The sequence below is a fragment of the Paractinoplanes ferrugineus genome (genome assembly GCF_016862195.1).
GTDB classification, from domain to species: domain Bacteria; phylum Actinomycetota; class Actinomycetes; order Mycobacteriales; family Micromonosporaceae; genus Actinoplanes; species Actinoplanes ferrugineus.
In genome coordinates this window covers 55,159-108,636 of sequence record NZ_BOMM01000065.1, presented here as the reverse complement: position 1 = coordinate 108,636, position 53,478 = coordinate 55,159, and the positions used below count along the sequence as shown (strand labels likewise).

The 53,478-nt window shown below is 71.5% G+C and carries 51 protein-coding genes (1 of these 51 only partly in view); 23 read left to right on the top strand and 28 right to left on the bottom strand.

The window, feature by feature from the left end; translation table 11 throughout:
- A partial coding sequence (locus tag Afe05nite_RS36010) for a hypothetical protein (protein WP_203821771.1) occupies positions 1 to 187 on the bottom strand: 187 nt, incomplete at its 3' end.
- A 715-nt stretch (positions 188 to 902) separates the two neighbouring features.
- Complete coding sequence (locus Afe05nite_RS36005) at positions 903 to 2,216, bottom strand: radical SAM protein (RefSeq protein WP_203821770.1); 1,314 nt, start codon at positions 2,214 to 2,216, stop codon at positions 903 to 905.
- 451 nt (positions 2,217 to 2,667) lie between these two features.
- On the opposite strand from Afe05nite_RS36005, the gene Afe05nite_RS36000 reads away from it, so the two are divergent.
- Both Afe05nite_RS36000 and Afe05nite_RS35995 read left to right on the top strand, forming a co-directional pair.
- Positions 2,668 to 2,961, top strand: a complete 294-nt coding sequence (locus tag Afe05nite_RS36000) for a hypothetical protein (RefSeq protein WP_203821769.1) — start codon at positions 2,668 to 2,670, stop codon at positions 2,959 to 2,961.
- A 247-nt stretch (positions 2,962 to 3,208) separates the two neighbouring features.
- A complete protein-coding gene (locus Afe05nite_RS35995) occupies positions 3,209 to 4,606 on the top strand; it encodes an SDR family NAD(P)-dependent oxidoreductase (RefSeq protein ID WP_203821768.1) in 1,398 nt (465 codons plus the stop codon).
- 54 nt (positions 4,607 to 4,660) lie between these two features.
- Here the strand turns inward: Afe05nite_RS35995 and Afe05nite_RS35990 are convergent, their stop codons facing one another.
- The 7 genes from Afe05nite_RS35990 to Afe05nite_RS35960 all read right to left on the bottom strand — a co-directional run bounded on the left by Afe05nite_RS35990 (position 4,661) and on the right by Afe05nite_RS35960 (position 12,370).
- Complete coding sequence (locus Afe05nite_RS35990) at positions 4,661 to 5,383, bottom strand: hypothetical protein (protein WP_203821767.1); 723 nt, start codon at positions 5,381 to 5,383, stop codon at positions 4,661 to 4,663.
- 5 nt (positions 5,384 to 5,388) lie between these two features.
- On the bottom strand, positions 5,389 to 6,111 hold the full coding sequence (locus tag Afe05nite_RS35985; RefSeq protein WP_203821766.1) for an SWIM zinc finger family protein: 723 nt from the start codon (positions 6,109 to 6,111) through the stop codon (positions 5,389 to 5,391).
- 43 nt (positions 6,112 to 6,154) lie between these two features.
- The gene (locus tag Afe05nite_RS35980; protein ID WP_203821765.1) at positions 6,155 to 9,169 is read right to left on the bottom strand and encodes a DEAD/DEAH box helicase; all 3,015 of its coding nucleotides are present in this window, start codon (positions 9,167 to 9,169) and stop codon (positions 6,155 to 6,157) included.
- Positions 9,166 to 9,615: a DUF5990 family protein gene (locus tag Afe05nite_RS35975; RefSeq protein ID WP_203821764.1), complete on the bottom strand. Its 450-nt coding sequence runs from the start codon at positions 9,613 to 9,615 to the stop codon at positions 9,166 to 9,168. The genes Afe05nite_RS35980 and Afe05nite_RS35975 overlap by 4 nt, the downstream gene beginning before the upstream one ends.
- 68 nt (positions 9,616 to 9,683) lie before the next feature.
- Complete coding sequence (locus Afe05nite_RS35970) at positions 9,684 to 10,916, bottom strand: ATP-grasp domain-containing protein (RefSeq protein WP_203821763.1); 1,233 nt, start codon at positions 10,914 to 10,916, stop codon at positions 9,684 to 9,686.
- Between the two features lie 24 nt (positions 10,917 to 10,940).
- Entirely contained in the window at positions 10,941 to 11,978 is a 1,038-nt protein-coding gene (locus Afe05nite_RS35965) for an alpha/beta hydrolase (RefSeq protein ID WP_203821762.1), read from the bottom strand.
- Positions 11,979 to 12,022: 44 nt separating this feature from the next.
- A complete protein-coding gene (locus Afe05nite_RS35960) occupies positions 12,023 to 12,370 on the bottom strand; it encodes an STAS domain-containing protein (protein ID WP_203821761.1) in 348 nt (115 codons plus the stop codon).
- Between the two features lie 227 nt (positions 12,371 to 12,597).
- Here Afe05nite_RS35960 and Afe05nite_RS35955 point away from each other — a divergent pair, with 227 nt between their 5' ends.
- A complete protein-coding gene (locus Afe05nite_RS35955; protein ID WP_203821760.1) occupies positions 12,598 to 14,184 on the top strand; it encodes an amino acid permease in 1,587 nt (528 codons plus the stop codon).
- Positions 14,181 to 15,008 carry a universal stress protein gene (locus Afe05nite_RS35950; RefSeq protein WP_203821759.1) on the top strand — a complete coding sequence of 276 codons (828 nt, stop codon included), beginning with the start codon at positions 14,181 to 14,183 and terminating at the stop codon, positions 15,006 to 15,008. Before Afe05nite_RS35955 ends, Afe05nite_RS35950 begins: the two co-directional genes overlap by 4 nt.
- Here the strand turns inward: Afe05nite_RS35950 and Afe05nite_RS35945 are convergent, their stop codons facing one another.
- Positions 15,009 to 15,899, bottom strand: a complete 891-nt coding sequence (locus tag Afe05nite_RS35945; protein WP_203821758.1) for a serine/threonine-protein kinase — start codon at positions 15,897 to 15,899, stop codon at positions 15,009 to 15,011. It lies immediately after the preceding gene.
- A 74-nt stretch (positions 15,900 to 15,973) separates the two neighbouring features.
- Between Afe05nite_RS35945 and speB the strand changes: the two genes are divergently transcribed.
- Entirely contained in the window at positions 15,974 to 17,071 is a 1,098-nt protein-coding gene (gene speB / locus Afe05nite_RS35940) for an agmatinase (RefSeq protein WP_203821757.1), read from the top strand.
- On the opposite strand, the gene Afe05nite_RS35935 is transcribed toward speB, so the two are convergent.
- Complete coding sequence (locus tag Afe05nite_RS35935) at positions 17,042 to 17,656, bottom strand: TetR/AcrR family transcriptional regulator (protein ID WP_203821756.1); 615 nt, start codon at positions 17,654 to 17,656, stop codon at positions 17,042 to 17,044. The two genes, speB and Afe05nite_RS35935, sit on opposite strands and share 30 nt — an antisense overlap.
- A 59-nt stretch (positions 17,657 to 17,715) precedes the next feature.
- Here Afe05nite_RS35935 and Afe05nite_RS35930 point away from each other — a divergent pair, with 59 nt between their 5' ends.
- Positions 17,716 to 18,786, top strand: a complete 1,071-nt coding sequence (locus tag Afe05nite_RS35930) for a M20 family metallopeptidase (protein ID WP_239118451.1) — start codon at positions 17,716 to 17,718, stop codon at positions 18,784 to 18,786.
- Between the two features lie 34 nt (positions 18,787 to 18,820).
- Here Afe05nite_RS35930 and Afe05nite_RS35925 read toward each other — a convergent pair whose 3' ends face one another.
- From Afe05nite_RS35925 to Afe05nite_RS35915, 3 genes are all read right to left on the bottom strand, one after another.
- Positions 18,821 to 19,288, bottom strand: a complete 468-nt coding sequence (locus Afe05nite_RS35925; RefSeq protein WP_203821754.1) for a response regulator transcription factor — start codon at positions 19,286 to 19,288, stop codon at positions 18,821 to 18,823.
- Positions 19,289 to 19,550: 262 nt separating this feature from the next.
- Positions 19,551 to 20,459, bottom strand: a complete 909-nt coding sequence (locus Afe05nite_RS35920; protein WP_203821753.1) for a hypothetical protein — start codon at positions 20,457 to 20,459, stop codon at positions 19,551 to 19,553.
- Positions 20,460 to 20,479: 20 nt separating this feature from the next.
- Positions 20,480 to 21,415 carry a sulfotransferase domain-containing protein gene (locus Afe05nite_RS35915; protein ID WP_203821752.1) on the bottom strand — a complete coding sequence of 312 codons (936 nt, stop codon included), beginning with the start codon at positions 21,413 to 21,415 and terminating at the stop codon, positions 20,480 to 20,482.
- Positions 21,416 to 22,126: 711 nt separating this feature from the next.
- On the opposite strand from Afe05nite_RS35915, the gene Afe05nite_RS35910 reads away from it, so the two are divergent.
- The 7 genes from Afe05nite_RS35910 (at position 22,127) to Afe05nite_RS35880 (ending at position 28,388) form a co-directional block, all read left to right on the top strand.
- The gene (locus Afe05nite_RS35910; RefSeq protein ID WP_203821751.1) at positions 22,127 to 23,101 is read left to right on the top strand and encodes a glycosyltransferase family 2 protein; all 975 of its coding nucleotides are present in this window, start codon (positions 22,127 to 22,129) and stop codon (positions 23,099 to 23,101) included.
- A gap of 23 nt (positions 23,102 to 23,124) precedes the next feature.
- The gene (locus tag Afe05nite_RS35905; RefSeq protein ID WP_203821750.1) at positions 23,125 to 23,973 is read left to right on the top strand and encodes a glycosyltransferase family 2 protein; all 849 of its coding nucleotides are present in this window, start codon (positions 23,125 to 23,127) and stop codon (positions 23,971 to 23,973) included.
- On the top strand, positions 23,970 to 25,325 hold the full coding sequence (locus Afe05nite_RS35900) for a glycosyltransferase family 2 protein (protein WP_203821749.1): 1,356 nt from the start codon (positions 23,970 to 23,972) through the stop codon (positions 25,323 to 25,325). Before Afe05nite_RS35905 ends, Afe05nite_RS35900 begins: the two co-directional genes overlap by 4 nt.
- A 159-nt stretch (positions 25,326 to 25,484) precedes the next feature.
- Complete coding sequence (locus Afe05nite_RS35895; RefSeq protein WP_203821748.1) at positions 25,485 to 25,724, top strand: hypothetical protein; 240 nt, start codon at positions 25,485 to 25,487, stop codon at positions 25,722 to 25,724.
- A 69-nt stretch (positions 25,725 to 25,793) separates the two neighbouring features.
- Entirely contained in the window at positions 25,794 to 26,465 is a 672-nt protein-coding gene (locus Afe05nite_RS35890; protein WP_203821747.1) for a hypothetical protein, read from the top strand.
- A gap of 38 nt (positions 26,466 to 26,503) precedes the next feature.
- Positions 26,504 to 27,190, top strand: coding sequence for a nucleoside/nucleotide kinase family protein (locus Afe05nite_RS35885; RefSeq protein WP_203821746.1), 687 nt, complete (start codon positions 26,504 to 26,506; stop codon positions 27,188 to 27,190).
- A 16-nt stretch (positions 27,191 to 27,206) separates the two neighbouring features.
- Positions 27,207 to 28,388 carry a metallophosphoesterase gene (locus tag Afe05nite_RS35880; RefSeq protein WP_203821745.1) on the top strand — a complete coding sequence of 394 codons (1,182 nt, stop codon included), beginning with the start codon at positions 27,207 to 27,209 and terminating at the stop codon, positions 28,386 to 28,388.
- A gap of 39 nt (positions 28,389 to 28,427) precedes the next feature.
- Here the strand turns inward: Afe05nite_RS35880 and Afe05nite_RS44215 are convergent, their stop codons facing one another.
- Positions 28,428 to 29,558 (bottom strand): aminoglycoside phosphotransferase family protein, encoded by a 1,131-nt coding sequence (locus Afe05nite_RS44215; protein WP_239118450.1) that lies wholly within the window; start codon positions 29,556 to 29,558, stop codon positions 28,428 to 28,430.
- A 114-nt stretch (positions 29,559 to 29,672) separates the two neighbouring features.
- Between Afe05nite_RS44215 and Afe05nite_RS35865 the strand changes: the two genes are divergently transcribed.
- The 3 genes from Afe05nite_RS35865 (at position 29,673) to Afe05nite_RS35855 (ending at position 35,774) form a co-directional block, all read left to right on the top strand.
- Positions 29,673 to 33,155: an ATP-binding cassette domain-containing protein gene (locus tag Afe05nite_RS35865; protein WP_203821744.1), complete on the top strand. Its 3,483-nt coding sequence runs from the start codon at positions 29,673 to 29,675 to the stop codon at positions 33,153 to 33,155.
- A 414-nt stretch (positions 33,156 to 33,569) separates the two neighbouring features.
- Positions 33,570 to 34,184 (top strand): acyl-CoA-like ligand-binding transcription factor, encoded by a 615-nt coding sequence (locus Afe05nite_RS35860; RefSeq protein ID WP_203821743.1) that lies wholly within the window; start codon positions 33,570 to 33,572, stop codon positions 34,182 to 34,184.
- Between the two features lie 105 nt (positions 34,185 to 34,289).
- On the top strand, positions 34,290 to 35,774 hold the full coding sequence (locus Afe05nite_RS35855; RefSeq protein WP_203821742.1) for an FAD-dependent monooxygenase: 1,485 nt from the start codon (positions 34,290 to 34,292) through the stop codon (positions 35,772 to 35,774).
- Here Afe05nite_RS35855 and Afe05nite_RS35850 read toward each other — a convergent pair.
- A complete protein-coding gene (locus Afe05nite_RS35850) occupies positions 35,767 to 36,699 on the bottom strand; it encodes a S1C family serine protease (protein WP_239118449.1) in 933 nt (310 codons plus the stop codon). The two genes, Afe05nite_RS35855 and Afe05nite_RS35850, sit on opposite strands and share 8 nt — an antisense overlap.
- Before the next feature lie 520 nt (positions 36,700 to 37,219).
- Here Afe05nite_RS35850 and Afe05nite_RS35845 point away from each other — a divergent pair.
- The 3 genes from Afe05nite_RS35845 (at position 37,220) to Afe05nite_RS35835 (ending at position 38,769) form a co-directional block, all read left to right on the top strand.
- Positions 37,220 to 37,693 (top strand): DUF732 domain-containing protein, encoded by a 474-nt coding sequence (locus tag Afe05nite_RS35845; protein WP_203821741.1) that lies wholly within the window; start codon positions 37,220 to 37,222, stop codon positions 37,691 to 37,693.
- 99 nt (positions 37,694 to 37,792) lie between these two features.
- The gene (locus Afe05nite_RS35840) at positions 37,793 to 38,074 is read left to right on the top strand and encodes a peptidoglycan-binding protein (RefSeq protein WP_203821740.1); all 282 of its coding nucleotides are present in this window, start codon (positions 37,793 to 37,795) and stop codon (positions 38,072 to 38,074) included.
- A 23-nt stretch (positions 38,075 to 38,097) separates the two neighbouring features.
- Positions 38,098 to 38,769, top strand: coding sequence for a TIGR03089 family protein (locus Afe05nite_RS35835; RefSeq protein WP_203821739.1), 672 nt, complete (start codon positions 38,098 to 38,100; stop codon positions 38,767 to 38,769).
- Here Afe05nite_RS35835 and paaE read toward each other — a convergent pair.
- The 9 genes from paaE to paaN form a co-directional block, all read right to left on the bottom strand.
- The gene (gene paaE, locus Afe05nite_RS35830) at positions 38,753 to 39,808 is read right to left on the bottom strand and encodes a 1,2-phenylacetyl-CoA epoxidase subunit PaaE (protein WP_203821738.1); all 1,056 of its coding nucleotides are present in this window, start codon (positions 39,806 to 39,808) and stop codon (positions 38,753 to 38,755) included. The genes Afe05nite_RS35835 and paaE overlap by 17 nt on opposite strands.
- Position 39,809: 1 nt before the next feature.
- Positions 39,810 to 40,301, bottom strand: coding sequence for a 1,2-phenylacetyl-CoA epoxidase subunit PaaD (gene paaD, locus Afe05nite_RS35825; protein ID WP_438869464.1), 492 nt, complete (start codon positions 40,299 to 40,301; stop codon positions 39,810 to 39,812).
- Positions 40,295 to 41,167, bottom strand: a complete 873-nt coding sequence (gene paaC / locus Afe05nite_RS35820; RefSeq protein WP_203821736.1) for a 1,2-phenylacetyl-CoA epoxidase subunit PaaC — start codon at positions 41,165 to 41,167, stop codon at positions 40,295 to 40,297. Before paaC ends, paaD begins: the two co-directional genes overlap by 7 nt.
- A gap of 9 nt (positions 41,168 to 41,176) precedes the next feature.
- On the bottom strand, positions 41,177 to 41,473 hold the full coding sequence (gene paaB, locus Afe05nite_RS35815) for a 1,2-phenylacetyl-CoA epoxidase subunit PaaB (RefSeq protein WP_203821735.1): 297 nt from the start codon (positions 41,471 to 41,473) through the stop codon (positions 41,177 to 41,179).
- On the bottom strand, positions 41,470 to 42,513 hold the full coding sequence (gene paaA, locus Afe05nite_RS35810; protein ID WP_438869462.1) for a 1,2-phenylacetyl-CoA epoxidase subunit PaaA: 1,044 nt from the start codon (positions 42,511 to 42,513) through the stop codon (positions 41,470 to 41,472). The genes paaB and paaA overlap by 4 nt, the downstream gene beginning before the upstream one ends.
- Complete coding sequence (locus Afe05nite_RS35805) at positions 42,510 to 43,385, bottom strand: 3-hydroxyacyl-CoA dehydrogenase family protein (RefSeq protein WP_275407536.1); 876 nt, start codon at positions 43,383 to 43,385, stop codon at positions 42,510 to 42,512. The genes paaA and Afe05nite_RS35805 overlap by 4 nt, the downstream gene beginning before the upstream one ends.
- A gap of 424 nt (positions 43,386 to 43,809) precedes the next feature.
- Positions 43,810 to 44,544, bottom strand: a complete 735-nt coding sequence (locus tag Afe05nite_RS35800) for an enoyl-CoA hydratase/isomerase family protein (RefSeq protein WP_203821734.1) — start codon at positions 44,542 to 44,544, stop codon at positions 43,810 to 43,812.
- Complete coding sequence (locus Afe05nite_RS35795) at positions 44,541 to 45,713, bottom strand: thiolase family protein (protein ID WP_203821733.1); 1,173 nt, start codon at positions 45,711 to 45,713, stop codon at positions 44,541 to 44,543. The genes Afe05nite_RS35800 and Afe05nite_RS35795 overlap by 4 nt, the downstream gene beginning before the upstream one ends.
- Positions 45,706 to 47,376, bottom strand: a complete 1,671-nt coding sequence (paaN, locus tag Afe05nite_RS35790; RefSeq protein ID WP_203821732.1) for a phenylacetic acid degradation protein PaaN — start codon at positions 47,374 to 47,376, stop codon at positions 45,706 to 45,708. Before paaN ends, Afe05nite_RS35795 begins: the two co-directional genes overlap by 8 nt.
- Positions 47,377 to 47,474: 98 nt before the next feature.
- Between paaN and paaI the strand changes: the two genes are divergently transcribed.
- The 4 genes from paaI to Afe05nite_RS35770 are packed head-to-tail and all read left to right on the top strand — an operon-like array spanning position 47,475 to position 51,007.
- Positions 47,475 to 47,855, top strand: coding sequence for a hydroxyphenylacetyl-CoA thioesterase PaaI (gene paaI, locus Afe05nite_RS35785; protein WP_203821779.1), 381 nt, complete (start codon positions 47,475 to 47,477; stop codon positions 47,853 to 47,855).
- Entirely contained in the window at positions 47,852 to 48,439 is a 588-nt protein-coding gene (locus Afe05nite_RS35780) for a TetR/AcrR family transcriptional regulator (protein ID WP_203821731.1), read from the top strand. Before paaI ends, Afe05nite_RS35780 begins: the two co-directional genes overlap by 4 nt.
- Before the next feature lie 33 nt (positions 48,440 to 48,472).
- On the top strand, positions 48,473 to 49,780 hold the full coding sequence (gene paaK, locus Afe05nite_RS35775) for a phenylacetate--CoA ligase PaaK (protein WP_203821730.1): 1,308 nt from the start codon (positions 48,473 to 48,475) through the stop codon (positions 49,778 to 49,780).
- A 33-nt stretch (positions 49,781 to 49,813) separates the two neighbouring features.
- Positions 49,814 to 51,007, top strand: a complete 1,194-nt coding sequence (locus Afe05nite_RS35770) for a glycoside hydrolase family 3 N-terminal domain-containing protein (protein WP_239118448.1) — start codon at positions 49,814 to 49,816, stop codon at positions 51,005 to 51,007.
- A 32-nt stretch (positions 51,008 to 51,039) separates the two neighbouring features.
- Here Afe05nite_RS35770 and Afe05nite_RS35765 read toward each other — a convergent pair whose 3' ends face one another.
- From Afe05nite_RS35765 to Afe05nite_RS35755, 3 genes are all read right to left on the bottom strand, one after another.
- On the bottom strand, positions 51,040 to 52,035 hold the full coding sequence (locus Afe05nite_RS35765; RefSeq protein ID WP_203821729.1) for a LacI family DNA-binding transcriptional regulator: 996 nt from the start codon (positions 52,033 to 52,035) through the stop codon (positions 51,040 to 51,042).
- Positions 52,036 to 52,193: 158 nt separating this feature from the next.
- Complete coding sequence (locus Afe05nite_RS35760; protein WP_203821728.1) at positions 52,194 to 52,892, bottom strand: MerR family transcriptional regulator; 699 nt, start codon at positions 52,890 to 52,892, stop codon at positions 52,194 to 52,196.
- Positions 52,889 to 53,478, bottom strand: the 3' portion of a protein-coding gene (locus Afe05nite_RS35755) for a hypothetical protein (protein ID WP_203821727.1). 169 nt of this gene lie beyond the right edge of the window; 590 of the gene's 759 nt are visible here — the last part of the coding sequence; the start codon falls outside the window, past its right edge — the gene reads right to left on this strand; the stop codon is at positions 52,889 to 52,891. Before Afe05nite_RS35755 ends, Afe05nite_RS35760 begins: the two co-directional genes overlap by 4 nt.

Below are 53,478 nucleotides of genomic sequence, written 5' to 3'. Positions count from 1 at the left end.
GGGGCGGCGCGGGGCGGCGCGGCGCGGGGCGGCGCGTGGCGGGGCGGCGCGGGGCGGCGCGGGGCGGCGCGGCGCGGGGCGGGGCGGCACGTGGCGGGGCGGGGCGGCGCGGGGCGGCGCGGGGCGGGGCGGCGCGGGGCGGGCGGCGCGTGGCGGGGCGGCGCCGGGTCGCAGGCGGGTTCGGCATGGCGAACAGCGCCCGCACAGTCCCAGAACGGCCCGAACTCGGAGCGGGGCGGCAAGATGAGCGGCCAAAATGGGCGAATCGGGCTCGACGCGACGGCGTCCTGCACGTCTTCCAGGAAAAAGGGGTGGCCGGGGCGCTCGAAGGCTCCTTCTTCACCGCAAAAGGGATCTCGCACGTACGCGGGGCCGATTTCATGAGAGGGGGGGCCGCCTCACTGGGGCTTCCACGTCATAGAGCGGGCAGGTCGCGGCCCACGGACGGGTCGCGGCCATGAAGAGGTCGGTCTCGGGGACTGGCGAGCCGTTGAGCGCGGCAGCAACGCTCGCAATCACCCGGAAGTATCACGCTATTTCGGCTATAGGGGAGCGACTGCCTGCGCGGGGCCTGGGCTGACGGAAGCACCCAGGGCGAACGGCGTCGGTGGCAGCGGGCAAGCGAATCGGGACCTCGCCGGACGGGCACACAGCACCCGGGCTGGACTGACGGCGAGCAGCCCGAGCAGCCCGCGTGGGCGGCAATCGGCCACGCGGGCTGGGACTGACGGAGCAGCGCCCGACGGGGACCCGCTTGGGTGGCGCAGCGGGCCACACGGGATCGGGCTCGGGCACCCCAGGGGCGACCCCGCGTGCAGGACGGGGGCGCCCTCGGGGCGGGGCTGGGCATGCGCGGCAGGGTGACTGCCGGCTTGCGGTTGGTGGAGGGGTGTGGCGTACCCCTAGATGTCGTCCTTGGGGGGAAGGCTGTCCATGAAGGAGCTCACCGAGAAGACAGCGCGGCCGGGTCCGGGCGGGCCGTAGCCGGGCGGGCTGGTCAGGCCGTTGGCTTCCATCACCTGGCGGTACGTCTGGAGCAGGCGCACGTGGTATTCGAGCGGCGCGCCGTGGGGGTTGGTCTTGCCGAGGGGGGTCGTCGGCTCGGGGCACCAGGTGGTGAAGCGGGGGGTGATGCCGCGGGACATGAAGTACTGGAGGCCCTCGGCGGTGGAGTCGATGGCCTCGCTCACGGTTTTGAAGCCGAACGGCTCGGCCATCTCGACGCCGGCCACGAAGTTCGGGATGACGTTGCGGGGGCCGAAGATCTCGGCCGAGTCGAGGATGCGGCGGTGCCACTCCTCGCGGCCGACGTAGCGCTCCTTGCCCGGGCAGTAGAGCTCGAACAGGTACTTGTCCCACACCTCGTAGTTGGGGTGGTAGATCTGGATGCCGTAGTCCTTGAAGCGCTGGACGTCCTCCCGTGGGAGGGCCTGCGCTACCACCTTGCCGATCCAGCGGCCGGGGAAGCGCTCCTCGATGGCCTGCGCGTAACGGCCGTAGAAGTCGGCCTCGGCCAGCCCGTCCACCTTGCGGGTGATGCTGCCGCCGGTGAGGGTGTACGCCGTGGAGGCGCGGGCGGTGTCGTACTTGTTGATGATCTCGAGCGCTTCGAGGACCTCGTCGACGGGCTTCACCCCGGTGTAGGGACGCCCGGCCGCCTTGTGCTGGCGGTAGTTGTGGTTGATGTCGCAGTACTGGCACTCTTCGGTCGCCCCGAAGTACTGGCACAGGCGGTAGGCCGTCAGGTAGATCAGGTATCCCCACTGAATCGTCGGGGCGACCTCCATGACCTGCTTGCCGTTGGCCAGGGTGTGCCGGTAGTACTCCGGCATCGGCGGCAGCCCGACGTCGGCGATCTCCCGCCCGTCGAGGAACAGCTTCAGCCGTCCGTCGTCGTCGGCCGCCACGCGGTAGGGCGAGTCGGGGTTGATCCGCACCGACACCACGGTGCGCCGAAGCTCGTAGGGCCCACCGGTGAGGACGATCTCCTCCGGCGGGCGGCGCAACGCGGCGGTGCCGAGTTCGGGCAGCGTGCGGTGATCGAACGAGAAGATGAAGTACGACTTGGGCTTGACGTCGCCGTTCTCGTTGTCGGTGAGCGCCGTGTCGTCGAAGGCCAGCCCACCGCGGAGCAGATCCTCCTTGATGACGGCTTCTCTCGGCACGTCGGGGAAGCGCCCCATCAGGTCTTCGACCAGGTCGGTCCGCAGCTCCATATGTTTCCCCCTGAACGTGCTCGGTTCGTCCCACCCACCCTAGCTTCAGCCCTCGGGCTAGATCCGTGCTGTCAGGTCGGACGTGACGAACGTCCTGACGCTTCGAGCGAGACGCAGCCCACTTGCACGCTTCGGCCGAGGTGGCAGGGGGCCGAATCCGGGACCGGAGGCGGTTGTCCGGGGCGACGCCGCCCGTGGGCGGCGGCCCCGCGCGTTCCGGGGTGAGCGTTCGTGGTCAAGGGCCTGTTATTTCCAGGACCGAATCAAATGCATGCTGGGCGACAAGTAGCTGACGGTTATCGGAAATTGACCGGATGGGTGGTCCATAACCGACAGATGGTCGTCGAAGTGCCGGATTCGCGGTCAGGTGCTGTCCGGATCGGCGGATGTGCAAGCGGTGTCCAACACGATTAGGTGACTTTGCTCGCGAACAGGCGACCGGGTGAGGGAGATGGTCACAGTGCCCAACGCAGTAATTTTCGTGCAGCCGGACCGGTTCGACGTCCATGCCGCGCGCTGCCTCGACTACTGCGCATCGATGCGCTACGAGGTGGCGGGCTTGATCTGCGGTGATTGGGACGCCGCACTGCGGATGCTCAAGGACGGACTCGCCGCCGTCATCGTCGTGTCCTCGATGACCCAGCTGGATCCGCAGCGGGAACCACGCATCGAGGTGGTCCCCAAGCGACTCAAGGCCCGCCGCATCACTCGGCCCCGGCTGGCGGCGAAGGTAGCGGCGCGCTAGGGAGAGCAACGACGACAACGCCGCACGAAGCAGGGCAACATCCCCCGGAACAAGGACCGCCGGAGCCGCCACTCCGGCGCACCACCACGATCTCCGCGTCGAGGCAACTCCGCCGGGATCGGGCGATTCCCGCCGCATTCGAGACCACGCGGCGAAACCCTCGGGACACCGACCGACCGGCCGATCAGCACGGCTCAGTAAAGTCCTCGGTGAGTTGTCACGAGCGGAAAGCAGGGGAAACAGCGGCATGACCGGCACAGGGGTGGACCCGGAGCGGCTAGCGATGTGTCTGGCCGTCATGGCCGAGGTGGAGAAGCTGCCACCCGAGCACCCCGATGCGGTGGCGCTGCGCCGGGCGACGGCGGCCCTGTTCAAGACGACGAAACTGCAGCGCCGCCGGGACCGCCGGGACGCGATCCTGGCCGCCGACAAGGCCGTGACCGAGGCCACCGCGACCGGCGCGCCGGGCCGGATCGACGACGAGACGGCGGGCATTCCGCTGAAGTCGAACACCCGGGGCGCCACCGCCGGCGTGCTGCTGAAGGCGCGGGGCTGTTATGTCTGCAAGCAGCGGTTCACCGTGGTCGACGCGTTCTATCACCAGTTGTGCCCGCGGTGCGCGGCCGAGAACCACGCCAAACGCGACGCGCGAACGGATCTGACCGGGCGGCGGGCCCTGCTCACCGGCGGCCGGGCCAAGATCGGCATGTACATCGCGCTTCGCCTGCTGCGCGACGGTGCCGACCTGACCATCACGACCCGGTTCCCGCACGACGCCGTACGCCGCTTCGCCGCCATGCCGGACAGCGGCGACTGGCTGCACCGACTGCGGGTGGTCGGCCTCGATCTGCGGGATCCCGCCCAGGTGGTGGCGCTTGCCGAGTCGGTCGCGGCCCGCGGCCCGCTGGACATCCTGATCAACAATGCGGCCCAGACGGTACGCCGCACGCCGGGCTCGTACTCGGCCATCGCGGCCGCCGAGAAGGAAGCGCTGCCCGACGGGCCGCTGCCGGAACTGGAATATTTCGGTACGGCCGGGGCCTCCCCCGCCGCCGCGCTGACCCAGGGCGGCACGACGCTGACGCCGCAGCAGATCACCGAGATGGCCTTGACCGCGCGTTCGGTCGCGATCGACGCCGGCGGCCTGGTGCCCGACACGACCCCGACGAACAGCTGGAGTGATCGCGTCCACGAGGTCGACGCCCTCGAACTCCTGGAAGTGCAGCTGTGCAACGTCACGGCGCCGTTCATCCTGGTCAGCCGCCTGCGGCCGGCAATGACCCGATCCATGTTCAAGCGCCGGTACGTGGTGAACGTGTCGGCGATGGAGGGCATTTTCGCCCGCGGCTACAAGGGTGCCGGCCATCCGCACACGAACATGGCGAAGGCCTCGCTGAACATGCTCACCCGCACCAGTGCCGACGATCTGTTCGCCGACGGCATCCTGATGACGAGCGTGGACACCGGCTGGATCACCGACGAGCGCCCGCATCCGACGAAGATGCGGCTGCACGAGGAGGGCTTCCACGCCCCGCTCGACCTGGTGGACGGGGCGGCCCGGGTCTACGACCCGATCGTGCGCGGCGAGGCGGGCGAGGATCTGTACGGCTGTTTCCTCAAGGACTACGCCCCGGTCGCCTGGTGAAGGCGATGAGCCGCACCCCTGGCGGGGGTGCGGCTCATCGGATGGTGCGAGGAACTAGCTAGCGGTCTTCGGCATCGGCGGGAGGTTGCCCAGACCGCCCGGGATCACAGGGCCCTGACCGGGCGTGATCACGGGGCCGTTGTTGCCGGTCTGGGGACCACCGTTCGGGAAGCCACCCGGGAAGCCGCCGATCGGGCGACCACCGATGGGGAAGCCACCGATCGGGAAGCCACCGATCGGGCGCCCGACGACCGGGAAACCACCCGGACGCCAGAAGCCACCCGGCCGGATACCCGGGAAGAACCCACCCGGGTAGGGGCGCCAGTCGTTGCCCCAGCTGCTCGGGAAGCGGCCGCCCCAGCCGTGGCCCCAGTTGTCTTCTTCCACAACCAGCACGTAGCCGCCACGGCCGCGGTTGATGGTCCGGTAGCAGTCGTAGTCGTCCCAGTAGCCGCGGTCCTCGCCGTACTCGCCCGCGCGGTCACAAGCGCGGTAGGTACGGAAGACATCAACCACTCGGTCGCCCCAGCGACGCTGCTCGCCGACGCTGTTACCCGACTTCGCCGTGCCCTGATCGCTGCTGGTCGTGGCCATAGCCGGACCCGCTGCCATCGTCACACCCGTCACCAGCCCGAGGCCAGCCATCGTAAGAATCCGGGTAAATCGGTTCATTTCACACCTTCTCCTGACAAACGATTTGTCCTGACAAGGAGAACACAGCCACGGATTGTCACGGCGCAGATCCGCGCCGTGTAACCCGATGGTGGAAAAACTCACTCTGGCTACGCTTCGGGCAGGGCCCTGTAGGCCGGGCGCAGGAGGTCGACAAGCGGTCGTCCCGCGTGTGCCAGATGGGGTGGATCCAACTGATCCAATAGCGCATCCGGCCTGCTCACAGCCCCGGGTCGGCCGCTTGCCGGCGCGCTCGGAGCGGGCGATCCGCCCCAGAATTCGGCCGACACGCCGAGCTCCTCGTCGGCCCTTTCCGAATTTTCATCCGGATAAGTCCCGGAATCCGGTGCATTTTGATCATTTTCGAATGCGGCCGCACGCAGTTCTCGCAGGTGAGACAACAATTCGTCGCGGGAGCGCCCGCGCCAGGTGAACACCCCGAAGGGGTCCTCCTCGAACGAGCGGGCCAGGGCGTAGCAGGTCGCGGCGAGGTGCACACACGGCATCGGCCACCGCTCGCAGGTGCAATCCATCGCGACCTCGTCCAGCGACAACGGCAGCAGGCTGAGGCCGGCCGCCGCGAACACCGCGCCGATCCCGTCGGGCATCCGCCCACCCAGCAGGTCGGCGGCATATCGGGCCTCGGCGACGAGATCCTGCTCGACCCGCGCCCACTCGGAGGCGCCGAAGGACCGCACCGCGATCCGCGACCGGAACGCCGCCGCGTCGTCGGGCCCGCGCACCAGGGCCACGGCCAGCGAGCCGGAGATGGTCAGTTGCCGGACGTGCCCGGCCCGCTCGTCACGGCGGCCGCGCGCGAAGGTCGGCCCCATCCGCAACGACTCGAACGTGCCGAGGAACTCGACCGAGAACCGCTCAGTCAACGACCGCCTCCGGTTCGAGACGCATCAGTTCCCTCAGCTCAGCGGTGTCCAACGCGGTGAGCCAGCCCTCGCCGTTGCCGACCACGCGGGAGGCGAGCACGCCCTTGTCGACGAGCAGCCGGTCGATGCGCTCCTCGACGGTGCCGAGACAGACGAGGGTGTGCACCTGCACGTCCCGCCGCTGCCCGATGCGGAACGCGCGGTCGGTGGCCTGCGCCTCGGTGGCCGGGTTCCACCACCGGTCGACGTGCACGACGTGATTGGCGGCGGTCAGGTTGAGCCCGGTGCCGCCGGCCTTGAGCGACAGCACGAACACGCCGGGCCGCTGGTCCTCCTGGAAAGCCGCGACCATGTCGTCCCGGTCGGCGCGGGTGGTGCCGCCGTGCAGATAGCGGACCGGCACCCCGAACCTCGCCGCCAGGTGGGGGGTGAGCATGGCACCGAACTTGGCGAACTGGGTGAAGCAGAGCACGCTCTCCCCCTCGGCGAGCGCACTGTCGAGGATCTCCTCGAGCCGTTCGAGCTTGCCGGAGCGGCCGGGCAGCGGCGAGCCGTCGCCCAGGAGCAGAGCCGGGTGCACGCAGGCCTGTTTGAGCTTGGTCATGGCGGCCAGCACGATGCCTTTGTTCCACTTGTCGCGCGATTCGCCGAGCCGCGCCTTCATGTCCTCGAGCACCGCCCGGTAGAGCGTGGCCTGCTCGGTGGTGAGCCCGCACAGGTGTCGCACCTGCCGCTTGTCGGGCAGGTCGGTGATGACGGCCGGGTCGGACTTGACGCGGCGCAGCAGGAACGGCCGGGTGGCGGCCCGCAGCCGGGCGGCGGCCTCCTCGTCGCCGTAGCGTTCCACCGGCACCGCGAACCGGGCCCGGAACGTGTGTGCGGAGGCGAGCAGCCCCGGGTTGACGAAGTCCAGGATGGACCACAGCTCGGCGAGGCGGTTCTCCACCGGCGTACCGGTCAAGGCGATCCGCACCCGGGCCGGAAGCCGGCGCACCGCCTTGGCCATCGCCCCGGTGCTGTTCTTGACGTGCTGCGCCTCGTCGAGCACGACCCGATCCCAGCCGAAAGCCGCCAGTTCGTCGGTCACGCGCAGGGCCGTCGCATAGGTCGTGAGCACCAGGTCGGCGCCGACGAACGACGGCTTCTCACCCCCGTGCAGCACCCGCACCGTCAGCGACGGCGCGAACCGGGCCGCCTCCCGCTGCCAGTTGCCCAGCACCGACAGCGGGCAGATCAGCAACGCCGGGCCGGAGCGCCGGTGCAGCAGCAACGCCAGCAGCTGCACGGTCTTGCCGAGACCCATGTCGTCGGCGAGGCAGGCGCCCAGCCCGAGCGAGTCGAGAAAGGCGAGCCAGGAAAAACCCCGCCTTTGGTACGGGCGGAGCTCGCCGCGCAGCCCCTCGGGTTGGGGCAGCAGTTCCAGGCGTCGATCGAGCTCGCCGGACAGCAGGTCGGCCAGCCAGCCCTTGCCACCGACCGCGGTGACCGGCAGCGGCAGTTCCTCGGGCGGCAGCAGCCGGATCATCTTCAGCGCGTGGCCCGCGGTCATCGACCCGCCGCCGCGCTCCAGGAACTTCAGCCCCGCCGCCAGCCGCTCGGGATCGAGATGAACCCAGCGCCCGCGCAGCCGCACCAGCGAGACCTGGGCGCGGGCGAGGTCGACCAACTCGGCCTCGGTGAGCACCCGCCCGCCGAGTGCGAGCCCCCACTGATAGTCGACGAGGTGCGCGAGGTCGGCCGCCTCGTCCCGCAGCACCGGCGCGACCGGGTCCCGTTCGCGCAGCTCCAGGGCGAGGGTCAGACTCTGCTGCTCGCGCCACCAGGTCGGCAGCAGCACGCCGTAGCCGGCCTCCGCCAAGGTCAGCGCGTGGCTGAGGAACGTGTGCGCCTCGACCGTGTCGAGCACCATGTCGACCGGCCGCGGCACCCGCAGCGCCTGCCCGAGATCCGGATAGAGCCGGGCGGCCCGGCCGAGAGCGGCGAGCAGGCGCTCCTGCGGATGCCGGGTCCAGCGCCGCAGCGGAGCGTATTCGTCCTGCCAGATGTCGGCCGCCGCGACCAGCGCGCTGGGTTCGTCGACCGCCTGCAGCAGGAACTCGAGCAGCCACCCGTCCCGACCGGCCGGCCGGGGCACGGGATCGGTGGCGTCCGGCTCGTCCGCCAGCTCCGCCAGATGGCTGAGCCGGAAACAGAGCCGGACCGCCGCCCCGGACGCGGCGTCGGCATGCCAGGCGTCCAGTTTCTCGGCCAGGTCATCGGCCAGCGCAGGGGCCGCCGTGAACTCCGGCTCCCCGGTGAGCGCGGCCAGCCACCCGTCCCCGATCCGCACCCCGGCGAGCGCGAGCCGGGTCCGGACGAGCCCGTCGACGAGCCGGTGCAGAGCCGCCGCCGCCAGTGTGTCGGCCGCCGGCAGCCCCGCCACGTCACCGACCCGGGCCCGCTCGGCCCGGCAGGCCGCCGGCATGCGGCGAAGCAGGTCGGCGTGGTGGATCGCGTCGAACCCGGTGAGCACCGGCCGCCAGCGGGCCACCGGCCCGGCGGGCAGCACGGCCGGCAGGACCCGCCCCCGCCGCACCAGGTCGGCGGCGAACGAACAGAGCTCGACCAGCCACCCGACCGAGGGCGCCCGCCGCCCGTCGAACTCGTCCGCGAGATCCTCGTCCACGAACGGCACCTCGACCACCGGCACCTGCCACGGCCGCAACTTCGGACTGCCACGCCTCGGGGCCAGCCCCAGCTGGGGCGACGAGAGCGGCCCCGCACTGGTCGACGGCAGCACGAGCGTCGCCGGCGCCCGCCGCTCCCCCACCGGGAGTCGCGCGGCCGGCAGCGCGAACGGATGCCCCCCGCGGGCCACGCCGGCGTCGGATCTGTCGGTCTCACCCCACAGCAGGAGCGCCCCGTCACGCGCGACGAAGCCATGCAGAACTCGAACCTCAGCAGCCTGAACTCCTTGTCCCGCCCCGAGAACGGCGGAATCAGGGGCGGGCGGGGGTGGGCCGGTCATCGGGAACCGGTCCAGACGATGTCGGGTGGGCGGACTCGGGCGCACCGGGGTTCACCGAGAGGGTCGGTCAGGCCGAGGGTGCCGATCAGGGCGGTGCTCGGGTCGTCGAAGAGCCGGCGCAGGAGGCCGGTGGGGATGTCGCCGAACAGCAGCTTGGCCCGGCGGAACATCTCGAAGCCGGAGTCGGAGACGTTGCCCCAGCTCAGGTAGAGGAAGCGGGCGCCGGGGCGGCCGTGGACGAACGGGCCACCCACGTCGAGCAGCCCGTCGACCTCGCGGCCGGCCACGTCGATCTCCCACGTGGCGTGGGGCGCCGACGCCGGCACCCGGGCGACGACCGCAGACTTGCGCTGGACTCCCACATGCACGTTACGCAGGCGCAACTCGTCGGCCACCGGGCCCACGCGGGCGCCCGGCAGATCTCGCCCCTCGATCCGGATCCGCACCCGACCGACAATAGGCCGGGCCTACGACAAAAACTCGTCGGCCGGCGTCCAGGGAAGCCTCCCGGGGGTCAGGAGTGGTCGCGGATCCAGGCGTCGATCAGGCCGCCGAAGTGGCCGAGGAACTTCTCGTGCTCGTGGACGGGGTAGGTCGCGCGCACGGTCTCGCGCAGCAGGGAGCGGAACTCCTCCGAGGTCACCCAGTCGTAGACGATGCCGTCGATGTGGGCGAGGTGCTTGGCGCAGAACTCCTCGTAGCGCTCGACGTCGAAATACTCGTCGGCCAGGCGGCGGTATTCGACGAGCTTGTCGGCATAGGGCATCGCCGAGTCGCCGATGGCGAAATAGCGGGCGGTGTCGGTGTCCAGGCGGGGGCGGCGGTCGGTGACGACACAGAAGACCGTCCAGCGCAGCAGGGCCGACATCGCCCACGGGAAGTAGTAGTGCAGGGACGTGACGGCCACGTCGGGGCAGGCGTTGGCGTAGTCGATCGGGTGCACGTCGGTGCCTCGTACCAGCGACTCGCAGCTGTTGAACTCCCACCGGAAGAACGCGTTGACCAGCCGGGAGATGGTGACCACCTCCTGCCCCACGTCGGCGGTGAGGAAGCCGTGGTCGACCTCGTAGCGGGCGTGCATCGGCTGTTCGGGGCGGAACTTCATGACCATCGTCTCGGGACCGATGGTCAGGGAGCGGGCGAAGACCTCGTAATCCTCGACCGAGGCCTGCAGGTGCATCAGCCGTTCGCCGGAGGCGTCGTAGGCGGCGTGCAGCTCGTCGGAGTTGCGGATGCGGGTGACACCGACCCAGGCACCGCCGTCGTAGGGCTTCATGAACAATGGGTAGCCGACCTGCTCGGCGGTGGCGTCGAGGTCGAAGGACTTGTTGTAGCGCTCCGAGGTGTAGGCGTACCGGCTGTTGTCGAGCGGATTCTTGTACGGGACCAGCACCGTCTCCGGCACCTTGAGACCGAGCCGCATCATCGCGCAGTAGGCAGCGTGCTTCTCCATCGACTGGAACGTGAACGGGCTGTTCAGCAGGTATACGTCGTCCATCAGCGCGATCTTCTTGAGCCACTCGCGGGGGTGGTAGTACCAGTAGGCGAGCCGGTCGATGACGAGGTCGTGGCGGGGCTTGTCGCGCAGGTTGAACGGCTCGATGGTGACCCGTTCGGTGACGGTGCGGTGGGTGCGCCCGTCCGGCCCGGTGATCACCCCGAGCCGGCGCAGCAGCGCCTCGTAGGCCCGGGGCCAGTCGTCCTCGGTGCCCAGCAGAAGTCCGATGGTGTGTTCGACGTCGGCCACGTCGTCCTCCCGGGGAGATGAGTGCTACGGCCACACTCGCTGCAGCAGCGTGGTCAGGTGCGGATCGAAGGCGTCCCGCCAGCCGATCCAGTTGTGTGCGTCGCGGTTCTCGGCGAAGGTCACCTCGTATCCCTGCCCCCGGAGCGCGGCGGCCATGCTCCGGTTGTTGGCGAGGTTCTCCTCGACGGTCCCGCAGGTAAGTGTGGCCGCAATGGCGGGCCCGGTCGATGCCTTGAGCACCGACGAGACGAACCGGGTGATGCGCTGGTAGCGCGCGAAGCCGGACTCCTGCGCGTCGAATCGGCGCTGGAAGTAGCTGCCGGACTGCAGAAACAGCCCGGCGAACCGCTCCGGGGCGCGTCGCTGGGCGTGCAGCATGGCGAGCGCGCCGAGGCTGGCGCCGGCCCCGACGATCGGCGCCGAGGCCCCGAGACGGTCGAGGAGCACCGGCAAGATCTCAAGTCCAAGGCTTTTCGCGTACGGGCTGGAAGCCGCGTACCACTCGAGGCGTTCCCCGGCCGGCAGCAGCACCAGGTGGAAGGGCGCGACCCGGCCGGCCGCGATCGACGCCGCCGCGAACCGGCCCAGTTCCGCGTACATGTCGTAGTCGGGGCCGTCGTGGGCAAGCAGCACCCGCCCGCCGGCGCCGGCCGGGGACCACACCCGGGCGGTCAGCTCGGCCTTGAGCGCCGGGGCGGCCAGCCGGACGTCCTGCCAATCCCCGTCGGCCGTGGGCAGGTGCAGCCAGTCGGGTTCGCGGTAGTCCGGGCACCAGAGCACCGACGAGTCGCCGAAACCACCCGGCGCGCGGCGCGGGTTGCCCGGGTCGCAGACGGTCTCGCGGCGCCCGTCGCGGTGGGTCAGCTCGAGCTTGTACTCGATGCGGGCGGTCTCGGGCCGGGGCCGGCGCAGGTCCCATCCGTGCCGGTCGGGCGCGTAGCGGAATTCCGGGGAGCCCAGGAACTGGCAGATCAGCCGTACCGAAGCAAGCTGTTGATTTTGATCGGGGAACCGGAAGCAGACCGCCGAGCCGTCGCACCAAGCCCCGGCCACCCGTTCCATGTCCGCACATTAACCGGCATCGGCGGCAAGCGCTCGGGGAACGATCAGGTGGTGAACGTCGTCGCCGACGACGACGGGGGCAGGCCGAACATCTCGGCCAGACCGGTGACGCGCAGCTGGCGGTGGACGAACTCGCTCGGGTTGCGCAGCACGAACCGGGTGCCGATCTCGCGGGCCGTGTTGTAACCGGTGACCAGCGCCCCGATGCCCATCGAGTCCATGAACACGACGTAGGTGAGATCGACGATCATGGTGACCGGGCGGTCGCGCTGCAGGGTGCCGACGAGCGACCCACGCAACGCGTCGACGGTGGCGGCGTCGAGACTGCCGCGAACGTCGACCACGATCGCGCCGTCGGCCTGACGGCGCGTCGTCATGACCGCCTCGCCCATCGCCGACACCTTCCCTGTCTGAAGACCCGTACCCCGAGACCGAGCCCGAAGAATTGTGCCCCGAAGAAGCGCGTGCCGCCCCCGAGCTGCCCGTTCGCCTCACGGTACAACGACGATCGCACACGCCGCAGGCGGCCATGGGTTTCCGGTACCTCTCTCGAGTTGCGAACGGTGTGAGCCTGGGCACAAGGTGAGATCGGTAGTCCCCGATACAGAGGTGGGTGGCCGTGGCAACAACTTCGGGTAAACCAGGAATCTTCGCCATCCGAGACGTGCGCTCGCTGATCACCGAGACGGCCCAGGAGGGGCAGGGCCTCAAGAAGGCGGTCGGCGTGACCCAGCTGACCGCCATGGGCGTCGGCGCGATCATCGGAACCGGCATCTTCGTGGTCATCGGCAAGGGCGCCGGCATCGCCGGGCCGGCTGTCATCCTGTCCTTCCTGCTGGCCGCCGTGGCCTGCGCGTTCTCGGCGCTGTCCTACGCGGAACTGTCGTCGTCCATCCCGGTCTCCGGCAGCGCGTACACCTACACGTACGCGACCCTGGGCGAGGTCGTCGCCTGGATCATCGGGTGGGACCTCATCCTCGAGTACGGCGTGTCGGTCGCCGGCATCGCGGTCGGCTGGGGCGGCAACCTCAACGCGTTCCTCGACGCCGCGTTCGGCTATCAGTTGCCGGACGCCATCGCCAAGAGCCCGTCCGACGGCGGCGTGTTCAACCTGCCCGCCGTCTTCATCGTCCTGGCGATCACGTTCCTGCTGGTCCGGGGGGTGACCGAGAGCGCGCGAGCCAACCTGATCATGGTCGTGATCAAGCTCGCCGTCCTGGTGTTCTTCCTGGTCGTGGCGTTCGCGAACTTCGGCACCGGCAACTTCAAGCCGTTCGCGCCGGACGGGACGGACGGCGTGACCGCGGCGGCGGCGATCATCTTCTTCGCCTTCATCGGCTTCGACGCGGTCTCCACCGGCAGCGAGGAGGCCAAGAAGCCGGGCCGGGACCTGCCCATCGCCATCCTCGGATCGCTCGGCATCTGCACGCTGTTCTACGTGCTGACCGCGGTCGGTGCCATCGGCATCGCCTCGCCCGACCAGATGAAGGACAGCGACGCGCCGCTGGCCGCGGCCCTGGACCAGGGTGCGGGCATCAGCTGGGCGGCCGGCATCCTGTCGCTCGGCGCCGTCGTCGCGATCACCAGCGTCGTTCTGGTCATCTTCTACGGCCAGACCCGCATCTTCTTCGCGATGTGCCGCGACGGCCTGATGCCGCAGCGGCTGGCCACCGTCAACCAGCGGTACGGCACCCCGGCCAAGCTCACCATCGGCCTCGGCGTGCTCATCGCGATCCTCGCCGCGCTGGTGCCGCTGGGCACCATCGTCGAGCTCGTCAACATCGGCACGCTGTTCGCGTTCGTGCTCGTCAACGTCGGCGTGATCATCCTGCGCCGGACGCGACCGGAGATGCCCCGGCCCTACCGGGTGCCGTGGTCGCCGGTGCTGCCGATCATCGGGGTGGCCTTCGCCGTCTACCTGATGAGCGACCTGCCCTGGGAGACCTGGGTGCGGTTCGGGGTCTGGCTGCTCATCGGCATCCTGATCTACGCGCTGTACGGCTACCGGAACTCGCGTCTGCGCACCGAGCCGCAGAGCACCCCGGTCTGGGCCCGCGACCAGGACAGCCCGGCCGACCCGAACACTCCGGCCGACCCCGGCCCGTCCGCCGACCCCGACCCGTCCGCCGAGCCGGGCCGATCCGCCGAGCCGGGCGAGGCGACCGGGCGTGCGGGGAGCGCCGAGCCGGGCGGTGATCGGCCGTGACCGGGCCGGTCATCGCCGGGGCACCCGGACCGGGTGCCCTCGCCCTGGGGCGGTGGGCCGCCGACACACTCGGCGTGCCGCTCGTCGTCGCGGTCGTCCACCCGGCACCGGCCCCGCTCGGCTCCGGCCGGGTCGACGCCGAATGGGTGGCCGACCGGCACCGGGCCGCCCAGCAGGCGCTCGACGAGGCCCGCGGGCAACTCGGCGACACCGCCGCCGACTACCGGCTGATCGCCTCGTCGTCGGCCGCGCACGGCTTGCACGACCTGGCCGAGCAGACCAAGGCGTCGGTGGTCGTCGTCGGCTCGGGCCGGGAGGCGCTCGGCAGCACCGCCGAGCGCCTGCTCGCCGGCAGCTCGTGCCCGATCGCCGTCGTCCCCGGCGATCTGGTCGAGCCGCCGGGCGGCCTGGGGCTGATCGGGGTGGCCTACGTCGACACCCCCGACGGACGGGCCGCGCTCGCCGAGGCGGCCCGGCTGGCCGCCGGCACCGGTTCGCGGTTGCGGCTCTACACCGTGGTCGCCGAGGGCATCTCGCCGCTGCCGTTCCTGCACGACGCCGAGCGGGTGCTGCTGGAGACCGCCCGGGAGACCTACGAGCAGTCGCTGGCGGCGGCGGTGGCCAGCGTGCCGGCCGCCGACGCGGACTGGCGGATCATCAGCGGCGACGTGGTCGAGACCCTGGCCGGGCTGGCCGAGGTGGACGTGCTGTTCTGCGGTTCCCGCGGTTACGGCCCGGCCCGCCGGGTGCTGCTGGGCGGCGTCTCGGCCCGGCTGCTGCGCCGGGCCCGCCGCCCGGTCGTGGTGGTTCCGCGCAGCGGCTGATCAGGCCCGGTGGCGACCGGCGGCCGAGGTCGGCTCGTCGATCCAGTTGGACGGCGTCGGCATCGGCTCCAGGTCGCTCATCGGCACGTACACCCGGGCGTCGACCGCCTCGGCCAGCAGCAGCGCCGCGACCATGGCGGTGGGCCGCTCCCCCGGCTCCTTGGCCAGGCAGCGCGACATGAGGTCGACGACCTCGACCGGCAGCCCGTCGATCTCGGGCAGCGGGTCGGGGTCGTCGTGACATTCGGCGTGCACGAGCTCGGTCGGGGTGGCCCGCAGCCACGGCAGCCGGCCGCTCAGGCATTGGTAGAGCAGAGTGCCGAGAGCGAACATGTCGGTGGCCGGGGTGGCCGGGCAGCCGGCGAACCGTTCCGGCGCCACGTAGGCGGGCGTGCCCATGACCGGGCCGTCCGGGTCCTCGTCGGCCTGCCCGACGGTCGCGGCGATGCCGAAGTCGAGCACCTTGGCGCCGGACGGGGTGAGCATGATGTTGCCGGGCTTGATGTCGCGGTGCACCACGCCTTCGCTGTGCGCGGCGGCCAGGGCGGCGGCCACCTCGGCGCCGATCCGCACCGCGATCCGCCAGTCCAGCGCGCCGCCGACCAGGTGCTGGCCCAGGGTGCGGCCCTCGACCAGCTCCATCACGATGTACGGCTGGTCGGCCGAGGTGCCGAAGTCGTGCACGCCGGCCACGTTGGGGTGGGCCAGTCGCGCCGCCGAGCGGGCCTCGGTGCGCACGATGTCGACCGTGTGCGGCTGGCCGGGCGCGAGGACCTTCACGGCGACGGGCCGGTCGAGCACCTCGTCGTGGCCGCGCCACACCTCGGACATCCCCCCTACGCCGATCCGTTGAACGAGCTGATACCGGCCGCCCAGGATCCGCGAAGACATGGGGCGCCGGTACCCGGCCTGGTTCCGGCACAAACGCTGTACGGAAATACTGTATGGCGATACAGTTCCGAGGCATGACGCGCTACGGCCCGATGTACGGCCCCGACTTCACGTTCCTGGGCGTCCCCGCCTGCGACTGGCGGGAACCGTCCTCCTACGCGGACGCCGACGTCGTGATCGTGGGCGCGCCGTTCGACGGGGGCACCTCGCACCGGCCGGGGGCGCGGTTCGGGCCGCAGGTCATCCGGGGCACGGACTATCTGCCGCACGACGGGTCACGGCCGCACATGGCGATGCGGGTCGATGCTCTGCCGAACGTACGCGATGCCGGTGACCTCGAGGTCTTCTCCGGTGAGATCGCTCGCAGCTGCGCCACCATCGAGGACGCCGTGGCCTTCATCGCCGGCCACGGTGCTGTTCCGCTGATCCTGGGCGGCGACCACACCGTCACGTGGCCCGACGTCGCCGGGGTCGCCCGCCACCACGGGGCCGGCAACATCTCGGTCATCCACTTCGACGCGCACGCCGACACCGGTGACATCGAGTTCGGCTCGCTCTACGGTCACGGCCAGCCGATGCGCCGGCTGATCGAGTCGGGGGCCGTACGCGGCGACCGTTTCCTGCAGGTGGGGCTGCGCGGCTACTGGCCGGGCCCGGACGTCCTGGACTGGATGGCCGACCAGGGGATGCACTCGTTCCACATGAGCGAGATCGTCGACCGGGGCCTGGCCGCCGTCCTCGATCGGGTCTTCGAGCTGGCCCTCGACGGATGTGACGGGGTGTTCCTGTCGGTCGACATCGACGTCTGCGACCCCGGGCACGCGCCCGGCACCGGCACCCCGGAACCGGGTGGCCTGACCGCCCGGCAGCTTCTCGACGCGGTCTCGCGGATCTGTCACGAGCTGCCGGTGGTCGGCATGGATCTGGTCGAGGTGTCGCCGCCGTTCGACCACGCCGAGATCACCGCGATGCTGGGCAACCGGGTGGTTCTGGAGGCACTGTCGGGAATGGCCCGTCGCCGGGCGGACGGCGCCGGGCCGCGCTGGAACCGGGCGAAGCCACTCCTGGAGGGACGCGGTTCAGCCCAGCGCGACCCCGAAACAGCCCAGCACGACCCCGGTTCAGCCCAGCACGACCCCGGTTCAGCCGCGCAACGCGACCAGCCGGCTTAGCGCGTCGGACAGCAGGTGGCCGGCGGCGGCGCCGGTGACCCCCGGGTCACCCAGCACGACCGGCAGGGCCAGGCCGTCGATGAGCGCGAGGGCCTGCCGGGCGACATCCATCGGGGCGGCGTCGGTGCCGAAGCGGCCGTCCCGCACCCCCGCCGTGATGATCGACGCGAGCAGGTCGTGCCAGCGGGTGTAGTCGCCGAGCACCTCACCGCGCAGGTCCGCGTCACGCAGCGCCCACCGCCACGACTCGACCCACAGCCGCCACCCGGTGTCGCTGCCCACCGCCCCGGTCAGATGCGAGGCGATGACCAGCAGCCGGTCCCACGGGTCGGCGACGGCGTGCAGGCGCGGGGTGACCGCTTCGAAGTCGGCCTGGGCGGCATAGCGGAAGACCGCGATCAGCATGTCCTCGCGGCTGCCGAAGTAGTACTGCAACGTCGAGACGCCCACCCCGGTGGCGGCGGTGACGTCGGTGAAGCGGGTGGCGTCGGCGCCGCGCTCGGCCACGACGGCGCAGGCGGCGGCGAGCACGTCGGCCCGGCGCCGCGCGGCGCGACGACCGGCGGTCCTGGTCACCTCACTCACCGCGCATGTCTATCACGTACGCCATTGAAGATCGGCGCCGTGCGAGCGATATTGGATCGGTGACCGCGTGGGAGCAACGCATCGCCGACCTGGTCGCCGTTCCGTCCACCGCCGACCGGCCGGCCGCGCTGGCCGAGGTCCTCGACCTGGCCATCGACCACGCCGGGCCGGGCTTCACGGTGCGGCGTTTCGAGTCGAACGGCAAGCCGAGCGCGCTGCTGCATCCACCCGGGCGGCCCGGCCCGTTCCGGATCATCCTCAACGCCCACCTCGACGTGGTGCCCGCCCCGCCGGAACTGTTCGTGCCGCGCCGGGCCGGCGACCGCCTCTACGGCCGGGGCACCCACGACATGAAATCGGCGGCGGTCGTGCTTACCGACGTGTTCCGCACGATGGCCGCCGAGTTGCCCTACCCGATCGCGTTGCAGCTGGTCACCGACGAGGAGGTGGGCGGCGCCGACGGCACCGCGCACCAGCTGGCGCAGGGGGTGCGCGCCGAGTTCGTGGTCATCGGTGAGCAGAGCGACCTGCGGGTGGTCACCGAGTCCAAGGGCATCTGCCAGGCCCGGCTGGTCGCCACCGGCCGGGCCGCCCACGCGGCCTATCCCTGGCTGGGCGACAACGCCCTGCTGACGCTCACCGAGGCGGTCGGGCGCCTGCTGGCGGTCCATCCGGTGCCGCGGTCGCAGGCCTGGGCGACGACCGTGAACGTGGCCCGGCTCGAGACGCCGAACCACGCGTACAACCAGGTGCCGGCCGAGGCGACGGCGTGGCTGGACATCCGTTACCCGCCGACCGATGCCGACTTCGCGGGCCGCACCGCCGACCAGGTCGCCGCCCATCTCACCGGGATCGCGGGCGTCCCGGCCCGGGTGGACGCCCTCGGGCCGCCCCACCACGCCGACCCGGCCGGGCCGTTCGCGCGGGCGCTGCTCGCCGCGGCCGGCCGCGGTCCGCTGCGCAAACACGGTGCCGCGGACAGCCGGCACTACCACGCGCTGGGGATCGACGCGGTCATCTTCGGGCCCGGCGGCGACGGCCAGCACGGACCCGAGGAGTACGTAGACCTGACGACGTTGCGGCCGTACCACGACGCGCTGGTCACGTTCCTGCGGTCGGTCGCCGGTTGAGGCCGGCGCCCCGCTCAGTCGCCGTTGCGAGCGCTCAGTCGCCGTTGGCGAGCAGCAGCCAGCGCACCCGGCGGATCAGCTCGGCCGGGCTGAACGGCTTGACCAGGTAGTCGTCGGCGCCCACGGTCAGGCCCAGATCGATGTCGACCTGCCGGTCCCGGCCGCTGAGCATCAACACCGGGATCTGCGCGGTCGCCGCCGAGGAGTGCAGCTCGTAGCAGACGCTGAGCCCGTCGAGGCCCGGCATCGACACGTCGAGGATGACCATGTCGGGCTGCTCGCGGTGGACCATGGTCAGCGCGGCGGCGCCGTCGCCCGCGGTGATCGCGTGGTAACCGGCCACCGACAGCTTGTAGGCGACGAGTTCGCGCACCCCCTCGTCGTCGTCGGCGATCAGGATCCGCGGCTCCGCGACGTCGGTGGCCCACTCCGCGACGGGCGCCACCAGTGAAAGGGTCGGTGCGGTGAAGGCGGGGACGATGGTGGGGGCGGTAACAACCACGGCTCTCTCCTGACTGACGTTCTCTGCGAGCGAGCGGATGATCGGCGAGATACCGGCCGCGGCCAGGGAAACCTCAGTTGCACCACGGGTGCGAAGAACGGATCGCGACTGAGAGCGTGATCACGATCGGCGGGGCTGGGTGAAGACGCGGTGCCGGGTGGCATAGCGTCGGTGCTGACGCCAGGTGTGCGCGGTAAACGGCCGCACTGTCGATGGCGGAGCCGCTCCCACAAGGAGAAGCTCCGCCATTTTCCGTCTCCGGTCAGGCCGGCTCGCTGCGCAGGTCGTGCGCGCCGTCGGGGCGGGTGGCCTCGTAGTAGATCCGGCGCCCGCCCGCCGGCAGGTCCACCAGGCTCAGGTAACGCAGGCCGTGCGGCGCGTGCGGGCTGCCGACCGGGCCGCCCTCGGCCACGAGCGGGCCGAAGCTCCCGTCGGCGAGCCGGCTCCCCCGCGCGATCCCGGTGCGCTCCTCCCAGTTCTCGGCGGCGGTGGCCCGGCCGTCGTAGGCCACGGTGATCTCGTCGCCGTCCACCCGGACCGAGGAGACGCGTACGCCCCGCGCGTCCCACTCGCCCGGCCGACCGGCCAGCGCGGTGCCCCGCCACGTCCACTCGACGCCGTCCGGGCTGGTCGCGTACTCGGTGGTCATCCGGTCGGCGTCGGCCCAGCTCTCGAGCGGGTGCACCGACGCCCACAGGTGCCAGCCGTGCGCGTCGTGGTGCAGCACCGGGTCCTTGACCCCGACCGTCTCGTCCCCGGCCAGGACCGTCCTGGCGGGCGCCTCGGCCAGCCCGGCCACCGTGTCGGCCTCGAGCAGGTCGACCCGCCAGTGCTTGGTGCCCGGGGTGGCCGCACTCACGTACAACCGCCACCGCCCGTCCGGGGTGTGCACCAGCGCGGGCCGTTCCAGCGACTCCGCCTCGAAGCGCTCCTTGCGCACCTCGGTGACCTGCGTGAACGTCACCCCGTCGAGGGAGCGCGCGATCACGTTGGAGATGCCGCGCCCCTCGCCGATCGGCAGCCGGACCCGGTAGGCCAGGTAGAAGACGCCGTCCACGACGATCGACGACGGCGCGCCCGACCACGCCCCGGGCTCGTCCCCGGGTGGCGGGACCACCACGTCGGACTCCTCCCAGCGGGGCAGCGGCAGCGTTGAGATCCCGGTGGACAAGGCAGCTCCTTCTCGGTCTTCTAGCGGGCGTTGGCGTGCCGGTCGACGGACAACCAGTCGTCGTACGAGGCGCCGGTGACATCCTGCAACAGCGCGATGTCCTCGGCGAACGACGGAAGCAGCGCGGCGCGTTCGGCTGGTGTCGTCACCGGCCTGGTGCCCTGCTTGCGGTGCAGCAGGGTGAGCAGCGGGCCGCGGGCCGCTAGGCGCAGCGGCACCGGGAAGTGGTGGCCGAACCCGCCGCCGGCCCGCAACAGCCGGCGCAGCACCGCGTTCACCCGGTTGTCCTCGACGACGTGCCGGTTGACGTTCTCCTTCGGGATCGCCGACAGGACGCCCGTCCGGACGCCCAGGAACGAGCAGACGCGGTCGAGCGTGACCGCCGGTTCGTCCTTGAGGTCGCGGTAGCGCAGCAGTAACACGTGTTCCCGCGGGACGTGCTTGTAGAGGTTGGCGACCTGCCGGCCGTACAGCCCGAGGCGGGTGTAATGCCAGAAGTCGGCCCAGCCGGCGGCGATGCGCTGCTCCTCGGCGTGGCAGGCGGCCAGGAAGTCGGCCTCCGGCTCCAGGCCGGCGATCCACAGGTGGGTCCAGTTGGAGTGGGCGCGGTCGACCGGGTCACGCAGCAACACGATGATCTTCGCGTCGGGGATCAGGGTCGCGATGCGTTCGGGGGCCTTCTCGTCGTACAGGTAGAAGGGTGTCGCCTCGCCGCGCAGCGTGCCCTGCGGTGCGGGCGCGAAGAGCTCCTCGTAGTCCGTCCGCCGCCAGACGTGCTCCTGGTAGGTCTGCACGTCGCCGGGACCGCCGTGGCGGGGCGGCGGGCCGTCGGAGAGGAAGAACTTCGGTTCCTTGACCGCCGACAGGAACAGCGACGGATGTGGCTGCAACGCCGCGTGCAGCGCGGTGGTGCCGGCCTTGGGCACCCCGGCGATCAAGAAGTCAGGGAGTGGCATGGGATTCCTCCGGTGAGGCTGGCCGCTCAAGTGAACTTAGCCTACAGACTCAGTAGGCTTTCGCGAGCCGTCCCCACCTGCTGGGATCACCCGCCCTTGACCAGGCGACGCCACCAGACGGCGCGACGGTAACGCGGACAGCCGGCCGGACCGCACAGGGCGCAGTCGGTGCCCCGGCGGTGGTGATCATGAGCGGACCGCGGATGCCCGCAGACACAGAGTGCTTCCTCAGCCTTCATCGTTTCACCAACGGTAAGGGCGCCCGAAAGCTACGGGCCCGATCGAACAGGGTCCCCATACCCACAAAGTATCCATCGCTTACGATCTTTTCCGTCACTCTTCAGGGAACCGTTCCGCAGTTGGCACGTCACCGTTCGTAATGTCGACAAGCGATGACCTGAATCACGCCAGCATTTCCGACTTATGCTATTCGTCGATGTCGCGGCGTACTGCCCTTTTGCCGGTTTGGCGCCCCAAAGCGGCAACCTGTCCGTTACCCATGGTGACTTCTGTGACATGAATCAAGATCTGAGCGAATGCATGAACTGCGCAGCTCATCCTCTTGGACGGACCTCGGCCAGTCATATTGGATCAGGCTGTCTTTTCGGTCAGTTGACGCTGCGTAGCTGATTGCTAGGTTGGTGTGAGAAGCGAGAGACCTGCGGTTCTGGACCGGGACCCGCCACTCGCTCAGGGGGCAGGAGGAACGACATGGACGCGTCGTCGAGCAAGGGCAACACGGTGGGTAACCGGCCCGTGTCACCGACGGTAAGTGTCGTCATTCCGGCTCTGAACGAGGAGCGCAATCTGCCGCATGTCTTCGCGGCCCTGCCGGCCGACATCAACGAGGTCGTACTGGTCGACGGCGGCTCGGTCGATCGCACCGTCGCCGTCGCCCTCGAGCTGCGCCCCGACGTGGTCGTCGTGCAGCAGACCCGCAAGGGCAAGGGCAACGCCCTCGCCTGCGGCTTCGCGGCGTGCACCGGCGACATCATCGTGATGATCGACGCCGACGGCTCGACCGACCCGGCCGAGATCCCGCTGTTCGTGCAGCAGCTCGTCGACGGCGCCGACTTCGTCAAGGGCTCGCGGTTCGCCAACGGCGGGCACAGCCACGACATCACCAAGTTGCGCAAGGCCGGCAACGACGGCCTCAACCTGGTGGTCAACGTGCTGTTCGGGACCCGGTTCACCGACCTCTGCTACGGCTACAACGCGTTCTGGCGCAACGTCGTGCCGACCCTCGACCTGCCCGACACCCGGCTGCCGCAGCCCAACGACGGCAGCAAGCTGTGGGGTGACGGCTTCGAGATCGAAACGATGATCAACATTCGGGCGGCGGTCGACGGCATGAAGGTCGGCGAGGTCGGCAGCGTCGAACACGCCCGCATCCACGGCGAGACCAACCTCAACACCTTCCGCGACGGCTTCCGGGTGCTGCGGACCATCTTCAGCGAGTACGGGCGGATGCGCCGCCACAACCGCACCGGCGTGCGCCGCGTCGGCGGCGTGCTCGTGCACCAGCGGAGCACCGCCGAATCCCGCGGTTACGGCCAGCTGGCCAACCGCCCCTCGATCACCCGCACCGTCCCCCCGGCCGGCCCGATCAACGCCCCGGCCCGCGAGGTCGGCACCCGCACCGGCGACATCAAGCCGCTGCGCATGCCGTCCTCGATCGAGGACTGATTCCTCCCCCTGGAGCACCCCCCATGAAGCAAGCAGTCACCGTCGTCGTCGCGACCGGATCCCTCGAGCGCTGGCCCAGCCTGGTGCGCGCGGTCGCGTCGGCACGTTCCCAGACCGTCATGCCGGCCGAGGTCGTCGTGGTCGTCGACCACGACGAGCAACTCTTCCGCCGGGTACGCCGTGATCTGGCCGGCATCACCGTCCTGCGCAGCGCCGAGCGCCCGGGCCTGCCCGGCGCCCGCAACACCGGCGCCTTCCACGCGCAGACGTCCCTGATCGCGTTCCTCGACGACGACTCGGTCGCCGACCCCGGCTGGCTCGGCCGCGTCATCGCCCCGCTCAGCGACCGCACGACGGTCGGCGCCGGCGCACAGCTCACCCCCGAGTGGGAGACCGGACGCCCGCGCTGGCTGCCGTCCTCGTCGTGGTGGGCGGCCGGACCCGAGAACCGCGGCAACCCGTCCGGCACGGTTGTGCGCCGCGAGGAATTCCGGCAGGCCGGCGGCTTCGCCGCCGGGGACGACGACTTCGGCTCGCGGCTGAGCGGGGTCAGCGGCGGCCGATTCGCGTACGTCGGTGCCGGCCTGATCCGCCACCTCGCCCCCGCCCGCCTCACCTTCGCCTCCTACCTGCGCCGGTGCTACGCCCAGGGCCGCGGTCACCAGCACCCCGCCGTCGACCGTCGCACCGGGTCCGCCGCGCGCCCCGGGGTCGTGGTGACCGGCCGGGCCGTACTTCGCGATCTCCGCGCCGGACAGATGCTGCGGGCCGGTGGCCTGCTGGCCGGTGCCACCGCGCTCGCCCTCGGCGCCGCGACGCGGTCGCTGCGTGCGGGTCGCCCGGCGCAGCGGGTGCTCGCCCCGGCCCGATGAACGTCGACCTGGACCAGGCCTGGACCCCGCCCTGGCGGCGGGACCCGATCCTCACCGCTCCGCGGATCACGCCGACCGCCGCCGACCTGCCGGCGGTGGTGCTCGATGTCGACGTGGCCGACCCGCTGCCCGCGGTGCCGGCCGTGCACCACGACGGCCGCCGCGTACGCCAGGCCTGGGTCCTGGTCCGTCTCTTCACCGAACCGCTCGGTACCGTCCTGATCGACGTGCCGGTCGACGGCCTGCGCCCCGCCGACCTGGGCGCCGCCGTCGAACGGGGCCTCGCCGACATGCTGCGCCCCCGCCTCGGTGGCCGGGCCCTGCCGATCGACGGCCTCAACCGGAGCACCGAGCCGGCGTTCCTGGCCCGCCGCCGGCAGATCCTGGCCCGCGCGCCGCACATCACCGTCGTGGTCTGCACCCGCGAGCGGCCCGGCGCCCTCGCCCGTTGCCTGGACAGCCTGCTGGTGCAGGACTACCCGGCATTCCGCGTCCTGGTCGTCGACAACGCCCCGGACAGCTCCGCCACCGCCGAGGTGGTGCGCTCCGCCGCCCGCCGGGGCTCCGTCGACTATCTGCTCGAACCGGTCCAGGGCCTGTCGTTCGCCCGCAACGCCGCGGTCCGTGCCGCCCCCGGCGAGATCCTCGCGTGGATCGACGACGACGAGGTGGCCGACCGGCACTGGCTCGCCGAGATCGCCCGCGCCCTCGACGACCATCCGGCCGCCGACGTCGTCTCCGGCGTCGCCCTGCCGGCCGAGCTGGAAACCCGGGCCCAGCTGTGGTTCGAGCAGATCGGCGGGCACGTCAAGAACCGCGGCTTCACGCCTGCCGTCTTCGGCCCGCAATCCGTGCACGAGCAGAGCCCGCTCTACCCGGTGCCCCCGTTCGCGGTCGGTGCCAACATGGCGTTCCGTCCCGGCGTGATCGAACGCATCGGCATGTTCGACACCGCCCTCGGCGCCGGCACCCCGGCCCAGGGCTGCGAGGACACGCTGGCGTTCACCCAGGTGCTGATCGGCGGCGGCACCATCGTCTATCAGCCGACGGCGCTGACCCAGCACTTCCACCGCCGCGACCTGCCCGGTCTCAAGCAGCAGATCGTCGGCCACGGCATCGGTCTGGCCGCCGCCTACACCGGCCTGGTGGTGTCGCATCCGGCCCTGATCTGGCCGCTGCTGCGGCTGGCCCCGACCGCGTGGCGCGAGCTGAAGACCGTCTACACCCCACAGTCGCAGGACCCCCGCGACGACTTCCCCGGCCACCTGCGCCGGGCGAACCACCGCGGCATGCTGGCCGGCCCGCGCGCCTACCTGGCGGGCCGCCGCCGGGCGAAGCGCGTCACCCGCTGAAGCCGAACGGCTGACCCGGCACGCCCGGCGCGTCCCACCACCGACGTAAAGCATGGCCTTTGCGCGTTTTATCCGATTCACAGCTCTACCGAAAGTCGTAGGGTCAGATCCCGCTCCGGACCGAAGCGGCGACCCCCCGCGACCCGGAAGGCTACGGCCATGTCCATCGACCCTCTACGACTGGCCGAGTCCGGGGCCGCGGCCGCCCTGATCCTCGGCTCCGCGACGCTCTCCGTCGCCTGGAACACCCTCGACCAGACGATCACCCTGGTGCTCGCGGCCATGTGGCTGATCACCACGTCTGGCGTCTACGCCTTACACGCCGTGACCTTCGACTGCCTACGGCTTACTGGTCAGCAGCGCCGGCAGAATTTCTCCGTCACGCGCGGTAGAGACTGAACCCCTGCCCCCACCGCACCCGTATCTCCGGTCAAGACGTTGGCGCTTCAACCACCGGGAGCGGGCAGGATGTTCCGACTGATTCAACTGCACACCGAGAACGGCGTCCCCCGCATCGGCGTCGAGCCCGACGGCTACGTCAGCGCCCGCACCGCCCTCGCCCACTATCGAAGCCGCCCCGCCGCCTACTTCGGCGTCGGCCGCTTCGACCACGAGGGCACCCTCGCCGAGATCATCCTGGATCGCCTCTGCGGACCGCTGGGTGACTGCCCACGCCCCGCCTCGGTCGTGCACGCCCGCACCTACCAGCGCCTCTGCGCCACCTGCTCACTCGGCCTGGAAGTCCTCACGGTCCCCGAACTGGCCCGCATCCTCGGTATCGCCTGCCGCCTCGCCCCCGTCCTGGCCCGCTCCGGCCGGCACGCCCGCCTCGAGGTCGCCTCCCCCGCCGGCAACCGCATCGCCCGCGAGTTCGCCTCGCACGTCCACGACCCGATCTGGCGCCTCGAGCTCTGCGCCGAACTGGCCCGCGACGCCGGCTCGGTGAACGGCCTGCTCATCGGCGTCGGCGCACTGACCCACCGGGACGTCCTCGACCTCTACCCCCGCCTGCGCACCCTCGCCGACGAACTGCCACCGCACGTCCGCGAGGAGCTGAGCCGAGCCACCGCCCGGCCGCTGTCGCCCGCGGGCGTAGCCGGCCTCCGGATGGGCCTGACCACCGCGGCGACCCCCGGCTGAGCCGTCCGCCGCGCCGCCCGGCCGGTACCGTTCGGTCCATGAGCCTCACGTTCGATGCGCTTGCTGATCGGGCCCGGGCCCTGGTCGCCGACGGTCGGCGCGCGGTGCTCGGCATCGCCGGCCCGCCCGCCGCCGGCAAGACCACCCTCGCCGTAGAACTGATCGCCGCGCTCGCCCCGGCGCCACCCGCCGGCCTCATGGCGAACACCTGGGTAGCGCACGTCCCGATGGACGGCTACCACCTCGCCGACGTCGAGCTCGAACGCCTGGGCCTGCGCGACCGCAAGGGTGCCCCCGACACGTTCGACGCGCTCGGCTACGCCGCCCTGCTCCGCCGCCTGCACGAGGACGAGGACGAGGACGAGGACATCTACGCGCCCGGCTTCGAGCGCGTCATCGAACAACCGATCGCCGGCGCCATCCCGATCCAGCGAGCGGCCCGGCTGATCGTCAGCGAGGGAAACTACCTGCTCCTGGACACCCCGAAGTGGCGTACCGTCCGGCCGTTGCTCTCCGAGGTCTGGTTCGCCGACCTCGACCAGCGCACCCGGCTGGACCGCCTGATCTCCCGGCACATCCGCTTCGGCAAGCCGGAACCGGTCGCGATCGAGTGGGCCACCGGCACCGACGAACTCAACGCGGCCACCATCGCCGCCACCCGCGACCGCGCCGACCTGCTGGTTCCGGCCGACCTGCTCCACCGCATCGGCAGGCCGCCCGCGTGAGTGGCATGCTTCAGGCGTGTCCGTGGGTGAAGAGGTCGAAACCGAACCGCGTCGTCGAGGTGGGCGAGCAGCTCGCTTCGGGCTGATCGTCGCGGTCGTCCTGCTACTGCTCTTCGGCGTCCCGTGGTGGACGCTGATCATGTCCGGCAACCACTGGCCGACTCCCGTCGTGGTGCTCGGCACGATCGTGTTCGCCGTGGCCGCGCTGGCCTTCCCGGCCCTGATGTTCAGCGGGCACGGCCGTCACCACCACGACGTACCAGCCAAGATCGCCGACACCATGCTCGGCATCGTCTGGGTCCTCTTCGTCTGGTCGATCCTCGGCCGGCTCCTCACCCTGGTGCTATGGCTGGCCGGCGTCGACGACCCGGCTCGCTATCGCATCGCCACCGCCTCGGTCACCCTGATCGCGCTGGTCCTGCTGATCTGGGGGTACGCGGAAGCCAGGCGCGTGCCCCGCGTGCGCCGAGTGGACGTGACCATTCCTCGACTGGGCGCCGGTCTCGACGGCCTCCGCCTGGTCCTGATCACCGACACGCACTACGGCCCGCTCGACCGGGCCCGCTGGTCGCGCGGGGTCACCGAGGTGGTCAACGCCCTCGACCCCGAGGTCGTCGCGCACACCGGCGACATCGCCGACGGCGAGGTCGCCCAGCGCCGGGAACAGGCCGCCCCGCTCGGCGACATCCGGGCCTCGCTGGCCCGCGTCTACGTCACCGGCAACCACGAATACTTCAGCGGCGCCCAGCGCTGGGTCGAACACATGGCCTCCCTGGGCTGGGAAGCCCTGCACAACCGGCACCTGGTGGTCACCCGCGGCGGCGACTCCCTGGTGATCGCGGGCGTCGACGACCGCACCGCGGCCGGCTCCGGCGTGCCCGGCCACCACGCCGACCACGCGGCGGCGCTGGCGGGCGCCGACCCGGCCCTGCCCATCCTGCTGCTGGCCCACCAGCCGGCGCAGATCGGCGGCGCCGTCGCCCACGGCGTCGACCTGCAGATCTCCGGCCACACCCACGGCGGCCAGATCTGGCCCTTCCACTACCTGGTGCGCGTCGACCAGCCGGTCCTGCAGGGCCTGTCCCGCCATTCCGAGCGCACCCAGCTCTACACGAGCCGCGGCACCGGCTTCTGGGGCCCGCCGTTCCGCGTCTTCGCCCCGAGCGAGATCACCCTGCTGACCCTCAAAGCCGGCTGACCCGCTTTGCGCTGACCCCCTTCGTCCTGGCCGCCGGCGTCATGAGCGGCGGCTGATCTCGTCAGCCGCCGCCAGCATCTGCCCGGCCACCGGCTGAACTCCTGCCACGGTCAACACCAGCCCGGTGGACACCCGCTCGACCAGGCCCCACTCCCAGACCGCCACCGGATCGGTCCCGGTCCGCGCGGCCAGCCGGCGCGCCCGCTCCCACGGATCCCCCGTCATCAGCTCCACCGGGTCCTCCCGCATGAGCACCCCGAGGTCATACTCCGGCTCCACGACAAGCCCGTCCGGATCGACCAGCTTGAACCTCGCCCAGCCCGCGCTTGTCCACCCTTCGCCGCGCATTTCCCCCGCGTCGTCGCGTCCTTCGTGGTGCTCGCGGCCGTGGCCGGCCACACCCTCCGGCTGCCATCCTAGGAGGCTAGGCTCATCGGGTGACCCCGGTCCTTGAGCTCCGGGCGCCGGGTCCGGAAAATGTCGTACCCCAGGCCTAGGTTCAGGCCATGACCCGGACACCTGAGCTTCGTCGATCACCTGCAACGCGTTCCACTGATGCACGTCGCCGTGCGCGAGCACGGCTCGACCCGGATCCCAGGCACGCGCGCGGTTCCTCGCCGCCGCGACCGCCTGGTCGACCGCCCGGCGGGTGCACGGTTCGCCGAGTTCCGACCACTTCGCCGGGATATCACGAGCGAGGTGGAGCGCCTTCGACCGGCCGCTGGGCAGGTCCGCGATCCCGGGTGCCGATTCGTCCGGGGTGACCGGGCGCCACAGGGCCGAGGCCAGGTCGGTGAGGATCGCCAGGCGATGCGGCTGCGGGAGATCCAGCTCCGACATCGCGGGCCCGAGCCGCTCCAGAAGCAGGGCTCCCCGGCTCTCGTCGCAGTCGAGAAGACGGGCGCATCCCGCACCCGCCGCCAGCTGCAGGACGGTGATCTCGTGAGTTGCCGCGCGGCCACGCGGCAACATCAGTTTGAGGACGGCGGGCGTGCCGTCGCTGCGGGTCACTTCCATGACGTACGCCTCGGTTGCGTCGCCGAACGCACCGCCCGGCCGCAAGCCCCACTCCGCGCAGAGGTCACCGACCAGGCGGGGCAGGTTCTCGAGCCAGGCGTGGGCGCCGGCGGCGCGGGCTTTGGCGCGGACGGCCGCCGGAAGATCTCTCACGGGGGCCGATAGTGACACAGCTGATATTCGGCAGCCAGGTAATTGCGTTGAAAGGTCTGCGGCCGATCCGCAGGATGGTAAGACCGTCTGTTCGTCTAGCCCCAGGGGTGTTCCATGCGCTTGCTCCGCGACCTGTGGGCCACTTCCCGGCGCCGCACAGGCCTGGTGGGCCTGCTGATCCTGATCGGTGCGGCCGGGCAGGCCGGCGCGCTCGGGCTGGCCGGCGCCGTGCTGGTCAACCGCTCGATCCCGCTGTTCGGGCTGCTCGCGGCCGCGCTCGTCGCGTCCGTGCTGACCGAGGTCGTGGTCGGCCTCATCACCGCCGGCCTGACCGCCGACTGGGCGGCCCGGGTGCGCCGCGGCCTCAACCGGGTCGCCTTCGGGCAGGACCTGCCGACGCTGGAGAACACCCCGGTCGGTGAGCTGCTCGACCGGATCGATTCCGACGTCTACCAGGTCGCCTCCGATCTGCGCGGCGCCGGCGTGCGGATCATCCAGTCGATGGCTGTGGCCGCGCTGTCGGTCGTGACCGCGTTCTTCGCGTGGTGGCCGGCCGGCATCGCCATGGTGTTCGTGTCGATCCTGCTCTACCTGACCATGAACAAACCGGTCCAGCGCCTGTCCCCGCTGCGGATCAGCGAGGAGGAGGCCTGGTCCGACCTGGCCGCGGTGATGGAGGAGTCGATCCACGGACAGGACGACGTGCGCACGAGCCTGGCCGCGCCGTACGTCCGGCGGCTCTACGCGCAGCGGTCCCGTGAGGTGCTGCGCCGCGGCCGCCTGGTGTGGAAGTCGTCGTCGCGCATCACGATGGGCGCCGGCACGATCACCCGTACGCTGATCGCGGTCCTTGTCGTCGGTGGTGCCTGGGCCCTGCTCGCCGGGCACATCTCCGGTGCCCGACTGACCGCGGTGTGGCTGCTGGCGCTGGGTTTCGGCGGCACCCTGGAGCACGTCACCCGCATGGTGCCCGAGCTGCAGAACGCGCTTGGCGCCTGGAGCCGGGTGCAGCTGCTGCAGGACGTCCCGCAGGAGCCGAAGGGCGGCCTGCCACCGGTCGACGGCGACCTGACCGTCCGCGACCTGACCTTCCGTTACGGCGAGTCGGACAGCGGCCGGCCGCCGGCACTGCGCGATGTCAATCTGACGTTCGCCCGCGGCCGGTCGTACGCGTTGATCGGCCGCACCGGCTCCGGCAAGTCGACCCTCGCCAAGATCCTGACCAGGGCGGTCGACGTGCCGCGCGGCACCGTGTTCCTCGGCGACACCGACCTCGACGACCTCGACGTCGAGGGGCTGCGGCGGTGGACGGCGATCGTCCCGCAACGCACCGAGATCCTCGCCGGCACGTTGGCCGAGAACATCGCGCTGTTCGACAAGGAGCTGCTGCCGAAGGCGGCCGGCGCGCTCGACGAGCTGGGACTGACCCCGTGGGCGTCGAGCCTGCCCGAGGGCATCGACACCAAGCTCGGCGACGGCGGCTACAAGTTGTCGGCGGGCCAGGAACAGCTGGTCGCGTTCGCGCGCATCCTGGTTCGTGACCCGCACGTGGTGATCCTCGACGAGGCCACCGCGCGGATGGACCCGGTCACCGAGACGTGGGTGCAGCGGGCCACCGACCGGCTGCTCCAGGGGCGCATCGGCGTGATCGTGGCGCACCGGCTGTCCTCGGTGCAGCGGTGCGACGAGGTGATCGTGCTGGCCGACGGCGTGGTGCTGGAGGCCGGACCGCTGCGCGAGTCGCGCCGTTTCGCCGAGCTGATGGCGTCGAGCAATCTGACCGTTCCGGCCGTTTCGGCGGGCAGCGGCGGGGTCGCCGTCGAGGAGCGCGACTGGGACACCGCCGTGCGGGTGGAGTTGGGCGCCGAGGCGCTTGCCAACACGCTGCCCGAGGTCGAGCCACCACCGCTGCCGGCGGAGCCGGCGGCTCGCACCATGCGCGAGATCGTGCGACTGGCGACCAACGACGCCAGGTTCGGTCTGGGTGCGGTGGCGCTGTTCATCGTGCTCATGGCGTTGGGCCTCGACGGGCCGATCCTGCCGCTGCTGTGGTCCGACGTGGTCGACGGGGTCGGCAACCCGATGTACCCGGCGATCGGCATCGCGACCGGACTGCTGGTGGCCATCCCGACGCTCTACTACACCGGGGCCTGGTTCCCGGAGTGGTGGGTGCGGCAGATGCTGCGGATCAGCCTGCGCCTGGTGCACGGCCAGATCGGCCCGCGCCGGGTCAGCAAGCACACGCCGGCCGAGGTCGTCGCCCAGGGCGGTGACACCGAGCGGGTGGTCCAGCTCGCCGACAACCTGATCGACAACGTGACGAGTCTCGTCCTCATCGTGGTGATGACGGCCGCGTCGCAGTCGATCGTGCCGGGTCTGTTCTTCCTCGGCACGATGGTGATCTCCGGGCTGGCCGCGACCCTGTTCGGGCCCCGGCTGGAGCGGGCGGCCCGGCGCACGGTGGCGGCCCGGGCGGCGTTCGCCACCTCGCTGGTGTCGTCCTTGTCGGCGGCCCGCACGGTGAAGCTGGCCGGCGCGACCGGGCCGGTGCTGGCGCATCTGGCCGACCTCGACACGGTGCGCAGCGACCGGCAGCGCCGCGAGATCTCGATCCAGGTATGGGCCCGGTCGACGCCGTCGATCGTGAGCGGTCTGCTGCCGATCGCCGCGTGGGGGCTCTACCTGAGCGGCAACCTGTCGTCGGCAGCCACCCTCATCGCCGTGGCCACCCTGGGCGCGGCTCGCTGGTTCGCGTGGACCACGGCGTCGCTGGTGTCCCAGTTCCCGTCCGCCCGGGTGTGGACGCGCCGCACGGTTGCCATGTCCGGGACGGCCGAGTACACGGCCGACGTTCCGGGCGTCGACATCTCGGAAGGCACGGCGCCGGCCCCGCCGACCGCCGAACGCAGCCCGCTGCGCCGGCTCGAACTGCGTCACTTCAGCGCGGTGCACGAGAACGGCAAGGTGGGCGCGCAGGACGTCGATCTGACCGTCGACCGGGGGCAGTTGGTCCTGGTGGTCGGCCCGGTCGGCGCCGGCAAGTCGTCGCTGTTGCGGGCGCTCGCCGGCATCGTGCACCACACCGGCGAACTTCGCTGGAACGACAAATCGGTCGACGAGCCGGAGGTGTTCCTGCGGCCCAACCAGGTCGGCTACGTCGCTCAGCTCCCCCGGGTGCTGTCCGGCACGGTCGCCGACAACATCCAGCTCGGTCACGAGCTCGACGCGGCCGACGCCGTGTCCACGGCCCAACTGGAGCACGACCTGACCGCCGCCGGCGGGGGCCTGCACCTGCTGATCGGTCACAAGGGAACCCGGCTGTCCGGCGGTCAGCTGCAGCGGCTGGCGCTGGCCCGGGCCCTGGCGCCGCGTACCGAGCTGCTGATCGCCGACGACGTCTCGTCCGCCCTGGACGTGACGACGGAGCTGGAACTGTGGCGGGCACTGCGCGAGCACGGCGTCACCGTGGTCGGCTCTACCTCGAAGCGCGCCGCCCTCACCCAGGCCGACAAGGTCGTGGTCCTGATCGGCGGCCGGGTCGAGGACCAGGGCACGTGGCGCGAACTCGAAGCCCGCTGGAGCCACCTGGCCGGCTGACCCTCGGTGGCGCCGAATCCCCCGATCCGGCGCCACCGACAACCCTTGCCCCGCGCCCGCCGCCGTAACCTCCCACCGCCGCGACGACCACCGGTACCGGGCACCCACCTCCCGCCGGGACGACCTCCCACGGCACGGCACCGAACGCCCGGCCCTCGGCGCCACTACCTCCCGCCCGGATCTCGACGGCGGACGGCGGACGGCGGTCAGTGCGTCACGGCCGCGCGCCTGACGGCGGTCAATCGGTGGCGCCGGGGTAGCCGGCAGGCCGCGGCGAACCGGCAGGCGGCGCTCCGCGTGGCTGGAACTCCGAGCCCTGGTTCGGCCGGGCGAGATCGATCCTCCCGAAACTGCCACCCGATTTTGCGGGGCACGCATCTTTGCGGGGCACGCATGTTTTGGTAGCGTGGCGGCGTGGGGCTCCGGGAGCAGAAGAAGGTTGCCACGCGGGCGGCGCTCGGGTGGGCGGCCGTTCGGCTGATCGTGGAGCGGGGCTACGACAAGGTGCTGGTCGAAGATATCGCCGCCGAAGCCGGTGTCTCGCCCCGCACGTTCAACAACTACTTCGGCAGCAAGGCCGAGGCGGTCGCGTCGCGACATCTCGACCGCTGCATGCACATCGCCGAGGCGCTGCGTGCGCGTCCGGCCGGCGAACCGTTGTGGGACGCGATCACCGCGGCGGTTCTCGAGCAGCTCATACCCGGGCCCGAGGTGACCTCCCAGCCCCGCCCCGATCGCGAGGTGTGGGCCGCCGGCCTGGAACTGATGCTCACAGTGCCGGCCATCCAGGCCGAATCGCTGCGGGCCGCTGCCCGGGCGGAGTCCACGCTGGCCGCGGCGGTGGCCGAGCGCACCGGCACGGACGCGGCCACGGACATGTATCCGAACCTGGTCGCCGCCACGGTTCTGGCCGCCCACAACGTGGCCAACCATTCCCACTATTCGCTGTTCTCCGGCAAGTCCGACATCCTGGCCCTCACCACCGAGGCCCTGCGTCAGGTGAGCTCCGGTCTGCCGCCACCGAGTTAGTCCCGCACCCCATCGAGATGCGCACCACCCGCCTTTTCCGATAAAGACGGGGCGATCGATGCTGCGTTTGTCGGCTTCTTCACGCGTACGATAAAAGGGGTCTCCATGTCTTTTGCCGTTGTCATTTCCGGGGCCGGACCCAATGGACTCATGCTCGCCTGCGAATTGGCGCTCGCCGGGGTGCGACCGCTGGTACTGGAACGCCGCACCGAGCCGTCCGGCGAGCAGCGGGCCAACGGCATAGTCGGCCAGGTGGTTCGCCTGCTCGACAGACGAGGGCTCTACGCCCGGCTCACCGGCGGCGCGGTACGGCCGGCGCCGGTGCCACAATTCGTTTTCGGTGCTTTTCCACTGCCCCTTCGGCGGCTTGCCGAGAATCCCGTCCATGCCGTGCTGGTGCCGCAGCGGGAAATCGAGAAAATGCTCGCCGAGCGGGCCGCCGAATTAGGCGTGACCATTCGCGGCGGGCACGAGCTCGTCGGACTCGAGCAGAAAGACGACCACGTTCTGGTCGACGTCGAAGGTCCGGACGGCGGTTATCAGATCGAGGCGCGTTATCTGGTGGGTGCCGACGGCGGCCGGAGCATGACCCGCAAGCTCGCCGGCATCGGGTTTCCAGGCGTCACGACCGACACCACGATCAGTCGCACCGCGCACGTCACCGTTCCGGCCGAGTTCCGCGATGCGGCCACCGGCGGTCTTCGCGTGCCCGGCTACGGCGTGATCCCGCCCTTCCTGCACCATCGCACCGAGCGAGGTCTCATCGCCTACGCTCCGTTCCCGGACGGCCGGACGCTGCTGAGTGTGAACACCCAGGATGTCCCCGCCCCGGCGCAAGACCTGACAATCGCCGAGCTCCAGGCCGCCTTCACCCACGTGACCGGCGGAGCGGAGGTCCAGCTCACCGAGCCGACGGGCGACGGACCGCACCTGCTGCGGCGGCTGCACGGCGGCAATACCCGACTGGCGGAGCGTTACCGCGACGGCCGGATCCTGCTGGTCGGTGACGCCGCGCACGTGCACTCGGCGATGGGCGGCCCCGGTCTGAACCTCGGCCTGCAGGACGCGGTGAACCTCGGCTGGAAACTCGCCGCGACCGTGCACGGCTGGGCCCCGCGGGGCTTGCTCGACACCTACGAGACGGAGCGTCGCCCCGCCGGCGACCGCGTCACCATGCACACACTCGCCCAGCGCGCGCTCGTCGGCCCCGGGCCGGAGGTGACCGCCTTGCGCACCCTCTTCGGAGAGCTGCTGGAGCAACCCTCGGTGCTCCAGCTCATCGCCTCGCTCATCGCCGGTTCCGACATCGAGTACGACATGGGCGCCGGCCCCTCGGCGGGCACCGGCCGGTTCGCCCCGGATCCCGGCCCGGCCACCCGCTCGGGCCGTCCGCTGCTGGTCGACGACACCGGAGCGCTCGCCGGCACCGTCGCGCCCTGGCGGGACCGGGTCGACGTCGTCTCCGCGCCGGTCGCCGGCGCACCGGTGATGCTGGTGCGCCCCGACAACTACGTCGCCTGGCAGCCGGGCGACGCCGGCACCTTGACCGACGCCCTCACCCGGTGGTTCGGCGCCCCGGCGCTCACTTGATCTGGCTCTCCAGCAGGGTGATCACCTTGGTGACGGTGCCGGCCGGGATCGCGAAGCCGACGCCGATGCTGCCCGAGCTGGTCTGACTGGCGGTGGCGATCGCCACGTTGATGCCGATCACGTGGCCGGACGTGTCGACCAGGGCGCCACCGGAGTTGCCCTGGTTGATCGCCGCGTCGGTCTGGATCAGGCCGGACAGCTTCTCGGTGCCGGTGTCGACGCTGCGGTCCAGCGCCGACACGATGCCGGAGGTGACCGTGTTCTCCAGGCCGAGCGGCGCGCCGAAGGCCAGCACCGTGTCCCCGACCACGACCGAGTTGTCGGTCGCGAAGGTGACCGGGGTCAGCCCGGACAGCCCGGTCGCCTGCACGAGGGCGAGGTCGTTGGTGGTGTCGGTGGCGACGACCTCGGCCGGCACCGTCCGGCCGGTCGACAGCCGCACGCTCACGGTGCCGTCCTCCTCGATCACGTGGTTGTTGGTGAGGATCAGGCCGTCCGACCGGATGACCACGCCGGAGCCGATCGACGAGGATCGGCTGCCGTCCACCATCACCGTCACGACGCTCGGCTGCACCGCCTTCACGACCGGGGCCAGACTCGCGTTCTCGGTGGTTTCGGCCGACGAGTTCGTCGTCTGGGTGGCCACCGTGCTGCTGCTCGTGGTGTCGGCCGCGGTCGGGTGGTCGGCCAGGTAACGCTCGGCGAGCACGCCGCCGGCGGTGCCGCCACCGGCCACGAGCGCGAGCACAGCGGCCCCACCGGCAACCCGACGCGGCCATCGACGCGGCCCACCCGCGGGCGGCATGACGTACGGGGGTGCCGGCGGCGCGGGCGGCGGGGTCACGTGGTCGTCGTGCTGATCACCGTCGTCGTGAGCGCCGTGGGCGCCGTGGTAGTTGTCGGGCCGGCTCATCAGATCGGTCATGGCGACGCCTCGCTTCGTTCGGGCTGATGCGTCAACAGTTGCCCGGAAAGATGTTCGAATCCGATGAGGCGTCTGTGTCTTCGCTGAATGCCGCCGCTCACCCGACCGGGTCTCGTCACCACCCGCCGGTGGGCGCGGCGCCACGCGGACCGACGCCCGACTTCTACCCTCTTCGGGTGTCTTCAGCCCGTTTCACGATGATTCCGGTGCCCCTGGCGCCCCGCTCCCGACCGCCGGGTAGGCCGCTTCCCCCCGCGGGTCCGGCGGCGGAGAGCTGGCTCGTGCCGGCCTTGGCATTGACAGCCGCCACACAGCCGGCGCCGATCATTCACCGAGCCGCGGACCGCTCCCCCGGACCCGAGTCGCGAACCAGGCCGCAACCCGAGCCGCAAACCGGGCCGCGGTGGCGTGCGTGGCCGCCGTTCGCCGGGCGAGCACCGGGTGGGTCGATCGGGTGGGCGCCGATCGCCCTGGGGCGCGCGCCGTCCGGTCCGCTCGTCGACGAGGGGAAGGGATCTCGATGAGGCGAGTTGTCGTCGCGCTCGGGTTGATCACGGCGCTGGCCGGGTGCTCCTCGCCGGAGCCGGAAACGGAGACCGGGCGGACCACGGTCGTGGCCGTACCGTCGGAGCAGGCCGCCCCACCCGTACCACAAGTGACCGAGACGCCGTCACCGTCAGTGCGGGAGACGACGCGGCCGTCGCGCTCGCCGCAGGCGAAGCGAGCGGCCGAGCCACCGGTGGCCGCCGGCGGAAACGCCGGCCTGGACCGCTTCCTGGCGGCAGTGCGGACGCAGGTGCCCACGGTCGCCCTCGACCGAAGGGAGGAGGAGGTGGAGGAGCTCGGCGAGACCGCCTGCGACGGGCTTTCCGCCGGTCGGAGCAAGACCACTGTTGCTCGCGAGCTCAGCGAGCACGGTGTGACGTCGGCCGATGCGCGCAAACTCGTCTCGCTGGCCGGCGACACGGTCTGCGGTACTAGGCCGAAAGTCTGAGTAGGTCTCAGTTTCTCGGGACCTAGGTCCGATGTGCCGCACAGCCGCGCCGCCGATTCTTGAGATACCCGCTCCCCAGGGTCCCGGCAGGAGGCAGACATGTCAGCACGAGGAATGCTCAGCACGGTCGGCACCGCCGTCGGCGGCCTGTTCGGGTGGTCCGACGCGCCACCGCCGGCCGACCCGGCGACGGTGCGTGAGTTGTTCGCCGATCTCGACGTGACGATCGGTGCCGGTGACGAGGAGTTGGCCGACGTGGTGCGGGCATTCCAGGACCGGGTCGGTCTGCAGATCGACGGCGTCGCCGGACCGCACACCGTGCACCTGCTTGTCCGTTATGCGAACCAGAGGCGCGAGCGTCACCTCGACCTGGCGGCCTGACCGGTGTCGTTAAGGTGCAGTGCATGCGCCAACTGCTGACCTATTACGACGACGCGACCGGTGAGCGTTTCGGCCTGTCGGCGGCGGAGCTGGGGGGCTGGTCGGCGGCGACCGCGGCGCTGCTCACCGAGGGTTGCGGCCTCGGGCCGGGCAGCCGGGTGGCGGTCCTGCTGCCACCGCACTGGCAGACCGCGGCGGTGCTGCTGGGGGCGTGGTCGGCCGGCCTCGAGGTGTCCTACCGCGCCTGGGCGACGGCCGGTCTCGAGCCGGCCGGCGACGCCGTCGACGCCACGTTCGTGGAGCACCGGCGGGTCGGCAACTGGCTCGACGACGTGCCCGCGGGCCGGCACCAGTTCGTGCTGGGCCTGGCCCCGGCGGGAGCGGCGGCCGCGGAGGTCCCCGCGGGCTATCGCGACTTCGCGACGGAGGTGCGTCCCTATCTGGGCGCGGCGCCGCCGGCGTCATGGGTCGAGGCCGGCATCGGGGAATACGCGGTGATCGCGGCCGAGCTCGCCGAGATGCACGGACTCGGCGCCGCCGACCGGGTGCTGATCCGGGCGGAGTCCTCCGAGCAACCGCTGAGGTGGCTGCTGACTCCGCTGACGGCGGGTGCGTCGATCGTGTTGTGCGCCAACCTCGACGACTCCCGGCTGGACGCCCGGATGGCCGAGGAGGGCGTCACTCGTCGAATGTGACGACGAGTGCCGGCGTGACCGGCGTCGACTGGCAGGTCAGCACGAAGCCTTCGGCCACCTCCTTGGGTTCCAGCGCGAAGTTGCGCCGCATCTCGACCTCGCCCTCGAGGACCCGCCCACGGCAGGTCCCGCAGACCCCGCCCTTGCAGGCGAACGGCAGGTCGGGCCGGGCCCGCTGGGCGCCGTCCAGCACGGTGTCGCCGTCGGCGACCGGGACGGTGGTGGACCGCCCGTCGAGAATCACCGTCACCTCGCTCACCGGCCCGGCCGGCCGGGCCTCGTCGCGCCGGGGCTGCGGCGGGGCCTCGTCCACCCAGAACAGTTCCCGATGGATCCGACCCGGCTCGACCCCCGCTTCGGTGAGCACGTCGAGGGCGTCGGTGACCATCCCGAACGGCCCGCACAACCACCAGTGCTCGACGCCGCCCACGTCGATGAGCAACGGAAGCAGCTCACGGAGCTTGGCCGCGTCGATCCGCCCGCTCAGCAGTTCGACCTCCCGCGCCTCCCGCGACAGCAGATGCACCAGCTCCAGACGCGACGGATGACTGTCCTTGAGGTCGGCCAGCTCCTCCGCGAACATCACGGTGTCGGCCCGCCGGTTCCCGTAAAGAATGCTGACCTGGGCCTTCGGGTTGCGCAGCAGCGAGGCGGCGATCGACAGCACCGGCGTGATCCCGGAACCGGCCGCGATCATCACGTGCCGGCCACCGGCGTCGAGGTCGGGCGTGAAGCTGCCGGTCGGCGGCGCGACCTCGACCTGGTCACCCACCCGCAGTTCCCGCACCAGCCACGCCGACACGACCCCGCCCGGCACCTCGCGGACCCCGATCCGCGGCCGGGCTCCCTGCGGCGCGCAGATCGAATAGCTGCGGCGCTCGTCGGTGCCCCCCGGCCGGCGGACGGTGAGCGACTGCCCGGCCCGGAACGCGTACAGCGGTGCCAGCTCCCCCGGCACCTCGAAGGTCACCGCGACCGCGTCGTCGCAGAGCCGCTCGATGTCGGCCACGCGCAGCGGGTGGAAGTCCCGGACGACCACGTCAGATCTCCTTCACGTGCTCGAACGGTTCCCGGCAGGCGGGGCATCGCCGCAGGTCCTTGCAGGCGGTGGCGGAGAACGCGGCCAGCTGCTCGGTCTCGCCGTGCCCGCAGTGCGGGCAGGTGACCGCGGCCGAGCGACCGCCGAGCACCAGCGGCACCGGCCCGCCGGTGCGCCGCGGCGCCGCGCCGGGCGGCGCGATCCCGGCGGCGGCAAGCTTGGCTTTGCCGCTTTCGCTGATCCAGTCGGTCGTCCAGGCCGGCGACAGCACGGTACGCACGTGCGCGCGCCCGAACCCGGCCTCGTCGAGCGCCCGCACGATGTCGTCGCGGATGGCCTCCATGGCCGGGCAACCGGTGTAGGTGGGCGTGATCGTCACGACGATCCCGTCGGCACCCTCCCGCACGTCGCGCACGATGCCGAGATCGGCGAGCGTCACGAACGGCAGCTCCGGGTCCACGACCGAGCCGGCCACGGTGGCGGCATTCACCACACACCGCCCGGGTTGGCGCGGGCCAGCTCTTGCATCTCGGTGAGGATCTCGACCAGCTCCGGCCCGTGGACGCCGTCCCGGCCGCCCGTCCCCTCCTGCAGCGGGGGTGGCGGCGGAAGGGTCGCGACCCGGTGCACCTCGGCGAGCACGTCGTCGTACTCGGTGCGCAGCGTGGCCGGGTCGACCCCGACCCCGGCCGCGGCCAGCCGGAGCTCGACCTGATGGGGCTCGAACAGCTCCCCGGCCAGCGGCTCGACCCCGTCGACGGCGGCCCGCATGCGGGTGTGCGACACGTCGGTGCCGTCGCCCAGCCGGACGACCCAGCCCGCCGCGTACTCCCGGTGGTAGGTCGCCTCCTTGACGCCCTTGGCGCCGATCGCGGCCAGGATCGGGTCGCGGGAGGTGGTCAGCCGGTCCAGCAGGGCCAGCCGCCACGTCGAGAACACCAGCAGGCGGGCGATGAGGTGGGCGAAGTCGTCGTCGAGCCGTTCGGCCAGGCGTACGTGGCGGAACGCGGCCGGCTCCCGGAGGTAGGCCAGCGCGTCCTCGTCACGGCCGGTGCCCTCCACCTCGCCGGCCCGGGTGAGCAGCAGGCGTGCCTGGCCGAGCAGGTCGAGGCCGATGTTGGCGAGCGCCATCTCGTCCTCGAGCTCCGGCGCCCGGGTCACCCATTGCTGCAGCCGGTGCGACATCACCAGGGCGTCGTCGCCGAGCATCAGGCAGTACGCGACCAGGTCGGCGGGGTCCACGCCGTCGGGCACCGCGGTGGGCACCCCGGCGAGCGGGTCGGAGAACCCCGTCCCGTACGCCCACCGGGTGTCGTCGTCATGGTCGGTGAGCGCCTCGTAGGCGTCGTCGAAGGACATCGGGCGGCCTCAGATGTGCGGTACTGAGTCGGGAATGGAGTAGTACGTCGGGTGGCGGTAGACCTTGTCGCCGCTGGGCGCGAAGAATGCGTCCTTGTCGTCCGGCCCGGAGGAAACCACGTCGTCGGAGCGGACCACCCAGATGCTGACACCCTCGTTACGCCGGGTGTAGAGATCGCGGGCGTGGTGCAGCGCCATCTCGTGGTCGGCCGCCCGCAGCGAGCCGACGTGCACGTGGTTGAGGCCGCGCTTGGCCCGCACGAACACCTCGAACAGCGGCCACTCGTGTTTGATGTCGTCGCTCATGCCGGCGCTCCCGCCCGTTTGGCCGCGTGTGCCGCGGCGGCTTCGCGCACCCAGGCGCCGTCCTCGTCGGCCCGCCGCCGGTGGGCGAGGCGTTCCGCGTTCATCGGCCCGGACCCGGCGATGACCCGCTTGAACTCGTCCCAGTCGATCTCGCCGAAGTCGTAGTGATCACGTTCGGCGTTCCAGCGCAGCGCCGGGTCGGGCAGCGTCACGCCGAGCGCCTCGGCCTGCGGGACGGACATGTCGACGAACCGCTGCCGCAGGTCGTCGTTGCTGTGCCGCTTGATCTTCCAGGCCATCGACTGGGCACTGTTGGGCGAATCCTTGTCGGGCGGACCGAACATCATCAGCGACGGCCACCACCAGCGGTTCGTCGCGTCCTGCACCATCTCCCGCTGAGCCGCGGTGCCGCGCATCATGGTCGCCAGCAGCTCGTAGCCCTGCCGCTGATGGAAGGACTCCTCCTTGCAGATGCGGATCATGGCGCGCGCGTACGGCCCGTACGAGCTGCGGCAGAGCGGCACCTGGTTGCAGATGGCCGCACCGTCCACGAGCCAGCCGATCACACCGACGTCGGCGAACGTCAACGTCGGATAGTTGAAGATCGACGAGTACTTCTGCCGGCCCTCGATCAGACGCCGGGTGAGGTCGCCCCGGTCGGCACCGAGCGTCTCCGCCGCCGAGTAGAGATAGAGGCCGTGGCCGGCCTCGTCCTGCACCTTGGCGAGCAGGATCGCCTTGCGCCGCAACGACGGTGCCCGGGTGATCCAGGCACCTTCCGGTTGCATGCCGATGATCTCGGAGTGCGCGTGCTGCGCGATCTGCCGGATCATCGTCTTGCGATAGCCCTCGGGCATCCAGTCACGCGGCTCGACCCGCTGATCCTTCGCGATGGTCTCCTCGAACACCTGCGCACCGTCCATGACCCCTCCAGCCTCGCCGTCCGGCTCCCGCCGCTCGCCGTTCCTGCCGCTCGTCGCTTGCCCTTCGCCGGTCCGGCTGCTCGCCGCTTCCCGCTCGCCGATCCGGCCGCCGCTCATGATGCGTCCCAGGTGAAGAAGCCCTGTCCGGTCTTGCGGCCCAGCTCCCCGCGGTCCACCTTGTCGCGCAGCAGCCGCGGCGGGGCGAACCGGTCACCGAGCTCGGCGTGCAGATGCTCGGCGATCGCGAGCCGCACGTCCAGCCCGACCAGGTCGGTCGAGCGCAGCGGCCCGATCGGATGCCGATAGCCCAGCTCCATGGCCCGGTCGATGGACGCAGCGGCGGCCACGCCCTCCTCGAGCATCCGGATCGCCTCGAGGCCGAGCAGCACGCCGAGCCGACTGGTGGCGAAACCGGGCGAGTCCCGCACGACGACCTCGGTCTTGCCGAGCCCGGCGACCCAGGACCGCGCGGCCTCCCGGACGTCGTCGGTGGTCTGCGGGGCCACCACCACCTCGACGAGGCTGCTCGCCGGAACGGGGTTGAAGAAATGCATGCCGAGGAACCGCCCTGGGCGCCGCAGCCCTTCGGCGATCCCCGCGACGGAGAGCGAGCTGGTGTTGGTCGCCAGCACGGTCTGTTCACCGACCACGTGCTCGGCCGCCGTGAGCACCCGCACCTTGAGGGCGGCATCCTCGGGAACCGCTTCGACCACCAACTCGGCCCCGGGCGGCAGGGCCGCGACGTCGTCGACGATCAGGAGCCGCTCGAGCACGGCATCAGCCGACTCGGTGAGCTTGCCCTTCTCCACTGCCCGAAGCAGCCCCATGGCCACCCGATCACGGGACGCCTTGGCGGCCGCCGGATCCCGCTCGGCCAGGCAGACGACGGCCCCGGCCACCGCGAAGACCTGGGCGATGCCGGCCCCCATCCGCCCGCCCCCGATGACCCCGACCGTCTTGGGCACACCGGCCCCGAGCACCGAACTCACAGCCGGCCTCCGACGCTCGCACCCATAGGGCCTGCGATGCTCGCACCCGCGCGCTCACTCGCGCCCGCAGGGCCAGCACTCGCACGCGCAAGGCTCGCACGCGCAAGGCTCGCACGCGCAAGGCTCGCACGCGCAAGGCCCGCATTCGCACGCGCAGAGCCCGCACTCGCAGCCGCGCGGCCGGAGCCGGGGTGAACCGCGCCCACAGCCGGGCGGCGGGCAGCCGGGCGGCAGGCAGCCGGGCGGCAGGCAGCCGGGCGGTGAGCCGTCGAGCGCCGCGCAACCGGACACCCGGCAGCCGAGCGCTGCCCAGCGTCGCCACCAGCGACCAGCCGGCAGGCGGCCAGCCGGCCAACGCGCAGGCACGAAGCGCGCGCGTGGGAAGCAGCGCGCGCATGGGAAGCAGCGCGCGCGTGGGGGGCGGTCAAGGCCGGTCTCCGGTCAGGAAGGCGTCCATGCGGGCGCGTTTGTCGGGGGACTCGAAGAGGATTGCCTGGGCCAGGTCGTCGGTGGCGGGGTGGCCGCCGGGGGTGTCGGTGACGAGCTTGGTCAGGCGTAGGGCGAGCGGGGCGGAGCGGGCCATGCGATCGAGGAGCTTGTGTGCGTGCTTGAGCAGGTCGGTGGCGTCGACGACGTCGGCGACCAGGCCGCAGCGGAGCGCGGCGGCGGCGTCGAGTCGCCGGCCGGCGAGCAGGACCTGCTTGGCGACCGAGGCGCCGACCAGGTCGCGCAGCCGCCAGCCGGCGCCGGCCGCGGCGAGGATGCCGAGGCCGGGCTCGGGATTGCCGAAGACCGCGGCGGGTGAGGCGAGGCGGAGGTCGCACGCGTAGGCCAGCTCGGCGCCACCACCGAGCGCATAACCGTCGACGGCCGCGACGGTGGGCATCGGCAGCCGGGCGATGCGGTCGAACAACCGGCTGTTGATGCCCTGCAGCGCCTCGTCACGCCCGCGCTCGCGGAGTTCCGCGATGTCGGCGCCGGCCGCGAAGACGCCGTCGCCGCCGGTGAGCAGGAGCAGCCGCGGCCGCTCCTCCAGCAGCGAGCACACGTCGTGCAGCTCCCGGACCATGGCCGCGTTGATCGCGTTGCGCGCCTCGGGCCGGCGTAGCGTCACCACGACCCGGTCGTCGAGCTCTTCCACAGTGAGCGTCGTGGTCACGGCCGCTCCAGCAGGAGTGCCACGCCCTGGCCGACGCCCACGCAGAGGGTGGCCAGGCCGCGACGGGCGTCTTCGCGCTCCATGCGGCCGAGCAGGGTCACCGTGATGCGGGCGCCGGAGCAGCCGAGCGGGTGGCCGAGGGCGATGGCGCCGCCGTCGGCGTTGACGCGCTCCTCGTCGAGCTTGAGGCGGCGGATCACGCCGAGCGACTGCACCGCGAACGCCTCGTTGAGCTCGACCGCGTCGAGGTCGGCCACGCTCCAGCCGGCACGGGCCAGGGCTTTCTCGGTGGCCGGCACCGGGCCGAGGCCCATCAGGTGCGGGGCGACGCCGGCGGCGGCCCCGGTGACGACCCGGGCGCGCGGGAGCAGGCCGTAGCGCTCGACCGCCTCGCCGCTCGCCACGACCAGGGCGGACGCGCCGTCGGAGAGCGGCGACGAGGACGCCGCCGTGACGACGCCGCCGGCTCGGAACACCGGCTTGAGGGTGCCCAGCTTCTCGAGGGTGGAGCCGCGGCGGGGGATCTCGTCGGCCGCCAGGTCGCCGGCCGGGGTGATCTCGGCGGTGAACCGGCCGGCGTCGATGGCGGCGATCGCCCGCTGGTGGCTGCGCAGCGCGAACGCGTCGCTGTCGGCGCGGGTGATGCCGTCGAGGGCGGCGACCTCCTCGGCGGTCTCCCCCATGGACAGCGTCGTCCGGTCGCGCCGGGCGAGCGCCGGGTTGGTGAACCGCCAGCCCAGCGACGTGTCGGCCACCTCGCCGGGGCGGGCCCACGGGGTGCCCGGCTTCTGCATCACCCACGGGGCGCGGGTCATCGACTCGACGCCGCCGGCCACGATCACGTCGGCCTCGCCCGCGCGGATCTGGTTGGCGGCCGAGACGATCGCGGTGAGACCGCTCGCGCAGAGCCGGTTGACCGTGTAGCCCGGCACCGTCTCGGGCAGGCCGGCCAGCAGCACCGCCATCCGGGCGGCGTTGCGGTTGTCCTCACCGGCCTGGTTGGCGGCGCCGAGGATCACCTCGTCGATCGCGTCGCCCGGGACGCCGGCCCGGGTGACCGCCTCGCGCACGACCAGAGCGGCGAGGTCGTCGGGCCGGACGCCGGCGAGCCCGCCGCCGTATTTCCCCTGCGGGGTGCGGACGCCGCCGACCAGGTAGGCCTCAGACATGGTGCCGCGACTGGAGCGCGAAGAAACGGCCGGTGACGAAGTGGTCGTCGGTGAGCGACGCGGTCGCGGCCGGGTTGGCGCCGGTGCCGTGCAGGTCGCTGAACGCGGCCGTCTGGTTGACGAAGACGCCGCCGGTCAGGTTTTCCGACAGGTGCACACCGGCGTCGAGCGCCGCCTCGCGGGCGGCCGCCAGCACCTCGGGTGAGGTCGAGTGGACCGACGCGGTCAGCGCGCCGTGCGCCCGGACCGTCTCGACGAAGATCTCCAGGGCGTGCCGGGTGGAGTCGGTGGCGATCAGGAAGGAGATCGGGCCGAACCACTCCCGCGTGTAGGTCTTCTCGTCGGCCGCGTCGAGCCGGGCCACGACCGGGGTGCGGATCGTCGCGCCGGGGAACTGCTCGTCGGTCACCTCGGTCGACGACGCGAGGATCGACGGCAGGTCACCGGCCTCGGCGAGCCGGCCGCGCACGCCGTCGTTGACGATCGCGCCGAGCGTGCCGGCCGCCCGTTTCGGGTCACCGAGCAGCTTGCCGAGCGCGGCCGAGAGGTCGGCGCCGAACTCGTCGAGGCTCTTGTGACCGGCGTCGGTCTCGATGCCGTCGCGCGGGACCAGCAGGTTTTGCGGGGTGGTGCACATCTGGCCGCTGTAGAGCGACAGCGAGAACGACAGGTTGCGCAGCAGGCCCTTGTAGTCGTCGGTCGAGTCGACGATCACCGTGTTGAGGCCGGACTTCTCGGTGTAGACGACGGCCTGGCGGGCGTTGGCCTCGAGCCAGTTGCCGAACTCGCTGGAGCCGGTGAAGTCGACGATCCGCACGTCGGGGTGGGTGGCCAGGGTGGCGGCGATGCCTTCGCCGGGCTCCTCGACGGCCAGCGAGACGAGGTCGGGGCTCAGCCCGGCCTCGGTCAGCACCGCGCGGCTGATCTGGACGGTGATGGCCAGCGGCAGGACGGCGCCCGGGTGCGGCTTGACGATCACCGGGTTGCCGGTGACCAGGCTCGCGAACAGGCCGGGATAGCTGTTCCAGGTCGGGAACGTGTTGCACCCGATCACCACGGAGACGCCACGGCCGACCACGGTGGTGGTCTTCGCCAGGCGCAGCGGGTCGCCGCCACGCTGCGGCTTGGCCCAGGCGGCGGCGCCCGGCATGCGCGTGGTGGCGGCCAGGGCGTAGGCCACCGCCTCGAGCGCGCGGTCCTGCGCGTGCGGGCCGCCGGCCTGGAACGCCATCACGAACGCCTGGCCGGTGGTGTGCTGGACGGCGTGGGCAAGCTCGAAGCTGCGCGCGTTGATCCGCTTGATGATCTCGGCGGCGACTCCGGCTCGACCGGTCGGGCCGACGGCGCGCCAGGCCGGGATGGCCGCCTTCGCCGCCGCGACCAGGGCCAGCGGGTCGGCCTTCGGATAGCTCACGGCGAGCTCGATGCCGTAGGGCGAGCGCTCCGACTGCACCGTGCCGAGCGTGCCGGGCAGGTCGATCGGGAACTGCTGGCCGAGGAGCGTGGTGAACGCGCGCTCCCCGGCGGGGGCGGCATCCTCACCGTAGACGGACTTGCTCGGCGACTCCGGGAACGCGGACCAGTAGTCCCGCTCCTGGGCGGCCTGCACGGCACGGTCGAGCAGCTCGCGATGCGTCTCGTACAGCTCGGCGGGGGTTGTCATCTGCGCTCCATTGCGGTTGGCTGGTTCTTATTTCCTACCGAACGATCGGTCGGTAATCAAGGCTTGGAGTGAAGGTGGCACGGACTCCGGCACACGACATGTTCGACCGCGACACCGCGTCCAAGGCCCTCGGCATCGAGTTGTTGGCCGCCGGGAACGGGCAGGCCACGGTGCGGATGCTGGTCACCGGCGACATGGTCAACGGGCACGCGATGACCCACGGTGGCTATGTCTTCATGCTCGCCGACACGGCCTTCGCGTGCGCCTGCAACAGCCACGGCCCGGTCACGGTCGCGGCCGGCGCCGACATCACGTTCCTTCGCCCCACCTCGGCCGGGGACGTGCTCACCGCGTACGCGCAGGAGCGGGTGACCCGGGGTCGCAGCGGAATCTACGACGTGACCGTGACCCGCGACGGTGAGGTGGTCGCCGAGTTCCGCGGCCGCAGCCGCACGCTCGGCCCGGGGCGGCCGGCGTGACCGCGCCGCGCCGCCGCGGGCGGCCCGGCCATGACCAGGATGCCGTGCTCAACGCCGCGGTGCGCCTGTTCAACGAGCGGGGGTACGACGCGACCAGCATGTACGACATCGCCGTGTCGCTCGGCATCACCAAATCGAGCGTCTATCACCACATCGCCGGCAAGGAGCAGTTGCTGCAGATGGCGATGGACCGGGCACTGGACGGACTGTTCGAGGCGGCCGAAGATGTCCGTCAACAAGACTTGCCGGCTATCGAGCGGCTCGAGCGGCTGATCGGACGCAGCGTGCTCGTGCTCGCGGAACGCTTCGAGTTCGTCACCGTGCTCCTGCGGGTGCGGGGCAACACCGAGGTCGAACAGCACGCGCTGACTCGCCGGCGTGAGTTCGACACGGTCGTGACCGAGCTGGTCAAACAGGCGCAGACCGAGGGAGACGTGCGGCCGGACATCGATCCGGCGACCGCTGCCCGCCTGTTGCTCGGCATGGTCAACTCGCTGTCCGAGTGGTACAGACCGCGGCCCGGTGGCGCCGCCGCGATCGCCACCGCGGTCAGCGCGATCGCATTCGAAGGACTGCGCCTGTAGTTCGAAGGACCGCGTCTGTAGGAGGTAGAGAACGTGCAGGATCGCTCCCCCCGTCCCGAAGATCTCGACCCGATCGAGCGCGCCTCCGTCGACGAGCTGCGCGGACTGCAACTGAGCCGGCTGAAATGGTCGCTCCAGCACGCCTACGACAACGTGCCGCAATATCGCAAACTGTTCGACGAGCGCGGTGTCCACCCCGGTGACCTGCGCCAACTCTCAGATCTGGGCACCTTTCCGAGCACCGACAAGGCGACCCTGCGCGCCAACTATCCGTTCGGCATGTTCGCCGTGCCGCGTGAGCGCATCTCCCGGGTGCACGCGTCGTCCGGCACGACCGGCCGGCCCACCGTGGTCGGCTACACGAAGGACGACCTGCACACGTGGGCTCGCCTGATGGCCCGCTCGATCCGCGCGTCGGGCGGGCGGCCGGGTGACCGGGTGCACGTCGCGTACGGTTATGGGCTCTTCACCGGGGGTCTCGGCGCGCACTACGGCGCCGAGGAACTGGGTTGCACCGTCATCCCGGTCTCCGGCGGGATGACGGAGCGCCAGGTGATGCTGATCAAGGACTTCGAGCCCGAGATCATCATGGTCACACCGAGCTACATGCTGGCGATCGTCGACGAGATGGAGCGCCAGGGCGTCGATCCGCGAGCCACCTCGCTGCGGGTCGGCATCTTCGGCGCCGAGCCGTGGACGCAGGATCTTCGCCGGGAGATCGAGGAGCGGCTCGACATGCACGCGCTCGACATCTACGGCCTGTCCGAGGTGATGGGTCCGGGCGTCGCGACCGAGTGCATCGAGACCAAGGACGGCCCGCACGTCTGGGAGGACCACTTCTACCCCGAGATCATCGACCCGCTCTCCGGCGCGGTGCTGCCCGACGGCGAGGTCGGCGAGCTGGTCCTGACCTCGCTCACCAAACAGGCCATGCCGGTCGTCCGCTACCGCACCCGCGACCTGACCCGGCTGCTGCCCGGCACCGCCCGGCCGATGCGCCGCATCGAGAAGATCACCGGCCGCACCGACGACATGATGATCCTGCGCGGCGTCAACGTCTTCCCCACCCAGATCGAGGAGCTCATCCTGCGCACGCCCGAGCTGGCGCCGCATTTCCAGTGCGTGCTCTCCCGTGCCGGCCGCCTCGACGCGCTGACCGTCAAGGTGGAGCGCCGGGCGGGGTCGGACCCGGCGGTGGCCGAGCAGGCGGGCAACGATCTGGTCACTGCGATCAAGAACAACATCGGAGTTTCCGTACGGGTGGAAGTGCTCGAACCCGACGGGGTGGAGCGGTCGATGGGCAAGGCGCGCCGCATCGTCGATCTACGGCGTGCCGGGTGACGGTGGAGCGCCGACCGGATAGCGTGGTCGCCGATGCGTAGCCGGATCATCCTTGTCCTCGCCATGGCCCTGGCCGGATGCAGCTCTGCACAGCCTGCGCCGCCGTCCGCGGCTCCTCCGTCGCTGCCGGTGCCGTCGCTGTCGGTGCCGTCCTCGCCGCCCGCCTCACCGTCGCTGTCCCCGTCGCCGGCGACGTCGGCCGATTGCGTCACCCGGACGCTGGACCGCCTCACCCCCGCCGAGCTGGCCGGTCAGGTGCTCATGATCGGCACCGAGGTCGACTCGCCGGACCGGCTCGGCGACACCGTCGCGCGCTACCACCTGGGCGGCGTGTTCCTGCACGGCCGCAGCACCCGCACAGCCGCCCAGCTGCGCTCCGACATCGCCGCGCTGGGGCGGAACGCCGACCTGCCGCTGCTCGTCTCCCTCGACCAGGAGGGCGGCAACGTGCAGACGCTCAAGGGCCCGGACTTCCCGGTGCTGCCGGCGGCGGAGAAGCTCGGCGCGGGGCCGGCGGCGACGCTGCGTGCCACCACCACGGACAGCGCCCGCCGGTTGGCCGGCATCGGCGTGACGATGAACCTCGCCCCGGTCGCCGACACCGTCCCGGCCACGCTGGGCGAACGAAACCCGCCGATCGGTTACTGGCACCGGCAGTACGGCTCGGACCCGGCCAAGGTCGCCACCGCGATCAGTACGGTCGTGCCGGCCAGCCAGGACGCGAAGGTGCTCACCGTCCTCAAGCACTTCCCGGGCCTCGGCCGGGTCACCGCCAACACCGACACGTCGGCCGACGCCGTCGACAACACCGCGACCGCGAATGATCCCTATCTCAAGCCGTTCGCGGCGGGCATCCAGGCCGGTTCGGCCGCGGTGATGGTGTCGTCGGCCCGTTACCCACGGCTCGACCCGTCGACCATCGCGACGTTCTCCCGGCCGATCGTCACCGGGCTGCTGCGCGACAAGCTCGGCTTCCAGGGCCTGATCATGACGGACGACGTCGGTGCCGCGACCGCGCTCGAGTCGGTGCCGGTCGGACAGCGCGCGGTTCGTTTCGTCGCGGCCGGTGGCGACCTGGTGCTGACCATCCGGCCCGGCGACGCGGGCCCGATGGCGAGCGCGCTGGCCGAGCGGGCCGGCAGCGACACGGCGTTCCAGGCCCGGCTGTCCGACGCGGCTCGGCACGTGCTCGTCGCGAAGGAGCGGGCCGGCCTGCTCCCCTGTTGACCCGTCCGGTCCGGTGCGCCGACGGGAGTCGCTCAGCTGGAGAACGGCGCTGCCGTGCTGCCCCTGACCACCAGGTGCGGGACCTGGACGGCTTCGTACCGGATGGTGCGGCCCTCGTCGAGGCGGGACACCGCGGCCAGCACGGCGTTGCGGGCCTGGGCCGGGGCGTCCTGGTTGACCGAGGTCAGGTCGATGTGGGCGAGCCGGGCCAGGATGCTGTCGTCGTAGCCGACCACCGACACGCGGCCCGGCACGTCGACGCCGGCCCGCAGGAACGCGTCCATCAGACCCACCGCGAGCCGGTCGTTCGAGGCCACGACCGCCGTCGGTAGTTCTTGCGAGGCGAGGAGACGACGGCCGGCGCGTACCCCGGCCTCCTCGGTTCGACCGCCCGCCACGATCGACGCCACCAGGCCCGCCCGGCGGATGGCGCGGCGATAGCCGCGGCGCCGGACCGCCGCCACCGCGCCCTGCCCGCCGTCGACGAAGGCGATCCGCAGGTGTCCGAGACCGATCAGATGCAGCAGAGCCGCGTCGACGCCCGCGTCGTCGGCCGGCCGGATCGCGTCGACCTGGGCCTTGCCGACGGCACGCCCGACCACCACCACCGGCACCTGGGCGGCCAGCCGGTCGAGCGCTTCCTCGGACGAGTCGGGCCCGAGCAGGAGGAGCGCCTCGCAGCGGAAGTCGAGCAGCGTCTCGATCGCCCGGTGCTCGTCGCGGCCGCGGGTGAGCGTGGACAGCACGACCTCGTAGCCCGCCTGGTCGGCCTCGACGTGGATCTCCTCGACCAGTTCGGCGTGGAACGGGTTCCGCACGTCGAGCAGCACGCCGAGCAGGTGTCGCCGGCGGCGGGCGAGCAGACTGGCCGTGCGGTCGGCGCGATAGCCCAGCTGCCCGGCCGCTTCCAGGACACGCTCGCGGGTCTCGGCGCTCGGCCCCGGCTCACCCCGCAGAACGAGGGAGACCGATGCCGTCGAGACCCCGGCGCGCGCGGCGACGTCAGCCAGACGCGGTCGCCGATCCACTCGATCACTCCCCGTGAATCCCTTGACACACCTCGAGATCGACTTAGATAGTACAGGGGCCTAAAGCGCTTTAAGACCACCGCTCAAGGCCGGTCCTTTCCGAAGAGGAGACAGGCTTTCCCGGGAGACACTGCAGGGAGACAGGACAAGCGGGAGCCTCACCCCTGGGTCAGGTCGATGAGGTTGCCGTCGGGGTCGCGGACGCACGAGGTCCGGGGCTTCCAAGCGAAGTCGGTGGGTGGGTGGAGTTCGGTGGCGCCCGCGGCCAGCGCGCGGGCGTGGACGGTGTCGACGTCGTCCACCAGGAGGCCGAGGCGGGTGGCGGCGGCCGCGGTGCCCTCCTCGAGAGTCATCAGGAAGAAGCCGTCCGAACGGTAGGTCCCGAACTGCAGGGAGGAGATCGCCTCGTTGAACACGACGTCGAACGCGTTCTGATAGAAGACGGCAGCGTCGCCGACGTCGCCGACGGAGATGCGGAGTTGCACCGGACGGGCCGCCTGAAGAGTCGGCATCGGGGTGCCGCGCTCGAGGAACTCCTCGACGGCGCGGATGCGCTGGGCCAGCTCGCGCGCCTGGGTGACGAGTCGTTCCCGGTGGTTGTCCAGTGTCGACCGCACCTGAGCGGTGGGGTGGCCGAGCACGGCGCGGACCTCCTCGATCGGCACGCCGACGGCGCGCAGGCCGCAGATCAGGCGGGCGTCATCGAGCTGGCCCGGGCGGTAACGCCGATAGCCGGAGCCGGGGTCGACCCGGTCCGGCTTCAGCAGGCCGATCTCGTCGTAGTGGCGCAGACCCGGGACGGTCAGGCCGGTCGCCGCGGCGAACGCGCCGATGCTGAGCAGATCTTCGTCGGTCACCGGTCAAGCTTCAGGCCTCCGGCGACCTGAGAGTCAACCCTCAGCCGCCGGCGAGACCACCACCCCGCCCGCGACAAGACCGGGCCACCCGCGGCGCCGCCGGGGTGGACGGGGTGGACGGGGTGGACGGGGTGGACGGGCGCGACCGGGCCGGACAGGCGGGGAGTTACGACGTGCAGGGCGAACAGTGTGTAGCCCGCTACGACCGGCACGAGCACCGGGTGGACGAACCAGGCCAGGGTCGCCGCCAGTGCGAGCAGGCCGGCGGCGGCGAGGGGGACGATCGGGCGGGACAGGGCGATCGTCAGTGCCGACCGGGTCGCGCCGCCGGTCGGGGCCGCGCTGCCCGCTATTCCGTCGACCGGGGCGGCGGGGTGGACGGTTCCCGCGCGGACGGCGACCAGGGCCAGGCAGCCGGCCACGAAGACGGCGGCGGCCAGCACCGCGGTCAGGACCGGGACGCCGCCCGGGACGGTGCCGCGGCGCAGGGCCGCGACGTCGATCGCCACCAGGGCGGTGCCGGCGACGATCGCGGGACCGGCCACGAGGCCGGGCAGCAGGCGGCGGCGGAACACCGCCCACAGGT

Coding starts and splice junctions, on each gene's coding strand:
- Afe05nite_RS36005 (WP_203821770.1), bottom strand. CDS start 2,216: ATGGAGCTGCGGACCGACCTGGTCGAAGACCTGATGGGGCGCTTCCCC.
- Afe05nite_RS36000 (WP_203821769.1), top strand. CDS start 2,668: ATGGTCACAGTGCCCAACGCAGTAATTTTCGTGCAGCCGGACCGGTTC.
- Afe05nite_RS35995 (WP_203821768.1), top strand. CDS start 3,209: ATGACCGGCACAGGGGTGGACCCGGAGCGGCTAGCGATGTGTCTGGCC.
- Afe05nite_RS35985 (WP_203821766.1), bottom strand. CDS start 6,111: ATGGGGCCGACCTTCGCGCGCGGCCGCCGTGACGAGCGGGCCGGGCAC.
- Afe05nite_RS35980 (WP_203821765.1), bottom strand. CDS start 9,169: ATGACCGGCCCACCCCCGCCCGCCCCTGATTCCGCCGTTCTCGGGGCG.
- Afe05nite_RS35965 (WP_203821762.1), bottom strand. CDS start 11,978: ATGGAACGGGTGGCCGGGGCTTGGTGCGACGGCTCGGCGGTCTGCTTC.
- Afe05nite_RS35960 (WP_203821761.1), bottom strand. CDS start 12,370: ATGGGCGAGGCGGTCATGACGACGCGCCGTCAGGCCGACGGCGCGATC.
- Afe05nite_RS35945 (WP_203821758.1), bottom strand. CDS start 15,899: ATGTCTTCGCGGATCCTGGGCGGCCGGTATCAGCTCGTTCAACGGATC.
- speB (WP_203821757.1), top strand. CDS start 15,974: ATGACGCGCTACGGCCCGATGTACGGCCCCGACTTCACGTTCCTGGGC.
- Afe05nite_RS35915 (WP_203821752.1), bottom strand. CDS start 21,415: ATGCCACTCCCTGACTTCTTGATCGCCGGGGTGCCCAAGGCCGGCACC.
- Afe05nite_RS35910 (WP_203821751.1), top strand. CDS start 22,127: ATGGACGCGTCGTCGAGCAAGGGCAACACGGTGGGTAACCGGCCCGTG.
- Afe05nite_RS35905 (WP_203821750.1), top strand. CDS start 23,125: ATGAAGCAAGCAGTCACCGTCGTCGTCGCGACCGGATCCCTCGAGCGC.
- Afe05nite_RS35900 (WP_203821749.1), top strand. CDS start 23,970: ATGAACGTCGACCTGGACCAGGCCTGGACCCCGCCCTGGCGGCGGGAC.
- Afe05nite_RS35895 (WP_203821748.1), top strand. CDS start 25,485: ATGTCCATCGACCCTCTACGACTGGCCGAGTCCGGGGCCGCGGCCGCC.
- Afe05nite_RS35890 (WP_203821747.1), top strand. CDS start 25,794: ATGTTCCGACTGATTCAACTGCACACCGAGAACGGCGTCCCCCGCATC.
- Afe05nite_RS35885 (WP_203821746.1), top strand. CDS start 26,504: ATGAGCCTCACGTTCGATGCGCTTGCTGATCGGGCCCGGGCCCTGGTC.
- Afe05nite_RS35865 (WP_203821744.1), top strand. CDS start 29,673: ATGCGCTTGCTCCGCGACCTGTGGGCCACTTCCCGGCGCCGCACAGGC.
- Afe05nite_RS35855 (WP_203821742.1), top strand. CDS start 34,290: ATGTCTTTTGCCGTTGTCATTTCCGGGGCCGGACCCAATGGACTCATG.
- Afe05nite_RS35850 (WP_239118449.1), bottom strand. CDS start 36,699: ATGACCGATCTGATGAGCCGGCCCGACAACTACCACGGCGCCCACGGC.
- Afe05nite_RS35845 (WP_203821741.1), top strand. CDS start 37,220: ATGAGGCGAGTTGTCGTCGCGCTCGGGTTGATCACGGCGCTGGCCGGG.
- Afe05nite_RS35840 (WP_203821740.1), top strand. CDS start 37,793: ATGTCAGCACGAGGAATGCTCAGCACGGTCGGCACCGCCGTCGGCGGC.
- Afe05nite_RS35835 (WP_203821739.1), top strand. CDS start 38,098: ATGCGCCAACTGCTGACCTATTACGACGACGCGACCGGTGAGCGTTTC.
- paaC (WP_203821736.1), bottom strand. CDS start 41,167: ATGTCCTTCGACGACGCCTACGAGGCGCTCACCGACCATGACGACGAC.
- paaB (WP_203821735.1), bottom strand. CDS start 41,473: ATGAGCGACGACATCAAACACGAGTGGCCGCTGTTCGAGGTGTTCGTG.
- paaA (WP_438869462.1), bottom strand. CDS start 42,513: ATGAGCGGCGGCCGGATCGGCGAGCGGGAAGCGGCGAGCAGCCGGACC.
- Afe05nite_RS35795 (WP_203821733.1), bottom strand. CDS start 45,713: ATGTCTGAGGCCTACCTGGTCGGCGGCGTCCGCACCCCGCAGGGGAAA.
- paaN (WP_203821732.1), bottom strand. CDS start 47,376: ATGACAACCCCCGCCGAGCTGTACGAGACGCATCGCGAGCTGCTCGAC.
- paaI (WP_203821779.1), top strand. CDS start 47,475: ATGTTCGACCGCGACACCGCGTCCAAGGCCCTCGGCATCGAGTTGTTG.
- Afe05nite_RS35770 (WP_239118448.1), top strand. CDS start 49,814: ATGCGTAGCCGGATCATCCTTGTCCTCGCCATGGCCCTGGCCGGATGC.